Raw genomic sequence first — 42,849 nt, forward strand, 5'->3', positions numbered from 1 at the left:
GCCCGGTCAGGCCCTGGTCGAGACCGAGCTCGCCGCGCAGTTCGGGGTCTCCAAGACCCCGGTGCGCGAGGCGCTCAAGACCCTGGCCGGCACCGGCCTGGTCGTCATGAGCCAGTACAAGGGCGTCACGGTGCGCATGGTGGACGCGGACATGGCGCGCGAGGTCTACGACGTACGCCTGCTCCTCGAACCCGAGGCGCTCCGGCGGGCCGTGCGCCGGGGCGCGTCCCTGGACGCCGCACGCGAGGCGCTGACCATGGCCGACGAGGCCGCCGACACCGCCGAACGGTCCCTGGCCAACCGGGAGTTCCACCGCGCCCTGTACCTGCCGTGCGGCAACCCGCTGCTCGGCCGAATGCTCGACGAGGTCCGCGACCAGGCCGCCCTGGTCTCCGCCGTCGCCTGGGCGGCCTCGCCCTCCTGGGAACGGGAGGCCGGCGAGCACCGCGAGATCCTGCGCCTCGCCCTGGCCGGCGACGCGGACGGTGCGGCCCGCGCCCTGCACGCCCACATCGCGTCCTTCGTGCACCGGGCGTTCCCCGAGACGGCCGAGGCGGACGCCCTCGAAGAGGCTCCGGCCGAGGAAGGTCAGGAATGAGCAGCGTGGCGTTCGAGACCCAGCGTGCGGCTCTGGCCGACGTGGTGGCCATCCCGGTGACCCCGTTCGCCGAGGACGGCGCCGTCGACCGCAGCGCTCACCGGGCCCTGGTGCGCCGGCTGCTCGACGGCGGGATCACCACCCTCACCCCGAACGGCAACACCGGCGAGTTCTACGCCCTCACCCCCGAGGAGCGCCGCCTGGTCACCGAGCTGACCGTCGACGAGGCGGGCGGGCGGGCCGTGATCCTCGCCGGCGTCGGGCACGACGTGCCGACCGCCGTCGCCTCCGCACGCCACGCCCGGGATGTGGGCGCGCAGATGGTGATGGTCCACCAGCCCGTCCACCCCTATGTCTCGCAGAGCGGCTGGGTCGACTACCACCGCGCCATCGCCGGGTCCGTGCCCGAACTGGGCGTCGTCCCGTACATCCGCAACGCGCAGCTGCACGGCGAGCGCCTGGCCGAGCTCGCCGACGCCTGCCCGAACGTCATCGGGGTCAAGTACGCCGTCCCGGACGCCGCCCGCTTCGCGGCGTTCGCGCGGGACGCCGGCCTGGAGCGCTTCGTCTGGGTCGCCGGACTCGCCGAGCCCTACGCGCCCTCCTACTTCTCCGCGGGCGCCACCGGCTTCACCTCGGGCCTCGTGAACGTCGCCCCGGCCGTCTCGCTGAACATGATCGAAGCGCTTCGATCAGGGGACTACCCGGCCGCGATGAAAGTGTGGGAACAGATCAGACGGTTCGAGGAGCTGCGGGCCGCCAACGGTTCCGCCGACAACGTCACCGTCGTCAAGGAGGCCCTCTCCGCACTGGGACTGTGCCGCCGTGAGGTGCGCCCGCCGAGCCGGTCGCTGCCCGAGGACGAGCGGTCCGAGGTCGCGGCGATCGTGGCGGGATGGTCCATATGAAGCGCTTCGACGAGCAGGGCGAAAAACGCCCCGAGGAGCTCAGGAGCCACCAGTGGTACGGCGCGGAGGGCCTGCGTTCCTTCAGCCACCGCGCCCGCACCCGCCAGCTCGGCTACCTTCCCGAGGAGCATCTCGGCAAGCCGGTCATCGCGATCCTCAACACCTGGTCCGACATCAACCCCTGCCACGTCCACCTGCGCGACCGCGCGCAGGCCGTGAAGCGGGGCGTGTGGCAGGCGGGCGGCTTCCCCCTGGAATTCCCGGTCTCCACGCTCAGCGAGACCTTCCAGAAGCCCACCCCGATGCTCTACCGCAACCTCCTGTCGATGGAGACCGAGGAACTGCTGCGCTCCTACCCGGTCGACGGGGCCGTGTTGATGGGCGGCTGCGACAAGACCACGCCGGCCCTGCTGATGGGCGCGGCGAGCGTCGACCTGCCGACCGTCTTCGTGCCCGCCGGGCCTATGCTGCCGGGCCACTGGCGCAGCGAGGTCCTCGGCTCGGGCACCGACATGTGGAAGTACTGGGACGACCGGCGGGCCGGCCTCATCGGCGACTGCGAGCTGGCCGAGCTGGAGAGCGGCCTCGCCCGCTCGCCGGGCCACTGCATGACGATGGGCACCGCGTCCACGCTGACGGCCGCGGCGGAGGCGCTGGGCGTGACCGTCCCGGGGGCGTCGAGCATCCCGGCCGTGGACTCCGGGCACGACCGGATGGCGGCCGCAGCCGGTCTGCGCATCGTCGAACTGGTCCGTCGTGACCGCAGGTTGAGCGACATCCTCACCGCGGAGGCCTTCGAGGACGCGGTGACGACCGTCCTGGGCCTCGGCGGCTCGACCAACGCGGTGATCCATCTGATCGCCATGGCGGGACGCGCGGGCGTCGAGCTCGCCCTGGACGACTTCGACCGCATCGCCCGCACGGTCCCCGTCCTCGCCAACGTCCGGCCCGGCGGCCAGAAGTACCTCATGGAGGACTTCCACTTCGCCGGCGGCCTGCCCGGCTTCCTCTCCCGGATCACGGACCTGCTCCATCTGGACCGGCCGACCGTCTCGCACGACACCCTGCGCGAGCAGCTCGCCGGCGCGCGGGTGCACGACGACGACGTCATCCGCCCCCGCGACAACCCGGTGGCGAGCGAGGGCGGGGTCGCCGTGCTGCGCGGCAACCTCTGCCCGGACGGCGCGGTCATCAAGCACATCGCCGCCGAGCCCCACCTGCTCAAGCACACCGGTCCCGCGGTCGTCTTCGACGACTACCGGACCATGCAGCGCACCATCGACGACCCCGGGCTGGGAATCACCGCCGACACCGTCCTGGTCCTGCGTGGCTCCGGCCCCAAGGGAGGCCCGGGCATGCCCGAGTACGGCATGCTGCCCATCCCCGACCACCTCCTCAAGCAGGGGGTGAGGGACATGGTGCGCATCTCCGACGCCCGGATGAGCGGGACGAGTTACGGCACCTGCGTGCTGCACGTGGCGCCCGAGTCGTACGTCGGCGGGCCCCTCGCCCTGGTCCGCACGGGCGACTCGATCACCCTCGACGTCGAGGCCCGCTCCCTGCGACTCCATGTGGACGACGAGGAGCTGGAGCGGCGCAGGGCGCGGTGGACGCCGCCGCCCACCCGGTACGAGCGCGGCTACGGCGCGCTCTACAACGAACAGATCACCCAGGCGGACACCGGCTGCGACTTCGAGTTCCTGGCCCGCGCGGGCAAGGTCGCGGACCCCTACGCGGGCTGACGGCCGCCGCTCGGGAGGGCACACGTCTGCCCGTGCAGAAAGCGCTTCACCCGTACCGAGAGACGCACCGAGAGACGCACCGAGAGACGCACCGAGAGACGCACCGAGAACGGAGAACGGTCATGGCCCAAGCCGCAGCGGTGGCGAAACCGCCGGCGCCACCCCGGCGGCGTCGTGCCTCCGCCACGCCCCGCAGGCTGCCGTACCTGCTGATCGCGCCGGCGGCCCTGCTGATGCTGGGCTTCATCGCCTACCCGGTCGTCAGCGTCTTCTACTACAGCCTGCAGAACTTCAACCCCACCAAACCGTGGCGCAACGGCTACGCGGGCTTCGGCAACTTCGTCCATGTCTTCACCGACGACCCGCAGTTCTGGGACACGCTGACCTTCAGCGCGAAGTGGGTGTTCGTCGAGGTCGGACTGCAGCTGCTGTTCGGCCTGGCGCTGGCGCTGATCGTCAACCAGACCTTTGCCGGCCGTGCGCTCGGCCGGGCGCTGGTGTTCTCGCCCTGGGCGGTCTCGGGCGTGCTGACCTCCGCGATCTGGGTGCTGCTCTACAACTCACAGACCGGCGTCACCCGTTACCTCGCGGACATGGGGATCGGCGAGTACGGCGCCAGCTGGCTGTCGGACACCTCCACCGTCTTCCCGGCGGTGATCGTCGCCGACCTGTGGCGCGGCGTCCCGTTCTTCGCGATCCTCATCCTCGCCGACCTCCAGTCCGTCTCCAAGGACCTGTACGAGGCCGCCGAGGTCGACGGAGCGAGCCGGATCAAGCAGTTCTGGCACATCACCCTGCCCCACCTGAAGGACGCCATCGTCCTGTCCACGCTGCTGCGCGCGGTGTGGGAGTTCAACAACGTCGACCTGCTCTACACGCTCACCGGCGGCGGGCCCGCGGGGGAGACCACCACGCTCCCGCTCTACATCGCCAACACCAGCGTCGACGCCCACAACTTCGGCTACGCGTCCGCCCTCACCACGGTCGCGTTCGTGATCCTGCTCTTCTGCTCGATGGTCTATCTGCGGCTGAGCAAGTTCGGAGGAGGCGACAAGTGATCACCAAGGAGGCCACCGAGGTCGCGCCCGTCCCCGTGCGCGTGCCCGCCGCGGCGGACCGGCAGCCGCCCGGCCGCAAGCGCGCCTGGGACGAGGCCCCGCGCTGGCAGATCTACCTTCCCCTGGGCATCTACCTGGTGTTCACCCTTGTCCCCTTCTACTGGATCCTGCTGTTCGCGCTCCGCCCGGCCGGCTCGACCTCGCTCGTGCCGTGGCCGATGACCTTCGACCACTTCGAGAAGGTCTGGAACGAGCGTGACTTCGGGATCTACTTCCAGAACAGCGTGATCACCGGCGTGGCCACGCTGCTGCTCACCACCGGGGTCGCCCTGGCCGGCGGCTACGCCCTAGCCCGCTTCGACTTCAGGATCAAGCGCGGGTTCATGCTCGCCCTGCTGTGCACCCAGTTCGTGCCGGGCGCGCTGCTCCTCGTGCCGCTCTTCCAGATCTTCGCCGAGCTCAAGATGATCAACTCGCTGGCCAGCGTCATCATCGCCGAGACGGTCTTCCAGCTGCCCCTGTCGATGATCCTGATCAGCGGTTTCATCCGGAACGTCCCGTACTCCCTGGAGGAGGCCGCCTGGGTCGACGGCTGCGGCCGGCTCACCGCCTTCCGCATCGTCGTCCTGCCGCTGCTGCGGCCCGGACTGATCGCCGTCGGCTCCTTCGCCTTCGTGCACGCCTGGAACCACTTCCTCTTCGCCCTGATGTTCCTGTCCGACCAGACCAAGCAGACGATCCCGGTCGGCCTGAACACCCTGATGAGCGCCGACAGCGTCGACCTGGGCGCGCTGGCCGCGGGCGGCATCATCGCCGCCGTCCCCGTGGTGCTCGTCTTCGCCTTCATCCAGAAGTGGCTGATCACCGGCTTCAGCGCGGGGGCGGTGAAGGGATGAACGCCCCCCGGACCGCGGTCGCCGCCGTCGTCGCCGCACCGGCGGGGCCGCGCGCAGCCCTCGACGGGGGCGGCGGGCGCGAGCTCACGGTGGACGCCGGCCGGACGCCTACCCTGCATCAAAAGATCGACGGCGCCGCGGTGACCGACCACGAGGTGGCACGCGGCGCGGGCGCAGGGAGGATCCCATGAACACCTCGGACACCGCCGTCCCCATCGTCCTCGCGGGCGCGCGCGGCCACGGCCGCTGGCACCTGGACAACATCCGCAGGCTCCAGGACAAGGGCATCGTCCGGCTGGCGGGCGTCTGCGAGCTGACCCCGCTGACCCCGGCCGAGCTCCCCGAGGGTCTCGGCGCGCCCGAGCAGTCCGCCGACTTCGGGTCGCTGCTGGAGACGACCGGCGCCCGCGTCGCCGTCGTCTGCACCCCGATCCCCACCCACACCGACCTCGCGCTGATCGCGGCCGCCAAGGGCGTGCACCTGCTCCTGGAGAAGCCGCCCGCCCCGTCCTACGCCGAGTTCCGCAGGATGGCCGACGGGGTCGCGCGGGCCGGCGTGGCCTGCCAGATCGGCTTCCAGTCGCTGGGTTCGCACGCCGTGCCCGCGATCCGCACGCTGATCGCGGACGGCGCGATCGGCGAGGTGACAGGAGTCGGCGGCGCCGGGGCCTGGGCGCGCGCCCAGGCGTACTACCGGCGGGCGCCCTGGGCGGGCCGACGGCGGCTGAACGGCGTCGACGTGATCGACGGAGCGCTCACCAACCCGCTGGCGCACGCCGTCGCCACCGCCCTCGCACTGGCCGGCGCCACCCGCGCCGAGGACGTCGCCCGCATCGAGACCGAGCTGGCGCACGCCAACGCCATCGAGTCCGACGACACCTCCTGCGTCCGGGTGAGCACCACCGACGGCCGGCACGTCGTCGTCGCGGCCACGCTGTGCGCCGAGGACCCCGACGACCCCTACGTCGTCGTCCACGGCAGCCGCGGCCGGATCACCTACTGGTACAAGCAGGACCGCGTGCTGCTCCAGCGGGCCGGCCACGGCCCCGAGGAGTTCGAGTACGGCAGCACCGACCTGCTGGAGAACCTCGTCGAGCACCTCACCGACGGGACGCCGCTGCTCGTCCCGCCCGCCGCGACCGAGTCGTTCATGCGGGTCGTCGAGGCGATCCGGACGGCCCCCGACCCGGTTCAGCTGCCCGAGCAGGCCTGGCGCCTGCTGCCCGACGAGGACCGGCGCGTCGTCCCCGGCGTCGACGGCCTGGTCGCGGCCGCCGCCGACACCCTCTGCCTCTACTCCGAACTGGGCGCCCCGTGGGCGTTCCCGACCGTGCATCCGAAAGAGGTGAGCCCCTGATGACCGCACCGGCACCCGACTCACCGGTCGTCCTGCGTGTCGCCGGCCGCCCGGTCGCCCGCTACGTCACCCGGCCCGAGCTGCCCGCCCGGCTCTCTCCGCGCCCCTGTCTGCACCCCGTCACCACCCTGGCCGGCACGGTGGTCACCGAGTTCAGCCCCGCCGACCACACCCACCACCTCGGCGTCGGTGTAGCCGTACCCGACGTCGAGGGGCACAACTTCTGGGGCGGCCGCACCTATGTCCGCGACCGGGGCCCGACCGAGCTGGACGATCACGGCGTCCAGCGGCACTGCTCGTTCCAGCTCCGCGACCCCGACGGCTTCATCGAGGAGCTGCGCTGGGTCGCCTCGGGGACCGAGCTGCTGCGCGAGCGCCGTACCGTGGCGGCCACCGAACTCACCTCCACGGCCTGGGCGTTGGACTTCACTTTCTCCCTGACCAATGTCACGTCCGGCCCGCTGTCCATCGGCAGCCCGGCGACGAACGGACGCCCCGGAGCGGCCTACGGCGGCTTCTTCTGGCGGGCCAGGAAGGAGGCCACGCCCCCCGACGCCTTCACCGCGGCCACGGAGGGCGAGGCGGCCGTCCACGGCGCCCGCGCCGACTGGCTCGCCCTGACCGGACCGGGCTCCCCGCGCACGGCCGGAGCCGGGAACGGCGCAGGGTGGACCCTCGTCTTCGCGGGCGCCACCGACGCCACCCGCCGCGACCCCTGGCTCGTGCGCACCGCCGAGTACCCGGGCGTCGGATCCTCGCTGGCCGGCGCCGCGCGGCTGCCGATCCCGCCCGGTGAGACGGCCGTGCGCCGGATCGTCACCGTCGTCGCCGACGGCCGGTTGGACCGGGACGAGGCGGCGGCCCTGGTGCGGAAGGCGGTCAGCCAGTGAGGCGCGACCCGCACGAGCAGCGCGCGACGGACGGGCAGCACCAGGCGGACGAGACGGGCGGGGCGTATGCGCCGGACGAGACGAATGCGCTCTACGAGACGAATGCGCCGTACGGGACGTATACGAACCCGATCCTGGACGCCGACTGGTCCGACCCCGACGTCGTGCGCGTCGGCGACGACTTCCACCTCACCGCCTCCAGCTTCGGCCGCGCCCCCGGCCTGCCACTGCTGCACTCGCGCGACCTGGTCAACTGGACGCTGGTCGGTCACGCCCTCGAACGCCTCGAACCGGACGACGAGTTCAGTACCCCGCGCCACGACTGCGGGGTCTGGGCGCCCTCCCTGCGCCACCACGACGACCGCTTCTGGATCTTCTGGGGCGACCCGGACCGGGGCGTCTTCCAGGTCAACGCCCCTGAGATCAGGGGTCCTTGGACCCGTCCCCATCTGGTGAAGGCGGGCAAGGGGCTCATCGACCCCTGCCCGCTGTGGGACGACGAGAGCGGCGAGGCCTATCTGGTGCACGCCTGGGCGAAGTCCCGGGCGGGCGTGAAGAACCGGCTCACCGGCCACCGTATGCACCCCGAGGGGACGGCCGTCCTGGACGAGGGCAAGGTGATCGTCGACGGGGACCGGATCCCCGGCTGGTTCACCCTCGAAGGGCCGAAGCTCTACCGGCACGACGGCTGGTTCTTCATCCTCGCCCCCGCCGGCGGAGTGGAGACCGGGTGGCAGGGAGCGTTACGCGCCCGCGACTTCTTCGGCCCCTACGAGGAGCGCATCGTCCTGGAGCAGGGGGACACCGACGTCAACGGCCCCCACCAGGGAGGCTGGGTGCGCACCCGGTCCGGCGAGGACTGGTTCGTGCACTTCCAGCAGCGCGGCGCCTACGGCAGGGTCGTCCATCTGCAGCCGATGCGGTGGGGCCCGGACGGGTGGCCGGTCATCGGCGACGAGGGCGCCCCCGTCCGGGAGCACCGGCGGCCCGCGCTGCCCGCCCAGCCGCCGGCCGCGCCCGCCGTCGACGACGACTTCCCCGGCGGACGCTTCGGCCGCCAGTGGTCGTGGACGGCCAACCCCCGGGACGGCTGGGCGATCCGGCACTCCGCCGACGGGCTGCGGCTGACCTGCGTGCGGACGGCCGGCGCGCACGATCTGCGCACCCTGCCGAACGTCCTCACCCAGCGACTGCCCGGTCGCCCCTCGGCCGTCGAGGTCGGCCTGCGGCTGCACACCGAGGAGCCGGGGGCCCGCGCCGGACTCGCGGTCCTCGGGGACGCGTTCGGCTGGATCGGCCTTCGGCGCGCCGCCGACGGCGCCGTCCACCTGGTGCACCGGTTCGCCGAGCCGGTCGCCGACCGCGAACGGGACGCCGCCCACCCCCTGACCGTCCCCGAGGGCCGGGTGCGGCTGCGGATCGAGATCGGCGCCGGAGCGCGCTGCCGTTTCGCGTACGACGTCGGCGACGGCCCGGTGCACTCGGGCCCGGTCTTCGCCGCCGCCCCCTGGCGCTGGGTCGGCGCCCTGCTCGGCCTCTTCGCCCTCGCGCCCCTCGGAACGGGACACGCGGGGGCGGCCACGTTCGACGAGTTCCGGATCAGACCCCTCTGACCCCTCAGTTCTGCACGCCCTTGGGAGCCGCACATGACGCACTCCGTGGCAAGCGCTTGCCGAGTCCGGTCCCGGCCCGGTGACGCCGACGCGTACCCCGACGTGAACCACCTCGAGGGCGCGGACGGCCGGGCGCCGTACGGCCGCGCCACCCACTGACCCCCCACAACTTCATATGTCCGTTGGGATCCAGAAGAAGAGAGCCGACCACATGAAGAGCAGCATCCGCAGAAGCAGACGAACCGCCCTGGCCGTCGCCCTGGGCTCCATGCTCGCGCTGACCGCCACCGCCTGCGGCGACGACGGCAGCGGCGCGGCCGGAGACAAGGGAGGCGACGGCTCCGGCAAGGGGGAGATCACCTTCTGGGACAACAACGGCGGCGTCCGCACCGACGTCTGGAAGGAGATCATCGCCGACTTCGAGAAGGCGAACCCGGACATCAAGGTCAAGTACGTCGGGGTGCCGTCCGACAGCGTCCAGTCCAAGTACGACACCGCCATCCAGGGCGGCGGTCTGCCCGACGTCGGCGGCGTGGGCACCGCGATGCTCGCCGAGATCGCCGCGCAGGGCGCCCTCGAACCGCTGGACGACCGCCTGGAGAAGAGCGAGCTGAGCGGCCAGCTGAACGCGAAGTTCCTGGACGGCGTCAAGGCCGCCGGGGTCGACGGCAAGACGTACAGCGTGCCGACCTCCGCCAACAACGGCACGCTCTGGTACCGCACGGACCTCTTCCGGAAGGCCGGTCTGGACGCCCCGACCACCTGGACGAAGTTCTACGAGGCGGCCGACAAGCTGACCGACAAGGACAAGAACGCCTTCGGCTACACCATCCGCGGCGGCTCCGGGTCGATCGCCCAGGCGCTCGACGCGACCTACGGGCAGAGCGGCATCACCGAGTTCTGGAACGGCGACAAGACCACGGTCGACGACCCGAAGAACGTGGCCGCGCTGGAGAAGTACGTCGGCCTGTACAAGAAGGACACCCCGTCCGCCGACGTCAACAACGACTTCACCAAGATGGTCGCCCAGTGGGACTCCGGCACCATCGGCATGCTGAGCCACAACCTGGGCTCCTTCGGCGACCACCAGAAGGCGCTGGCCGGCAAGTTCAAGGGCATCCCCGCGCCGACCCAGGACAACGGCACCCGGGTGCAGGTGTCCAACCCGGTCGACGGGCTGGGCCTGTTCAAGTCGAGCAAGAACAAGACCGCCGCCTGGAAGTTCATCGAGTTCGCCGCCTCGCACGAGTCCAACAGCAAGTGGAACAAGACGGCGGGACAGGTGCCGGCCAACCTGGAGGCCGCGCAGGACGGCTGGGTGCAGGCCTCCGAGCCGACCAGGCTGGCCGCCGAGGCGCTGACCGGCTCCACCACGAAGATCGTGCAGCTGCCCTACTACCTGCCCGACTGGAACACGATCTCCAAGGCCGACAACGAGCCGAACTTCCAGAAGGTGCTGCTGGGCAAGCAGAGCGCGAAGGACTTCCTGGACACGCTGGCCGACCAGCTGAACGCCGCGCAGGCCGACTGGAAGAAGAACCACAAGTAACCCGGGCGGACGCGGTCGCGGGGTGACCGCGCGCCGGTCGTCACCGGTCGCGCGGCCCCCGCGCCCCCCGGCACACCAACCGACCCCTCGAAAGGTGCATGTCGTGTCCCTGACCCGCAGACAGGTCACCTCGGCGGCGCTCGCCGCCCTCCCGCTCGGCGCGGCGGCCGCCGCCCCCGCCCGCGCCGGCGCCCGCCGGCCGAGAACCGTCTATCTCGCAGGCGACTCCACCGCCGCCCAGAAGTACTCCGACGCCGCGCCCGAGACCGGGTGGGGCATGGCGCTGCCCTTCTTCCTGCAGTCCGGCCTGCCCGTCGCCAACCACGCCGTGAACGGGCGCAGTTCCAAGAGCTTCATCGACGAGGGCCGGCTCGACGCCGTGCTCGCCGCGATCCGGCCGGGGGACTTTCTCCTGGTCCAGTTCGCCCACAACGACGAGAAGACCACCGACCCCGCCCGCTACACCGAGCCCTGGACGACGTACCAGGACTGTCTGCGCAGGTATCTCGACGGGGCCCGGGCCAAGGGCGCGCGGCCCGTGCTGGCCACGCCCGTCGAGCGGCGCAGGTTCGACGCGGCGGGCAGAGCGCTGCCCACGCACGGGGAGTACCCCGCCGCCATGCGCGCACTGGCCGCACAGGAGGGGGTGGCGCTGCTCGACATCCAGGCGCTGTCGCTGGCGCTCTGGCAGCGGCTGGGCGTGGAGGCGACGAAGACGTACTTCAACTGGACCGCGACCGAGCAGGACAACACCCACTTCAACCCGCCGGGCGCGATCGCCGTGGCGCGGCTCGTCGCCGGGGAGCTCCTGCGCACGCGCGTGTTCGCCCCGCGTGACGTGATCCGGCTGCACGACGCGGTCCCCACGTCCTGGATCACCTGGCCCGCCCCCCTTTCGTAACCGCTCTCGCGACAACTGCACCGCCTTTCCGCAGAGGAGACCCGCACAGTGCGCACACAGTCATGTCATGCACGCGTCACAGCAGCCCTGGTGGGGTGCACCGCGCTGGTGCTGTCCGTCACCGCGACGGCCTCCGCCCAGACGCCGCCGCACCCCTCGTCGTCCCGCGACCTCGGCCGGCAGGTCCTGGGCGCGAACGACGGCTGGGCCGCCTACGGGACCGGCACCACGGGCGGGTCGGCCGCCGACGCCGCCCACGTGTACACGGTCACCACCTGGGCCGAGTTCAAGGCGGCCCTCGCCGCCGGGGGCTCCGCACCGAAGATCGTCAGGGTGAAGGGCGTCATCGACGCCGTCGCCGAGGGATGCGACGCCTTCGCCGCGCCCGGCTACGACTTCGACGCCTACCTCGCCAAGTACGCGCCCGGGACCTGGGGACTGGACACCGATCTGAGCGCCGAGCCCGACGACAGCCCGGAGGGGCTGCGACGCGCCTCCGCCGCCGCCCAGGACCAGGCCATCAAGGCGAACGTCCCCGCCAACACCACCATCGTCGGCGTCGGGAGGAACGCCGGCTTCAAGGGCGCCAGCCTGCAGATCAAGGGCGTCGACAACGTGATCGTCCGCAACCTGGCCTTCGAGTCGCCCATCGACTGCTTCCCCCAGTGGGACCCGACCGACGGCGACAAGGGCAACTGGAACTCCGAGTACGACACCGCCGTCGTCTACGGCTCCACGCACGTGTGGCTGGACCACAACACGTTCACCGACGGCTCCCATCCGGACAGCGCCGCGCCGAGCTACTTCGGCATGCTCTACCAGCAGCACGACGGCGAACTGGACATCGTGCGCGGCGCCGACCTCGTCACCGCCTCCTGGAACGTCTTCAGCGAGCACGACAAGACGATCCTCATCGGCAACAGCGACAGCGAGTCGACCGCGGCCGGCGACCGCGGCCACCTGAGGACGACCTTCCACCACAACCTGTTCTCCGGCCTCGTCGAGCGCGCTCCCCGCGTCCGCTTCGGGCAGGTCGACTCCTACAACAACCACTTCGTCGCCGCCGGCGACTACTCCTACAGCTTCGGCATCGGCAAGGAGTCCCGGCTCGTCGCCGAGCACAACGCGTTCACGCTCCCGCAGGGGGTCAGCGCGGCCAAGGTGCTCAAGCGGTGGAACGTCTCGCCGCTGACCGCCGACGACAACTACGTCAACGGCGTGAAGACCGACCTGATCGCCGTGCACAACGCCGAGATCCCGGCCGAGACCCTGCAGTCCGGCGCCGGGTGGACGCCCACCCTCCGTACCGCGGTCGACCCGGCGAAGGCGGTTCCCCGGATCGTCGACTGCGGCGCCGGCGCCGGCCGTCTCGGCTGACCCGTACGACGGCCGGGGCGGCGCCCACCGCCCCGGCCCGCACCCCGCCGCCCCCCGGCCCGCACCCTTCCCGCGCCCGTGCACCGCCGTACCGCGAAGGAGCACCCGCATGCCCTCGCCCCACCCCCGACGTCCCCTGTCCAGAAGGGGATTCCTCGCCGCGAGCGCCGGCACGGCCGCCGCGCTCGGCCTGACCGCGTCGCCCGCACGGGCCGTCGGCGGCCGTCGGCCGTTCGGCTGCTTCGGCTCCCCGGCCGCCCGGCGCACGGCCCGCACCCTGTACGTCGACCCGCTCGGCCGGGGCGACCACACCACCGTCCGGGACGCCGTCGCAGCCGCCGCAGGCAGCGGCTGGACGCTGGTCCTCGCCCCCGGCGCCTACCGGGAGACGGTCGTCCTCGACGCCACCCGCACGGACGCCACCTGGATCGGCGCCTCCGAGGACCCGCGCGACGTCGTGATCGTCCACGACACCGCGGCGGGCACCCCCAAGCCCGGGGGCGGCACGTACGGCACCACCGGGTCCGCCACCACGACCCTGCAGGCCGACGGGTTCACCGCCCGCTGGATCACCTTCGCCAACGACTGGCTGCGCGCCGACCACCCCGACATCACCGGCACCCAGGCCGTCGCCGTCAAGGTCCAGGGCGACCGCTCCGCCTTCCATCACTGCCGCTTCCTCGGCCACCAGGACACCCTGTACGCCGACTCCCTCGCCCTCACCGCCTTCGCCCGCCAGTACTACGCGGACTGCTACGCCGAGGGGGACGTCGACTTCGTCTTCGGCCGGGCCACCGCCGTATACGAGCGCTGCCACTTCCGCACCCTGAACCGGACCGACCTGGCCGCGGCCCCCTACGGGTTCGTCTTCGCGCCCTCGACGGCGGGCGCCAACCCGTTCGGGTACCTGGTCGTCCGCAGCCGGATCAGCAGCGAGGCGCCGGACGCCTCCTACAAGCTGGCCCGCCCCTGGGTCCCCAGCTCCGACCCCACCGCCCGCCCGGCCCTCGTCGTCCGCGACACGCGTCTGAACGCCGGCATCGACGCGGTCGCCCCCTACACGAACATGTCGGCCTCCTTCCCGTGGCAGAGCCAGCGCTTCGCCGAGTACCGCAACAGCGGGCCCGGGGCGCGGATCACCGTCCCCGAGAACCGTCCCCAACTCACCGCGGAGCAGGCACGGTCGGCATCCCGTGCGGCCTGCCTCGGGGACTGGGAGCCCTGGCGGGGGGAGTGCTGAGATGCTGCGCCGACGCACCCTCCTCGCGGGCCTGGCGAGCGGCCTGACCGTCGCCGCCGCAGGCGCCCCCGCCCTGGCGGGCACGGGCCGCCAGATGCTGCACGTCCGCCCCGGCGACTCCCTCCAGGCCGCCGTGGACGCCGTCGACGGACCCGGACGGACGATCGTCGTGCACCCCGGCACCTACCGCGAAGTGGTCAACGTGCCCGCCGACAAGGGCGAGTTGACGATACGCGGCGCCTCCCGCGACGCGCGCGCCGCGGTCCTCGTCTTCGGCAACGCGGCCGGGACGCCGAAACCCGACGGGTCCGGCCCCTACGGCACGGCCGGCTCCGCCACCTTCACGTCCTCCGCGCCCGGCCTCACCGTCCGCGACCTCACCCTCGCCAACGACTGGCTGCGCGCCGACCACCCGGAGACCACCGGCACCCAGGCGGTGGCCGCCTACGTCACCGGCGACCGCACGCACTTCGACCACGTCCGCCTCCTCGCCCACCAGGACACCCTCTTCGCGGACACCGCCGCGCTGGACGCCTTCGACCGGCAGTACTTCCACCGCTGCCACATCGAGGGCGACGTCGACTTCGTCTTCGGGCGCGGCCGGGCCGTCTTCGACGCCTGCCACTTCCACACCCTGCGGCGGGACGTGCCCTTCACCCCCAAGGGCATGGTCTTCGCCCCGGCCACCGCCCGGGCGAACCCCTACGGCTTCCTCGCCGTGCGCGGCCGGATCACCTCCGGCGCCGAGGACGCCGCCTACAAGATCGCCAGGCCCTGGGTGCCGTCGTACGAGACGACCGCCTGGCCCTCGCTCGTCGTGCGGGACACCTGGATCGGTCCGGGGATCGACGCGATGACCCCGTACGCCAACATGCGCGACGCCTATCCGTGGCAAGCCATGCGCTTTCGCGAGCACGCCAACACCGGCCCGGGCGCGGTCGTCTCCGCCCCGGAGAACCGGCCGCAGCTGACCGCCGCGGAGGCGGCCGTGCACACCCGGCGCACGTATCTGGGGGACTGGCGGCCGTATGGGCGTTCGTGACCCGGCCCGCGGCCGACGGGCGTCCCCGGGGCCTTCCCGGGCGCCGGTCCAAGGCGTCTGCGACCGGGGCTTCTCCCCGGCGTGGCGAGCGCCGCCGCGCCCAGGCCGGTGCCGTTCCTCGACGGCGGCCTCGATCCCGGATCGGCCACGCCCGGTGACCCCGCCCCCCSACCCTCGCGCCCACCCCGCCCCGAACGACGAAAGGACCCCCACTCCATGTCCCGTCGTACCGCTCTCGCCGCCCTCGCGGCGCTGTCCCTGAGCACCGGACTCGCCGTCGTCCTGCCCACCCCGGCGCAGGCCGCCACGGTGGTGGTCAGCAACTCCACGGCCCTGTCCAACGCCGTGAAGAACGCCACCGCCGGCACCGTCATCCAGGTCCGCGGCGGCACCTACTACCCGACGGCCACCCTCCAGTCCACGGCCGACGGCACCGCGTCCGCGCCCGTCACCCTCACCGCGTACGGCTCGGAGACCGTGAAGATCGACGGCTCGTCGCTGCCCGCCGGCTCCTGGATCTTCAAGCTGACCGCGGACTACTGGAACGTCTCCGGCATCACCTTCCAGAACTCGCCGGACAGCGCGGTGGTCTGCCAGTCCTGCACGGGCACCAACTGGAACAACATCAAGACCATCGACGGCGGCGACTCCGGCTTCACCCTCACCGGCGACGGCACGGTGAACAACACCGTCAGGAACATCGACTCCTACGGCAACTACGACGCCGCGAACCACGGCGAGAACGCCGACGGGATCGCCGTGAAGTTCGGCTCCGGCACAGGCAACCTCATCACCGGCGCCCGCCTCTACAACAACGCGGACGACGGGATCGACTTCTGGTCCTTCTCCTCGCCCGTCACCGTCGAGCACACCTGGTCCTTCGGCAACGGCGTCAACCGCTGGTCCGACCCGGCCTTCGCGGGGGACGGCAACGGCTACAAACTGGGCGGCGACGGCGAGGTCGTCGCGCACGTCGTCAACAACTCGGCCGCCTGGGGCAACGCCGGAAACGGCTTCACGGAGAACTCCAACACCGGCGCCCTGGTCATCAACCGCACCACCGCCTACGCCAACAGCAAGTGGGGCTACTACTTCGCCACCAGTTCCGCGAGGCTCGGCAGGAACCTCGCCGTGAGCAACGGCGGTGGCGCGGTCGGCAAGGGCTCGAAGGTCACCTCGTCCGGCAACAACTGGGACTCCGGCGTCTCGACGCCCGCCTTCAGGTCGACGGACGCGAGCGGCGCCTACAGCGCCCGCGGCGCCGGCGGGACCCTGCCGGCGACCACGTTCCTGACCACCGGGTCGACGACCATCGGCGCCACCATGAACTGACTCCGCCGGGGCGCTTGACCCGTTTTTTGCCCGACGGGTCTCGCGCCGACGGGGGTGACGCGCGTAGAAACCTCTGTCATGCATAAGCCATTGCGCATCGCGGCCGTAGCCGCAGCCTGTGCCGTCGTCGGCGCCGCCCTGTACGGCGCCGGCGCGGCCACGGCCGGCCAGTCCACGGCCGACTCCACCCACGAGCCCTACAACATCGGGCTGTTGGTGAAGGACATCGACACCTACTACGGCACCGCGCCGGACGCGAACGGCGTGTACCAGGCGTCGCCGTCCAGCCCGTACGCCCAGGACCTCGCGCGCATCGACAAGGCCGCGAGGAAGTACATCGACGAGGCCGCCCGCAAGACGGTCAGAAAACACCGGCGGCCGGCGGTCGTCTTCGACATCGACGACACGCTGCTGCTCAGCCTCGACTACGAGAAGCGGTACAACTACACCTATAACTCCGCCAGTTGGGCGGCTTACGTGAACAAGGCCGACCGCCCGGCCGTGTTCGGCAGCCCCGAACTCGTGCAGTACGCCGAGAAGAAGGGCGTCGAGGTCTTCTACAACTCGGGCCTCGGCGAGGCGCAGCGCTCCGCGGCCGTCGAGAACCTGAAGAAGGTCGGCGCCGACGTCAACCTCGACGCCGACCACGTGTTCCTCAAGAACGCGGCCGCTCCGCCGTCCTATCTGAGCGCCTGCGCCACCCCGGGCGCCTGGACCTGCACGACCGTCCAGTACAAGTCCGGCACCCGCAAGCACATCGAGGACGACCTCGGGTACGAGATCATCGCCAACTTCGGCGACCAGTACTCCGACCTCGACGGCGGCCACGCCGACCGCAGGTACAAGCTGCCGAACCCGACGTACTTCGTCAGCTGAACCGGCGTGCGGGGGACCGGTCGGTCCCCCGCACGGCTCGCTCAGTGCCCGTCGTCCCGGGAGGCGAAGCCGCCGCCCACGGAGCTCTGCCGGCCGTCCGACCGGCCCGAGATCGCGTAGGCGTCGTTCCTGGCGTCCCGGCCGCCGCGGTCGTGGTTGTACTGCCCGGAGAACACCCACTCGCCCTTGGGGACCGTCCGGCCCTCCTTGAGCACCCAGGTGTAGACGAGGAACCCGTCCTGTTCGGCCACCGTGAAGGTGAAGTCGTCCTCGGGCAGCGAACGCCAGGCCCCCGTCGAGGAGACCCCCCCGGTCTGCGCCACCTTCAACTGCACCGTGAGGCGCGTGAGCTGCTCGGACGTCGTGAGTGTGACGTCGCTCTGCGCCCAGAAGTCGTTGCTGTGCGGGTCGATCGAGCCGTCCGACCGCAGCGGGCCGTCCTGGGTGCCGCCGATCGCCGGCAACGGGGTGGCCGCGGGCGCGGAGGGCGACGCCCCGGCGCTCTTCGACGGCGGGGAGCTGGGCTTCGCCCGGTGGTGCGCGCCGCCCCCGGAGCCCTGCGTGGCCCCGGGCGAGACGGGCGGACGGCTCGTGGCGTCCGGGGAGTCGACCGGCGCAGGGGAGACGGAGACCGTCTGCCGCGCCGGAGCGTCGCTCTTCACGGCGGACGCCACCGCGTAACCGCCGACCGCGAGCATGCCCGCGACCGCGGCCGTGGCCCCCACGATCCGGGTCCAGCCCCACAGGGGCGGCCGGGTCGCCCGGTGGACGGACCGCCGCTGCCCCGGTCCCTCTCCCGCCATGCCGCGCTCGACCCGGGCCAGGATGCGCGCCCGGTCGGGCTCGTGCGCCTCGGCCGCTCCGTGCAGCCGGGCGCGCAAGTCGTCGTGCCCGTCCCGCTGCATCGTCATCGGTCCCTTCCCGAGGCCGAGGCCTCACCGGTGCGCACCATGGTGGGCACCTTGAGCTGAGCTCCCTTGGCGCCGAGCAGCTTCTGCAGCTCGGCCATCCCCTTCGAGGTCTGGCTCTTCACCGTACCGACCGAGACCCCGAGGGCGAGAGCCGTGTCCTTCTCCGAGAGGTCGAAGGCGTGCCGCAGGACCACGCAGGCCCGCTTGCGGAACGGGAGTCTACGCAGCGCCGACCGGACGTCCACCACGCCGGCGACGTCCGGGTTCTCCGTCTTCTCCTCGCGCTGCGACCAGAACAGGGCGATCCTGCGGCGCTCACGCACGGCGCTGCGGATGCGGGTGCGGGCGAGGTTGGCGACGACGCCGCGGGCGTAGGCCACCGGGTGGTCGGCCGCCCGCACCCGGTCCCAGCGGTTCCACAGCGCGAGCAGGGCGTCCGCCGCCAGGTCGTCGGCGGCGTCGGCCTCGCCGGTCAGGAGATGGGCCAGGCGCGACAGTTCGGCGTAGTGGCGGTCGAAGAAGGCATGGAACTCCACCGAGGCTGCGTCGTCGACGACTGTGCCCACGGTGACCTCTTCTCGGTGTGCCTGTGCGCGTCATGTGGATGACATGGGGATGCCCCGAGGAGGTGGTCGAGGCGAGATCGGGAAGCGTAGCAGTGGTCTACGACCTGCTTTGGTACGGGGGTTCGAACATGATGTGACAGCTCGAACGTCCTTGGAGCCCGATTCCGTAACACGGCGAAAACCTGAGGCCGGTTCAACGAGGGAACAATCCAGCCAGCATCCGCGCACCGATCATTCAGGCCCCGAGGAGTACCAGTCATGTCCGAGACGAAGAAGACGGCCGACCGACCGGGAGTCGCGCCACCCGCGGCGAACAGCGTCGACAGGTACTTCAAGATCTCCGAACGGGGATCCACCGTCGGCCGGGAGATACGCGGCGGATTCGCCACGTTCTTCACCATGGCTTACATCCTCGTCCTGAACCCGCTCATCCTGGGCAGCGCCAAGGACAAGTTCGGGCACCAGCTCGACACCGTCCAACTCACCACCGCCACCGCCCTGGTGGCCGCCGTGATGACGATCGTCATGGGCGTCGGCGGCAATCTGCCCCTCGCGCTCGCCGCCGGTCTCGGCCTCAACGCGGTGGTCGCCTTCCAGATCGCCCCGCTGATGAGCTGGGACGACGCGATGGGCCTCATCGTGCTGGAAGGCCTGCTGATCTGCGTCCTGGTGGTGACCGGGCTGCGCGAGGCCGTCATGCACGCCATACCGCAGTCGCTGAAGCAGGCGATCAGCGTCGGCATCGGTCTGTTCATCGCCTTCATCGGCTTCGTCGACGCCGGTTTCGTCAGCCGGATCCCCGACGCCGCGCACACGACCGTCCCCGTGCAGCTCGGCGCGACCGGCACGCTCGGCGGCTGGCCGGTCCTGGTCTTCTGCCTCGGCGTGCTGCTGACCGTCGGGCTGCTCGCCCGTAAGGTCAAGGGCGCGATCCTGATCAGCATCGTCACGATGACGCTCCTCGCGGTCGTCATCGACTCGGTCGCCGACGTCAAGTCCTGGGGTCTGACCACGCCGTCGTGGCCCGACAAGATCGTCGACGCCCCCGACTTCGGGCTGATCGGTCACTTCAGCGTGTTCGGCGCCTTCGGCGAGACCGGTGTCGTCACGGTCGTCCTGCTGGTCTTCACCCTGATCCTCTCGGACTTCTTCGACACCATGGGCACCGTGGTCGGGATCAGCGCCGAGGCCGGGCTGCTGGACGACAAGGGCGACGTGCCCCGCCTCGGCCGGGTCCTGCTCATCGACGGCGCGGCGGCGGTCGCGGGCGGTGCGGCCTCGGCGTCCTCCGCCACCTCCTACATCGAGTCGGCGGCCGGGGTCGGCGAGGGCTCGCGCACCGGGTTCTCCAACCTGGTCACCGGCGCTCTGTTCGCCCTCGCCCTGTTCCTCACGCCGGTGCTGACCATCGTCCCGCTCCAGGCGGCCGCCCCGGCCCTCGTCGCCGTCGGCTTCCTGATGATGACCCAGGTCAAGGGCATCGACTGGGAGCGGTACGAGATCGCCGTCCCGGCCTTCCTCACCATCGCCGTCATGCCCTTCACGTACTCGATCACCAACGGCATCGGCGCGGGCTTCGTCGCGTACGTCGTCATCAAGACGGTCCTCGGCAGGGCGAAGGACGTCCACTGGCTGCTGTGGGGGGCCTCGGCGCTGTTCCTGGTGTACTTCGCGATCGACCCGATCGAGCAGGTCCTCGGAGTGAAGTGACCCGCCCGACGGGCTACTTCCTCAGTGCCGCCTCCATCATCGCTTTCGCGACGGGGGCGGCCAGCCCGTTGCCGCTGACCTCGGAACGCGCCGCGTCGGACTGCTCGACCACGACCGCCACGGCGACCTCCTCGCCCGAGGAGTCGGACTTGCCGTACGACGTGAACCAGGCATAGGGGGCCTTGCTGTTGTTCTCGCCGTTCTGCGCCGTGCCCGTCTTGCCGCCGACGGTGACGCCGTCGATGAGCGCGTTGGTGCCCGTGCCCTTCTCGACGACCGTCTGCATCGCCGACTGCAGTTGCTCCGCGGTGGAGGAGCTCAGGATCTGCGTGCTCGACGCGTCCTTGTCGTCGTCCTTCAGCGCGTTCCCGCCGCCGTCGGTGATCTGCGAGACCATGTGCGGCGAGACCAGCTTGCCGCCGTCGGCGATCGCGGCCGACACCATGGCCATCTGCAGCGGGGTCGCCGTCACGTCGAACTGGCCGATGCCCGTCAGCCCCGTGGACGACTCGTCCATGCCGGACGGGTACACGCTCGTGTACGCCCGTACCGGCACGTCCAGACTGTCGTCGTCGAAACCGAACCGGTCGGCCATCGCCTTGAGCTTGTCCTGCCCGAGCTGGACCGCCATATGACCGAACACGTTGTTGCAGGAGTACTGCAGCGCCACCCGGATCGTGGCGTTCTCGCAGGGCGCGGAGGCGTTCTCGTTCTTCAACGGCGTCCGGGTGCCCGGCAGCGTGTACGGGTTCTCGCTGTCGGTCGGCACGTCGACCGACTTGTACAGCCCGTCCTCCAGGGCCGCCGCCGCCACCACCAGCTTGAACGTCGAGCCCGGAGCCAGCGGCTGCCGCAGCGCCCGGTTGACGAGCGGCTTGTCGGAGTCCGTCGTCAGCTTCTTCCAGGCCGCGCCCGCGGTGTTGGCGTCGGTCAGCGACGAGGGGTCGTACGACGGCGTCGACACGACCGCGAGGATCTGCCCGTTCTTCGGGTCGATCGCGACGGCCGCGCCCTTCTTGTCGCCGAGGGCGTCGTACGCCGCCTTCTGCACCCGGGGGTCGATGGTCGTGATCACGTCGCCCGGGTCGGCCCGCTGGTTCGTGACCGTGTCCAGCACGGTCTTCAGACGGGGGTCCGTGCCGTTGAGGACGTCGGCGTAGACCCCCTCCAGCTGGGTCGGCGCATAGGCCTGCGAGGCGTACCCGGTGACCGCCGCGTACAGCGCGCCGTCCGTGTACGTGCGCTTGTATCTGAGGTCGCCGCCCGAGGTGGCGGCCGACCCGGTGATCGCCTTTCCGGCCACGATGATGTTCCCGAGCGGCTCCGCGTACGTCTCGATCGCGTTGCGCCGGTTGCCCTTGTCGTCCGCCAGCGCCCGGCCCTCGTAGAACTGCACCCAGGTCGCCCGGAGCAACAGGGCGAACACCAGCAGCAGCGCGAAGACCGAGGCGCGCCTGATCGTCTTGTTCATCGCGATCAGAAGACGAACGGGACCGGACCGATCGTTCCCGTCGGTCCGGTTTTCTCATCGTCCGTTCATCCGGGAACCGGTTCAGGTCTCCAGCCGCAGCACGATCTCCTCGGTCTCACCGCCGCGCGCGTTGGCGAAACCGACGGCCCGGGCGGTGGGCCGGAAACCGCACTTCGCAAGGACGCGCAGCGAGCCGGCGTTGTCCGCCGCCGCCCGGGCGAACAGCGGACGCTCCGGGACCTCGGACAGCAGGGCCGACAACGCCTCCGTGGCGATGCCCCGGCCCCAGTACGCCCGGTCCACCCAGTACGTCACCTCGCGCTCGCCCGGCCGCCCGTAGACCGCCGCGCTGCCGACCACGTCCCCGTCGGCCAGGATCGTGCGCAGCACGTCGGACGAGGCGCGCATCGTCTGCCAGTGGGCGTCGAAGGCGTCCCGGTCGGTCGGGTCCTTCGGGGTGAACGCGGCCATCTCGAGGGACTCGGGGTCGTTCATCTGCCGGAAGAACACCGGCAGATCGCTGTCGTGGACCCGGCGCAGGACGATCGGCATGCCCCGCAGCCTACGTCCCCTCCCGCGGCCCCCGCCTCACAGCCGGCGGGTCGCCAGCGTGAGCCGGTCACGCGCGTCGAACAGCGCGTCCTTCACCATCTGCTCGTGCGCCGGCGTGAGCCTGGCCACCGGCACCGAGCAGCTGATCGCGTCCCTGGCCGGCGTGCGGTAGGGGATCGCGACGCCGAAGCAGCGCAGGCCCAGCGTGTTCTCCTCGCGGTCCACCGAGAAGCCCTGCTCGCGGATCTGGTGCAGCTCCTCGATGAGCTTCTCGCGGTCCGTGATGGTGTGCTCCGTCAGCGCGGGCAGCGACTCCGGCAGCATCTTGCGGACCTGCTCGTCGGAGTAGGTGCTCAGCAGCGCCTTGCCGAGGGAGGTGGAGTGCGCGGGCAGCCGGCGGCCGACCCGCGTGAAGGGGCGCAGGTAGTGCTGCGACTGGCGGGTGGCGAGGTAGACGACGTTGGTGCCGTCGAGCCGCGCCAGGTGGATGGTCTCGGTGGTGTCGTCCGAGAGCCGGTCCAGGGTCGGGCGGGCGGCCGCGACCACCTCGTCCCCGTCGATGTACGAGGTGCCGACGAGCAGCGCCCGCACCCCGATGCCGTAGCGCGTGCCTGTCGCGTCCGTCTCCACCCAGCCCAGCTCCACCAGGGTGCGCAGCAACATGTAGAGACTGGACTTGGGGTACCCGACGGCCTCCTGGACCGACGCGAGAGAGTGCATTCCTGGGCGGCCGGCGAAGTATTCCAGCAGCTCAACCGTCCGCACCGCGGACTTGACCTGCGCTCCGCCCCCCGTCTCGCCAGCCGACATCGCCCTTGACCCCTTCGTTCGACGGGAAATACGCTCCGACAGCATATTCATCATCAGAGACAGCGTTCAGTATATCGAACGACCCTGGTGGATGAGCCAGTACCAAACGTGGAGGGACCCGCGGTGGCAGCAGCACCAGTCTGGAGTGTCGACCCCCGAACCGGGAAGCAGCGTGAACAGGTTGCGGTGGAGGCCACGGCCCAGGAGGTCGACGCCGTCGTCCGCGCCGCTCATGAAGCGCGCGGCTCCCTCGCGGACCGTACCGTCCGCGCCGCCTTCCTGCGATCCGCCGCCGACCGGCTGCAGGCGGCCAGGGAGACGCTCGTCGAGGTGGCCGACGCGGAGACCGCGCTCGGCCCGGTCCGCCTGAACGGCGAGCTGGCCCGCACCTGCTACCAGCTGCGCGCGTTCGCCGACATCGTCGACGAGGGCGCGTTCCTCGACATCGTCGTCAACCACCCCGACGACACCGCCACCCCGCCCATCCCCGACCTGCGCCGCTACAAGGTGCCGCTCGGCGTGGTGGCCGTGTACTCGGCGTCGAACTTCCCCTTCGCGTTCTCGGTCGCGGGCGGCGACACCGCCAGCGCGCTGGCGGCCGGCAACCCGGTCGTCGTCAAGTCCCACCCCGACCACCCGGGCCTGTCCGAGCTGGTCGCCAAGGTCGTGCGCAACGCCGCCGCCGAGCACGGCATCCCGGCGGACGTGCTGGGCCTGGTCCACGGCTTCGAGGCCGGCGTCGAGCTGATCAAGCACCCGCTGGTCGCCGCGGCCGGCTTCACCGGCTCGATCCGCGGCGGTCGGGCCCTGTTCGACGCGGCGGCGGCCCGGCCGACGCCGATCCCCTTCCACGGCGAGCTGGGCTCGCTGAACCCCGTCGTGGTGACCGAGGCGGCCGCCGCCGAGCGCGCCGAGGCCATCGGGACCGGCCTCGCCGGTTCGATGACGCTGGGCGTCGGCCAGTTCTGCGTCAAGCCCGGCCTGGTGCTGGTCCCCTCCGGCGCGGCCGGCGACGGACTGGTCAAGTCGCTGACCGACGCGGTGAGCGACACCGACGCGGGCGTGCTGCTCGACCACCGGATGCGCGACAACTTCATCGCCGGGGTCGCCGAGCGCGCCGAGCTGGCCGACGTGGAGTCGCCGGTGACGCCCGGCGCGGGCGGGGAGCACACCGTCAGCGCGGGCTTCCTGACCGTGCCCGCGGCCCGGCTCGCCGCCGAGGGCGAGCACGACCTGCTCCTGGAGGAGTGCTTCGGCCCGGTCACCGTGGTGGCCCGTTACGAGGACGAGGGCGAGGTCAGGGCCGTGCTGTCGCGGCTGCCGGGCAACCTCACGGCGACCGTCCAGCTGTCCGAGGGCGAGGCCGCCGGAGAGGGACGCGGCGGGGAGATCCTCGCCGAGCTGACGCCGCTCGCCGGGCGCGTGCTGGTGAACGGCTGGCCCACCGGCGTCGCCGTCGCCCCGGCTCAGCACCACGGAGGGCCCTACCCGGCCACGACGTCGACCTCCACCTCGGTGGGCGGCACGGCGATCGAGCGCTGGCTGCGGCCCGTCGCCTACCAGAACACGCCCGCCGCGCTGCTGCCGGTGGAGCTCCGGGACGAGAACGAGCTGGGCCTTCCCCGGAGGTTCAACGGGCGACTGGAGCGGTGACGCGCAGCGCTCCCCGTGCCGGCGGCCGCACCCCGATAATCAGGTCATGGACGTTTCGCTTCCCGAACTGCCCTTCCCCCTGCGCACCTACGGTCCCGACGGGCACTGGTCCCACGAGGACGGGGTGCTCACCGGGTGGGCCGGGGCCCGGCAGGACCGGTTCGTGCCGCCCACCGGTGACGGGGTGGAACCCGCCGCCGACGCCCCCCGGCTGCTGGGGGCGCCGGAGGGCGACTTCCAGCTGATCGCACGGGTCACCGTGGGGTTCAACTGGGCTTTCGACGCGGGAGCGTTGTACGTCCAGGTCGGCGAACGGGCCTGGGCCAAGCTGTGTCTGGAGTACTCCCCGGACGTGGCCACCGTCTGCACGGTGGTCACCCGGGGGCACTCCGACGACGCCAACTCCTTCACCGTGGAGGGCAGTTCCGTCTGGCTCCGGGTGAGCCGGACCGGCCGCGCCTTCGCCTTCCACGCCTCCCGGGACGGCAGGCGCTGGACCTTCGTCCGGCTGTTCACGCTGGGCGAGGAGAAGGAGACCGGCGCGGCCCTGGTCGGCTTCATGACCCAGTCGCCGATGGGGGAGGGGTGCGTCGTGACCTACGACCACCTGGAGTTCCGGCCCGACTGGCCGGACGACCTGAGGGACGGCAGCTAGGTTCCGTCCGGCGCCGGGCTCACACGCGGTCGGCCGCGATCAGCACGTACTGGAACGAGCCGTCCCGGTAGGACTCGATGAACGCCTCCTCGATCCCGGTGACCAGCGAGGACGTGGCCCGCAGCTCCCAGTAGGGCAGTGTGTCCGGGGTGAGGTCGACGATGGTGTGCGGCACGAGCCGGTTGTCGGCCATCGCCCGCAGATACTCGCGGCGGGAGTGGATGTTGCACTCGAAGTGGGCGTTGATCTGGGAGACCCACTTCGACGGCTGGCCGTAGCGGGGGTTCCAGCAGCCGGTGATCGTCACGTACCGGCCGCCCACCTTCAGGAAGCGGGAGTGCTCGGCGAACAGGTCGTGCAGGTCGACGTACATGCTCGACTCGTTGTTCCACGAGGCCGCGACGGAGCCCTTGTCGAAGGGCGTGTCGAGCATGTTGCACACGCGGGAGCGGACGCGGTCCCCGATCCGCAGCTCTTGTGCGCGCCTGTTGCCGAAGTCGGCCTGGGTGGCGGACAGGGTGACGCCCTCGACCCTGCAGCCGAAGCGGCGGTGCGCCATGACCATGGACCCGCCGCGCCCGCAGCCGGCGTCGACGAGGGTGTCGTCGGGACCGACCGACCCGAGGTGGTCCATGAGGAACTCCGCCTGCGCCGACTCCAGTCGGTGCAGCTCCGTGACGAGCTTCTTCTCGTACTCGCTGTGGGCCGGGTCGCCGAGCGCGGCGTGGTCCACGGCGCCGATGCCGTAGTGGTGGTGGTAGAGGCCGTCCACGTCACCGAGGCGGAGGTTGACCGGCCGCGCCTCGTTGTTCCAGTAGCGGGCGATGTCCTCCTGGTAGGCCGTCGCAGGGGCCGGGATCTTCGCGGTGGCGGTGGGGGTGGTCTCAGTGGTCACAGATATGTCCGTTCTCTACCAGAAGTCGGGCAGGCTGTAGCGGTAGGTGTTGGTGCGGTGCCAGTCGTGGTTGCCGTCGACCCAGGCGGCCACGCCCCTGAGGAAACGCAGCACCGGGGGCAGGGGGCAGGCCGTCGCGAGGTCGGCCGCGGCGGCCTCGAAGGCGTGCTGGAGCTCGTTGTGGACCTCGACGGCCTTCAGATAGGCGTCGCGCTCGGAGAGCCGCTCGCGTTCCGCGATCACCACCGGGAGGTTCAGGTGGTGGCCGGGGCTGTCCAGCTCCTTGGTGTACGAGTAGAGGTCGTTGACGATGGTGGTCGCGTTGCCGGCGAGGGCGATGACCCGTTGCATCTCCGGCCGGGCGTGCAGGTCGGCGGGCAGTTCGTAACCGCCGACGGTGTCGGTGATCGTGGGGCAGGGGCGGAAGTTGTTGAACTGGCGCATCGCCAGGTACTCCCACACCTCCGGGACGTGACCGGTCTGCGCCCAGGCGGCCTCGGCGAGATAACCCATGTGCAGCCGGGCCATGTCGTGCCGGTAGCGGTCGGCCTGGGAGGGCGAGGCCGCGCGGGCGAAGTGGTCCATCGCGCTGCGGTAGGCCCGGCGCGGGGCGTCCGACGTGAGGGATTCCCGCCACCCCGACGCGTACTCCGCGGTGGTGTGGAGGTGGTCGAGCGCGGTGTGCGCCAAAAGGAGACGCCCGCCGAGGCCGACGGGTGACCCGCCGTGGTCCTCGCAGTAGCAGTCGTCCACCGCGTTCTCCGCGACCATGAGCCGCGTGGCGAGCATCAGGTGGTCGACCGTCGGGGCGTCGGGGTGGCAGCCGACCATGTAGCGGCCGACGGAGAAGCCGTCGAACTGCCCCTCCCACTCCTGGGGATAGAGCTGGACCTCGTCCTCGGCCCAGCGCTTGATCCGGCGGCTCACCTCCTCGACGCGCGCGGGATCGGGCTCCTGTACCGGATGGTGGTAGAGACCGGGGACGGCTCGCCCCGCGGCCGGAGCGGGCGCCCGGGACGCCGGAGCCGGGAGCCGGGGTCCGGGCCTGCCGGCCAGGGCGAGCGAGGCCGTGCCCAGTCCGGTGGGTCCGGGCAGGACCCCCTGGAAGGGGGAGCCGGCCGCCGTCGTGGCAGGCGCGTCCGGTACGGCGCAGGCGGGCGCGGGCCCGAGCCCGGGCGCGGGGGCCGACGGGGGTGACGGGGATGGCGGTGGCGGGCCCGGGATCGTGACCGGCGGATGCAGTGCTGCCAGGAAGCCGGACGCGGCCGGCGGGACCGGACGGACCGGGGGCGCCGGCGCGGGGGCGTCCGGCACGGCTGCGGGCGGCGTCGGCCGCATCTCAGGGAGAGATGATCCGAGGGGCCTGGGGTCGGGCATCGGCGGCTCCTTTCTGCGGTGGGACGGGCGCTCCGTCGTGCGGCGGTACGTCGTCGGGCGGTACGGGCGTGGACCGGCGGCGGGCCGGGACCAGCGTGATCCGGAACCTCAGCGTGGTCCGGGACCTCAGCGCGCCCTGGGGGCGATCTGCACGTTCTCCATCACGCCGAGCGCGTCGGGCAGCAGCACCGCGGCGGAGTAGTAGGTGCTGACCAGGTAGGAGGTGACCGCCTGTTCGTTGATGCCCATGAACCGCACGGAGAGCCCCGGTTCGTACTCGTCCGGCAGCCCCGTCTGCCGCAGGCCGATGACGCCCTGGTTCTTCTCGCCGGTGCGCATCGCGATGATGGAGCTGGTCTGCTCCCTGCTGATCGGGATCTTGTCGCAGGGCAGGATGGGAACCCCGCGCCAGGCGGGGACGGTCTGCCCGTCGAGGTCGACGTGATCGGGGTGGAGACCGCAGGCGTTGAAGCCCCGTCCGATGGCGGCGATGGTCCTGGGGTGGGCGAGGAACATCTTCGTGCCGCGCCGACGGCAGAGCAGTTCGTCCATGTCGTCCGGGGTCGGCGGACCGGAGCGGGTCTGGATGCGTTGCTTGAAGTCGGCGTTGTGCAGCAGCCCGAACTCGCGGTTGTTGATCAGCTCGTGTTCCTGACGCTCACGCAAGGCCTCGACCGTGAGCCGGAGTTGCTCCCCGCTCTGGTCCATCGGACCGTTGTAGAGGTCGGCGACCCGGGTGTGGATCCGCAGTACGGTCTGCGCCACGGAGAGCTCGTACTCGCGAGGCTCGGGTTCGTAGTCGACGAAGGTGCCCGGCAGGTCGACCTCGCCGACATGACCGGCCGACAGGGCGATCTCGGCCTCACCGTGTTTGTTCTGCCGCCGCCGCGCGCGGGAGCCGAACGCGTCCACGTGGGCCCGAAGGCGGGGCACGCGGGCCTGGACGGCGGCGAAGTCGGCGCGGGAGAGGGTGAGGAGGGTGCCGCAGGTCTCGGCGGTGACCGTGCAGTCGTGGCGGGCGTCGGGGTCCGACAGGGCGTGCTCGCCGAAGTGGTCGCCGCCCGCGAGCACCGCGACGCCGATCTCTCCGCCGTACTTGCCCTTCGAGGTCCGGCTGACCCGGCCGTGGGCGATCAGGTGGATCCCGTCCGCCGGGCTGCCGCGCTCGACGAGGACCTCGCCCGCCGCGAAGTCGCGCTGCGCGCAACGGGCGGCGAGGGCGGTGAGGGCCTCGCAGTCCTCGAATCCGCGCAGCAGGGCCAGTTCGCCGAGCTCCTGGGGGATCACCCGGACCGTGGCGCCCTCCTGCACGAACTCGATGCGCCCGTCGCCGAGGGTGTGGCGCAACCGCCGGTTGACCCGGTAGGCGCCGCCCCCGGCCTCGACCCACGGCAGTTTCCGCAGCAGCCAGCGGGAGGTGATCTCCTGCATCTGCGGGGCGGACTTGGTGGTGGCGGCGAGATTGCGGGCGGCGGCGGTGCTCAGGGACTGCTGCGGCGCGGCGGGCGGGATCCGGGCTTCCGGGATGCTGTCGGCGGACATCGGCGGGCTTTCTCCTTGGACGACGGGTCGTCCGGCGCACACGGGTGCGCCGACCGGGAGACGGGGAGGAGGGGGCGACGGGCGGGAAGGATCACGCGAATCCGTCCGCCTGCAGAAAGCTAGCCGCCGGACCGGCCGCTTTGACCGGGGAGACGGGATGCTTACCCCGAAGCAGTGACAATCGGTTGAATACGGTTTATCGGTCCGCAGGGGGTCATCGCCCCGCCCTCGCACGCGTCGACGGACCGGAACCGGCCGGAACCGGCCGGAACCGGCCGGACGGCCGTCACGTCCTGTCCTGCATGATCGGAGAACGCGTCACGGGACGCCGGGTGATCCGTACAGCCGTCCCCGCCGAGGCCGACAGCGTGGCGGCGCTGCACGCGCGCGCCCGGGCGACGTACTACCCCGACGGGATCCCGCAGGACGGCGCCGACTGGCCGGCCGCCTGGCGTGCGGCCATCGAGCGGCCCGACGGCCAGGTGCTGTGCGTCGTCGAGCGGGGGCGCATCGTGGGCCTCGCCTCCTTCCGCACGCCGGAGGGCGCGCCCGCGCACACGGTCAAGCTGTTCCAGTTCCACGTCGACCCCGACCACTGGCGGACGGGGATCGGCGCGGCACTGCACGCGGCCTGCGTCGAGCAGTGGCGGGCCGACGGCCGGCGCACGGCCGTGCTCGACGTGCACGTCGACAACCGGCGGGCCCAGGCTTTCTACGCACGTCAGGGCTGGTCCGCGGATCCGGGGGACCCGCCCGCCGAGGGCGACCACCACCTGTGGCTGAGGTACTCGGTGCCCGGGGAATGAAACGAGCTGTTTGAAGGTTCATCCACCGGGCGGAGGAATTCTCCGCGTCACCGGTACGACCTGGAGAGAGCCGAGACATGCGCGTCGAGATCTGGAGCGACATCGCCTGCCCCTGGTGCTATGTGGGCAAGGCCCGCTTCGAGAAGGCGCTCGAGGCCTTCCCGCACCGCGACCAGGTCGAGGTGGTGCACCGGTCCTTCGAGCTGGACCCGGGCCGCGCCAAGGACGACGTCCAGCCCGTGCTGGCGATGCTGGCGAAGAAGTACGGGATGAGCGAGGCCCAGGCGCAGGCCGGCGAGGAGAACCTGGGCGCGCAGGCCGCCGCCGAGGGCCTCGACTACCGCACCCGCGACCGTGACCACGGCAGCACCTTCGACATGCACCGCCTGCTGCACTTCGCCAAGGAGCAGGGCCGCCAGGACGAGCTGATCCAGATCCTGTACCGGGCGAACTTCGCCGAGGAGCGGTCGCTGTTCACCGAGGGCGAGGAGCGCCTCGTGGAGCTGGCGGCCGAGGCCGGACTGGACGCCGGCGCCGCCCGTACGGTCCTCGCCGACCCCACCGCGTACGCCGACGAGGTCCGCGCCGACGAGCGCGAGGCCGCCGAGCTCGGCGCGAACGGGGTGCCCTTCTTCGTCCTCGACCGTGCCTACGGCGTCTCCGGCGCCCAGCCGGCCGAGGTCTTCACCCAGGCCCTGACCCGTGCCTGGGGCGACCGCTCGCCGCTGAAGCTGATCGACGACGGCGGCGCGCAGGCCTGCGGTCCGGACGGGTGCGCGGTCCCTCAGCAGTGACCCGGGCGGTGAACCCCCAGGTCAGGGCCGATCTATAAGCGCTGCTTAGGAAAACCGCGCAAAAATCGGCAATGGACGGGGGGTTCCGCGAGGCCCACAGTGGAAGGCATGGAATCCTTCGAGAGCCTCGTCCGGGCCGAGTTCACCCCGAAGACCACCTATCTGAACACCGCGAGCAACGGCCTGCTGCCCGCCCGCACCGTCGCCGCCCTGCACGAGGCCGCGCTGCTGCGGGCCGAGGGCAGGCCGCTGGCTCCGCTGCACGAGGACGTGGAGGCCTGCCGGGCCGCGTTCGCCCGGCTGGCCGGCGTCCCGGTCACCCGGGTCGCGCTCGGCGCCTCGGTCGCCGCGCACACCGGCCTGATCGCCGCCTCGCTCCCCGCGGGCGCGGAGGTGCTCACCGCCGAGGACGACTTCACCTCCGTGCTCAACCCGTTCCACGTCCGTGGCGACCTCAAGGTCCGCGCCGTCCCGCTGGAGCGGATCGCCGAGTCCGTCCGCCCCGGCACCGCCCTGGTCGCCGTCAGCGCCGCCCAGTCCGCCGACGGACGGATCGCCGACCTGCCCGCCCTGCGTGAGGCCGCCCTGGCGCACGGCGCCCGCACCTATGTCGACTTCTCCCAGGCGGCGGGCTGGCTGCCGACGGACGCCGGCGCCCATGACTTCTCCGCCGCCGTCTCCTTCAAGTGGCTGCTCGGCCCGCACGGCGCGGCCTTCCTCGTCGTCCCGGAGGACTTCGGCGGGCTGTCGCCGATCCTCGCGGGATGGGTCGCCGGCGAGAAGCCCTGGGACAGCTGCTACGGACCGGTGGCCGAACTCGCCCGCTCCGCACGGCGGTTCGACCTGACGCCCGCCCTGTTCAGCTATGCCGGGCTGCGCCGCTCCCTCGAACTGGTCGGGGAACTCGGCGTGGCGGCGATCGGCGCCCACGACCTCGCCCTCGCCGACCGCTTCCGCGCCGGGCTCGCAGCCCTCGGTCGAGAGCCCCTCCCCGCGCCCGGCTCCGCCATCGTCTCCGTGCCCGGACTGGGCTCCCGTCAGGGCGAGTTGGCGGCCGCGGGCATCCAGGTCTCCGACCGCTCCGGCAACCTGCGCGCCGCCTTCCATGTGTACAACACGCCCGCCGACGTCGACCGGCTGCTGGACGTCCTGTCGGGCTGACGTCCACGGGGCGGGCCCGAAGAGGCCTGCGGCGGGACGCGCGCGGGCGTTCACATCACCGGCGTGAAGTCCCGGGCGCCGATGAACTCGGGGCGGCGGATCGGCGCGGCGAACGGCTCCACGGCCGTGTTCTCCACGCTGTTGAACACGATGAACACGTTGCTGCGCGGGAAGGGCGTGATGTTGTCGCCGGACCCGTGCATGGCGTTGCAGTCGAACCAGGTCGCCGAACCGGCCTTGCCGGTGAACAGCTTGATGCCGTAGTCACCGGCCATCGCGGTGAGCGCCTCGTCCGAGGGCGTGCCCGCGTCCTGCATCTGCAGCGACTTCTTGTAGTTGTCCTTCGGCGTGGCGCCGGCGCAGCCGAGGAACGTCCGGTGCGAGCCCGGCATGATCATCAGGCCGCCGTTGGTGTCGAGGTTCTCGGTCAGCGCGATGGAGACGGACACCGTCCGCATGTTCGGCAGACCGTCCTCGGCGTGCCAGGTCTCGAAGTCGGAGTGCCAGTAGAAGCCGCCGGCCCCGAAGCCGGGCTTGACGTTGATCCGCGACTGGTGGACGTAGACGTCCGAGCCGAGGATCTGCCGGGCCCGTCCGACGACCCGCTCGTCGCGCACCAGGGCGGCGAACACCGGGCTCAGCTTGTGCACCTCGAAGACGGACCGGATCTCCTTGGACTGCGGTTCGACGATCGACCGCTCGTCCGCCCGGATCGCAGGGTCCGCGACGATCCTCTCCAGCTCCCGCCGGCAGACGGTGACCTCGTCGTCGCCGATCAACTGGTCGATGGCCAGGAAACCGTCGCGCTCGTACCGCTGGAGGTCGGTGGCCCGGATCGGGCCGGGGGTGTCGGGGGAGCCCCAGACGACGGGGTCCTGACGGGGGACGGACACCTCGGTGGTGCCACGGGTCGGGTAGAGATCGGTCAGGGTGGTCACGATGCTCACACCTCCTCGGGCTCGGTCAGCAGGGGGTAGACGCCGTTCTCGTCGTGGTCCTCCCGCCCGGTCACGGGCGGGTTGAACACGCAGAGGCAGCGGAAGTCCTCCTTGACGCGCAGCGTGTGACGCTCGTGCCCGTCGAGGAGGTACATGGTTCCGGGCGTGATGGTGTGCGCCAGCCCGGTCTCGTGGTCGGTCAGCTCGGCCTCGCCCGCCACGCAGACGACGGCCTCGACATGGTTCGCGTAGTGCATCGAGGTCTCGGTGCCCGCGTACAGAATCGTTTCGTGCAGCGAGAATCCGACCCGCTCCCGGGCCAGGACGATGCGCTTGCTCTCCCAGGTGCCGGACGCCGCCCGCACATGGCGGTCGGTGCCTTCGATCTCCTTGAACGAACGGACGATCACGGTGGTGCGATGCCTCCTAGATAGGTGACGTGGGGGTGGGGGACGGGTGACGAGGGTGTCAGAGGGTCTCGCGCACGGCGCGGGCGAGGATGCTCAGGCCCTCGTCCAGCTCCTCGGGGGAGACGGTCAGCGCCGGCAGCAGTTTGACGACCTCGCTCTCGGGGCCCGACGTCTCGATCAGCAGGCCGAGTTCGAAGGCCCGCTTCGCGACCCGGCCGGCCCGCGCCTTCTCGTGGAACTCCAGGCCCCACACCAGGCCGCGGCCCCGGTACTCCTTGACGTCGGCGAGGTTCTCCTCGGTGATCGAGATCAGCCCCTGCTCGACCTGTTCGCCGCGCGTGCGGGTCTGCTTCTCCATCGCGGACCCGTCGGCCCAGTAGGTCTCCAGGGCCGCGGTGGCGGTGACGAACGCCGGGTTGTTGCCGCGGAAGGTGCCGTTGTGCTCGCCCGGCTCCCACACGTCCAGCTCCGGCTTGAACAGGCACAGCGACATGGGCAGTCCGTAGCCGCTGATGGACTTGGACACGGTGACGATGTCCGGGACGATGCCGGCCTCCTCGAAGGAGAAGAAGGCCCCGGTGCGTCCGCACCCCATCTGGATGTCGTCCACGATCAGCAGCATGTCCTGCCGCTCGCACAGCTCCTTGAGCGCCCGCAGCCACTCAGGACGGGCGGCGTTGATGCCGCCCTCGCCCTGCACGGTCTCGACGATGACGGCCGCCGGCTTGTTGAGACCGGACCCGTGGTCCTCCAGGAGCCGCTCGAACCACAGGAAGTCCGGGACCTGGCCGTCGAAGTAGTTGTCGAACGGCATGGGCGTGCCGTGCACCAGCGGGACCCCGGCGCCGGCCCGTTTGAAGGCGTTGCCGGTGACCGCGAGCGAGCCGAGGGACATGCCGTGGAACGCGTTGGTGAACGACACGATGGCCTCGCGGCCCTTCACCTTGCGGGCCAGCTTCAGCGCGGACTCCACGGCGTTGGTGCCGGTCGGGCCCGGGAACATGACCTTGTAGGGCAGGTCGCGCGGGCGCAGCACCAGGTTCTGGAAGGTCTGCAGGAACGTCCGCTTGGCGACGGTCGACATGTCGAGCCCGTGCGTGACGCCGTCGCGCATCAGGTAGTCGATCAGCGCCCGTTTCAGCACCGGGTTGTTGTGCCCGTAGTTGAGAGAGCCGGCGCCGGCGAAGAAGTCGAGGTAGCGGTGACCGTCCTCGTCGTACATGAGACTGCCCTGGGCACGGTCGAAGACGGCGGGCCAGCTGCGGCAGTAACTGCGCACCTCGGACTCGAGGGTCTCGAACACGCTGAGGTCGGGCTGGGTGATGGTCACGACGAAAAGCTCCTGGGTGTGGGGGTCGGGGGGGAGGGCGGGCCGGGGCCGCGGGAGGTTCAGAAGGCGAGCGGGCCGATGCGGTACAGCACCTCGGGGTCGTGCGGGCCGTCGGGGAACAGCCCGGTGTCGAACAGCACCTCGCGGGTGACGGCGGCCCCGTGCCGCTCGGCGTACGAGGTGAACAGCCGCTCGGAGGCGGTGTTGCCCGGTGTGATCGTGGTCTCGACGGCGGTGAGCGGGCGCTCGGCGGCGAGCCGCGCGGTCAGCCCGTCCAGCAACGCGGCGGCGAGGCCTCGACCGCGGTACGCGGAGTCGACCGCGACCTGCCACACCAGCAGGGTGCGCGGGTCCTCCGGCCGGACGTACCCGGTGACGAACCCGACCGGCTCGCCGTCCTCCGCCCGCGCCACCGCCGAGGTGGCGGCGAAGTCACGGCACCACAGGAGATAGCTGTAGGAGGAGTTCAGGTCGAGGGTCCGGGATTCCTTGGCGATACGCCATAGCGAGGCTCCGTCCGCCACCGACGGACGGTCGATACGCAGGTCTGCTTGTGTGGCGGTCATGCCGGTCGAACTTACCCAGCGAAATTCAAAAACGCATGGAGAGGCCGTGGTGATTCCGTGATGCCGCTGGGGCTCCTGGCCGTTTCATCCGCTTTTGTACCGCGCAAAGAGGGCATAACGCCCCGCTTGTGCAATGCATCACGTGACTGTGACCCGCCGGGAAATCCCCGCGTTTAGGTCCGGGAAATCCGGGCAGAAGAGCTCGGGGACGCCATCCGCTCAAAAGGGTCGGGGAAGCCTGGTAAAGAAGGATTGTTAAAGCGAAGAGAAACCGGAAGGTGATCCGAAGGGAATTCGGAAATCACCCGTAATTCATACTCCGGTCATTCCGTCGATGCGCTCCCGGAGAATGTCGGCGTGCCCGTTGTGCCGGGCGTACTCCTCGATCAGATGGACGAGCACCCAGCGCAGGCTGACCTCCAGTCCCGCCATCGGGCCGTCCGGGATGCGGCCGGTGTCCTCGGGCGCGCACCCGGCGATCAGCTCGCGCCCGCGCGCCACCTCCCGCCGCCACACGGCCAGCGCCTCGTCGAGGCCCCGCCCGGGGTCCAGGGCGTAACCGGTCTCCTCCTCGAAGAGCGGCGGCACGTCGAGCCCGGCGAAGGCCCGCTGGAACCAGTTCCGCTCGACCTCGGCCAGATGCTGGACGAGGCCGAGCAGGGTCAGCCCGGACGGCTCCGCCGACGGCCGGCGCACCTGCCGGTCGTCCAGACCCGCGCACTTCAGTTCCAGGGTCGCGCGGTGGAAGGCGAGCCAGCTCTCCAGGACGGGGAGCTCGGCGCCGGTCATCAGGGGGACGGGCCGGCCGTCGGGAAGCGTCAGTGGAGTGTCATCGGTCATCCCGGCAGCATCGCATCGGGCACCGACACCCGGGCCCGCTTCCCCGCAGGGACTGCCGGGCGGGTGGGGCCGGAGGGGCGGCTGGAGCCGGAGGGACTGCCGGGCGGGTGGGGCCGGAGGGGCGGCTGGAGCCGAGGGGAGCGACGCGCCCCGACCGCGCCCCGCCGCACGGGCGAGGCCGCCCCGCCCCACGTCGTCCAGCAGGGCTTCAGGGCCCCTGAGGCCTCGGGGCCCAGCGGCCTCAGGGACCCCGCGGCCTCAGGGACCCCGCGGCCTCAGGGGCCTCACGGCCCCGCGGTCTCACGGCCCCGCAGTCCCGGTGTCAGCGCTTCTGGCGCCAGGCGTCCTCCACGCTCCGCCGGGCGCTTTCGAGGTCCACGCTCAGCCCGTGCTCCGTCAGCGCGGCCCCCAGCGCGGCCAGGCAGCCCTGCACCGCCCCCACGGTCGCGTCGGCCCCGTAGTGGTTGACCCTGATCATCTCCTTGGCCAGCGCGCCGCCGCCCGCCGCCAGCGGCAGAGTCGCGTCGCTCGCCAGGGCCCGCGCCACCAGCTCCGACGCCACGACCCCCGGGGGCGTCCGCAGCGTCGTGGCGACCGGCGCCGCGTCCGCCGCGTCGCGCACATACGGCTCCAGCCCGCCGCCCAGCGCCACCGCGCCCGCACGCGTCGCGGCCGCGGCGCACGCGTGCCGGGCCATCACGGTCGCCGGCCCCTCCGCCTCGATCCGCTCGACGCACGCCTCCAGCGCCAGCATCTCCAGCTGCGCCGGCGCGTGCAGCAGCGTCCTGCGACCGCCGTCGACCCATCGCTCCTTCCAGTCCAGCAGCGACAGATACGAGCGCCGGGGCGCCCGCGGGTTGGCCGCCATCCGCGCCCACGCCCGCTCGCTCACCGACACCGCCGACACGCCCGCGGGCCCGCCCATCGCCTTCTGCGCGCCGATCACGCACAGGTCCACGCCCCAGGCGTCCGGCAGCACCGGCTCGGCGCCGACCGAGGCGACCGCGTCCAGGTAGAACAGCGCGCCGTGCGCCCGCACCGCCTCACCGATCTCCGCGACCGGGTTGGTGTTGCCGGTGGCGGCCTCCGCGTGCACCAGCGACACGAAGTCGATCTCCGGGTGCTCGGCGAGGGCCGCGCGGATCTGCTCCGCCGTGACCGCCGTGTGGAAGGGCACCGCCAGGTCGATCACGGTCGCGCCGCAGTCCCGCAGCCAGTCGCCGAAGGTCTGCCCGTAGGGGCCGGTGATCACGTTGAGCGCGGTCGTGCCCGGACCTGCCGCGGCGCGGATCGCGCCCTCCAGCGGCAGCAGTGCCTCGCCCTGCATGATCACGACGTCCTGCCGGGTGTCCAGCAGCCGCGCCACCCGGTCCTCGATCGAGGCGAAGTGCGCGGCGCTCAGCGGGGCGAGGTCCAGGAACGGGTGGGTCACGAGGGTGCTCTCTTCACTCACGGGGTAGAGGTGACGAGGGTAACCGGCGCCTGCCGAGCCTCCCCCACTGCTGACTTCTTAGGTCGAACGACTCTGTTGCCATCGGTTTGGTTTGAGACACCCAAACTTCTCCTTATAATCGGAACCCATAGCTCCCTTACAGGAAGGCCCGCCGTGAACACCCTCCCCGGGCGCCGGATCCGCATCCTGGCCGCCACCACCGCGACGGCCGGGCTGATGCTCGTGGCCGCCTGCACCTCCACCGACGACGGAGGCAGCGGCTCCAGGACCGCCGCCGGCGGGGTCGAGCTCGTCAAGGCGGGCCAGCTCACCACCTGCACGCACCTGCCGTACCCGCCGTTCCAGTCGGAGATCGACGGCAAGGTGCAGGGCTTCGACGTGTCCCTGATCGACCTCGTCGCCAAGAACCTGGGCGTGAAGCAGGTGATCACCGACACGCCGTTCGAGAACTTCAAGACCGGCGCCTTCCTCAACTCCGGCCAGTGCGACCTGGCCGCGGCCGGCATGACCATCACCGACGAGCGCAAGAAGAACGTCGACTTCTCCGACCCGTACTTCGACGCCACCCAGGCCGTCCTGGTCGACAAGGGCGCCGGCGTCACCTCGCTCGCCGACGTGAAGTCCAAGGGCGTCAAGCTCGGCGCCCAGGCGCAGACCACCGGCGAGGACTACGCCAAGAAGCAGGGCTTCGACCCGGTCTCCTTCGAGTCCTCCGACGCCGTCCTCAACGGCCTGCGCACCGGCCAGGTCAAGGCCGTCATCATCGATTACCCGGTCGTCCAGGGCTGGCTCAAGGACAAGGCGAACGCCGGCGCCTTCAAGGTCGTCGACAACCTCAACACCGGCGAGCAGTACGGCTTCACGGTGAAGAAGGGCAACGCCAAGCTGGTCGCCGCGATCAACAAGGCGCTCGCGGACGCCAAGGCCGACGGCACGTACAAGAAGCTGTACGAGAAGTGGATCGGCCCGTACGACGCGTCGGCCGCCTCCCCGTCGCCCTCCGTCTCGGCGTCCTGACCCCATGGCGGACACCGACGCACCCGTCCAGCCGAAGAAGAAGGGCCTGACCCGGCGGCAGAAGCGCAGCCTCTCGCGGGGTGCGCAGTACGTCGTCTTCGTCGCCGCCGTGATCGTCTTCGCGGTCTCGGCCGACTGGGGACGGCTGAAGAACCAGTTCGCCCAGTGGGACATCGCCCGGCAGATGTTCCCGGACGTCATCACGCTGGCCCTGAAGAACACCGTGCTGTACACGGTGTCCGGGTTCGTGCTGGGCCTGCTGCTCGGTCTGGTCATCGCACTCATGCGGCTGTCCTCGGTGGGTCCGTACCGCTGGCTGGCCGGCGTCTACATCGAGATCTTCCGCGGTCTGCCCGCCCTGCTGATCTTCGTCTTCATCGGCGTGGCGGTGCCGCTCGCCTTCCCCGGCACGGAGATCGTCGGCGGCACCTACGGCAAGGCGGCCCTCGGGCTCGGTCTGATCGGCGCCGCGTACATGGCGGAGACGTTCCGGGCGGGCATCCAGGCCGTGCCCAAGGGGCAGACGGAGGCCGCCCGCTCGCTCGGCTTCTCGCCCGCGCGCGCGATGGTCTCGGTCGTCATCCCGCAGGCCTTCCGGATCATCCTTCCGCCGCTCACCAACGAGCTGATCATGCTCTTCAAGGACTCCTCCCTGGTCCTGCTGCTCGGCGTGACACTGGAGGAGCGCGAACTGTCCAAGTACGGCCGGGACCTGGCCAGCACGACCGCCAACTCCACGCCGATCCTGGTCGCCGGCCTGTGCTACCTGCTGGTGACCGTCCCGCTCGGCTTCGTCGTGCGCCGCATGGAGGCCAAGGCCCAGGAGGCCGTGAAATGAGCCGACCCGAGATCGAAGTGCGTGCGCTGCACAAGTCGTTCGGCGACAACGAGGTGCTGCGGGGGATCGACCTGGAGGTCGGCCGCGGCGAGGTCGTCTGTGTGATCGGGCCGTCCGGCTCCGGCAAGTCGACGCTGCTGCGGTGCGTGAACCTGCTGGAGGAGCCGTCCGGGGGCCAGGTCTTCGTGGGCGGCACGGAACTGACCGACCCCGACGTCGACATCGACGCCGTACGACGTCGTATCGGCATGGTCTTCCAGCAGTTCAACCTCTTCCCGCACCTGTCCGTGACCGACAACCTCACGCTGCCGCAGCGCCGGGTGCTGCGCCGCGGCAAGGCGGAGGCGGCGAAGGTGGCCGCCGAGAACCTGGAGCGCGTCGGCCTGTCGGACAAGGCGACCGCCTACCCCGCCTCGCTCTCCGGCGGCCAGCAGCAGCGCGTCGCCATCGCCCGCGCCCTCGCCATGGGCCCCGAGGTGATGCTCTTCGACGAGCCCACGTCGGCGCTCGACCCGGAGCTGGTGGGGGACGTCCTGGCCGTCATGCGCATGCTGGCGCACGAGGGCATGACGATGATGGTCGTCACCCACGAGATGACCTTCGCGCGTGAGGTCGCCGACCGGGTCGTCTTCATGGACGGCGGCGTGATCGTCGAGGACGGCGCACCCGCCCAGGTCATCGGCTCCCCCGCTCATGAGCGCACCCGTCACTTCCTCTCCCGCCTTCTCGACCCCGCGATGGCCGAGGTGGAGGAGGAGAGGTCCGACCAGGTGGGCGGCTCCGACCGGTAGCTCACTAAGGTGCCGGGCATGAGCGATCACCCGGTGCTGCATGTGAAGGGCCGGGTCCTGACCGGACCCGACGACGTCCGCGACGAGCTGTGGGTCGTCGACGGCCGGATCTCCTACGACCGGCCCGTCGGCGTCCGCGACGTACGGGGCGTCGAGGGCTGGGCGCTGCCCGGTCTCGTCGACGCCCACTGCCATGTGGGCCTGGGCCCGCACGGCCCGGTCGAGGCGGACGTCGCGGAGAAGCAGGCGCTGACCGACCGCGACGCCGGGGCCCTGCTGCTGAGGGACGCCGGCTCGCCCTCGGACACCCGGTGGGTCGACGGCCGCGAGGACCTCCCGAAGATCGTCAGGGCGGGCCGGCACATCGCCCGCACCCGCCGCTACCTCCGCGGCTACGCGCACGAGATCGAGCCCGAGGACCTGGTCGCGTACGTCGCCCGGGAGGCCCGGCGCGGCGACGGCTGGGTCAAGCTGGTGGGCGACTGGATCGACCGCGAGCTGGGTGACCTGGCCCCCAGCTGGCCGCGGGAGGCGGCCGGGGCGGCCATCGCCGAGGCCCACCGGCTGGGCGCGCGGGTCACCGCCCACTGCTTCGCCGAGAACTCGCTGCGCGACCTGGTCGAGTCGGGCATCGACTGCATCGAGCACGCGACGGGGCTCACCGAGGACCTGATCCCGCTGTTCGCCGAACGTGGTGTGGCGATCGTCCCGACCCTGGTGAACATCGCGACGTTCCCGGGCCTCGCGGCCGGCGGCGAGGCGAGGTTCCCGCGCTGGGCCGCCCATATGCGCCGGCTCCACGAACGCCGTTACGACACCGTGCGCAACGCCCACGACGCCGGCATCGCCGTCTTCGTCGGCACGGACGCCGGCGGCGCGCTGCCGCACGGTCTGGTGGCCGCGGAGGTCGCGGAGCTGGTGACGGCGGGCATCCCGGCGCTGACGGCGCTCTCGGCGGCGAGCTGGGGCGCACGCGCGTGGCTCGGGCGCCCGGGTCTGACCGAGGGAGCCCCGGCGGACCTGGTGGTCTACGAGACGGACCCGCGCGTGGACGTCAGGGTGCTGGCGGCGCCGCGCAGGGTGGTGCTGAACGGAAGGGTGGTGGGCTGAGAGCGGGGCGCGCGGGAGGCGCGCGGCGGCGGCGTGCGCCGGGGTGCGGCGGTGGGCGCGGGCGGCCGGGGGGAACGTACGTGCCGTTCGATTCGAAGACGTGCGCGGAAAGTCCACGTTGGAGTGAACTCGCTTCGGCCCGCTGACCGTTCACCCTTCGTACGTAATTCTTGCGGGGTCCCGAAGCGTCTCTTCTGGGGGTCCCACCCTTGAACGGCAACACCTTCCGCATGCCCGCACGCGTCCGTCGCGTCGCCGCCGTCGCGACGGCCACGGCCCTGGCCGCAGGTCCCGCGGCCCTGGCCGGCGCCGACACCGCCCACGCGCGGGGCGGTCAGGGCCGCGCGAGCGCGTCCGTCCTGCGCACCGGCCTCGACGTGGCCCTGCTCGACAGGACGGTCCACGTCCCGCTCGCCGTCTCCCTCGACGAGGTGCACGCCCCGAGGAGCGCCGAGAGGACGGCGCTCACGGCCGAGCTGGACGGCGTGGCCGGCGGAAGGTCCTTCAGCGTCCTGCGCGCCGACGTCGCCGAGGCGAAGGCGACGGCGGACGACGAGAAGGCCGAGGCGTCAACCCGCCTCGTGCACGCCCGGCTGCACGTCCCCGGCCTTCCGCTGCTCTCCCTCGTCGAGCTCGGCACGGTCACCTCGAAGGCCACCTGCGAGGCGGGCCGGGCTCCGGTCGCCGCGTCCCAGCTGCTCGGCTCGGTGACGGTCCTGGGCAAGAAGGTGTCGATCAGCACGGGCGGCGCCACCCATGTGAAGGTGCCGGGGGTGGGCGAAGTCCGCCTGGACCTGTCCCAGCGCGAGACGACCTCCCGCAAGGCCGCCGCCACCGCCCTCGAGCTCACCGTTTCCGTCAACCCCTTGCACCTGAACGTCGCCGAGGTCACCGGCACCCTGACCCTGGCCGAGTCGACCTGCGAGACGCCCCCGGCCCACGAACCGGAGCAGGGGCAGGAACAGGCACAGGGGCAGGAACAGGCACAGGGGCAGGAACAGGAACAGGGGCAGGAAAAGGGGCAAGGGCAGGAACAGGGGCGAGGGGAGAGCCAGGGGGCGGGTCGGACGAAGGGGCCGACCACCGCGGCCCCGGCCACCCCGGCCTCCGACGTCAAGGCCCAGGGCGCCCCCGCCGAGGCGGACCTGGCGCAGACCGGCGGCGGCTCCCACACCCCGTACGTGGCGGGCGGCGCGCTGGCGCTGCTGCTCGCGGGCGGGGGAGCGGTGGCACTCGCCCGCCGCCGCGGCTGACGGACCGGGCGTTCGCGCTCA

Annotated in this window: 41 protein-coding genes (1 of these 41 cut by a window edge); 27 read left to right on the plus strand and 14 right to left on the minus strand. The window is 71.6% G+C overall.

The features are described from left to right. From BG482_RS23825 to BG482_RS23900, 16 genes are all read left to right on the plus strand, one after another. A protein-coding gene (locus tag BG482_RS23825; protein WP_069771151.1) for a GntR family transcriptional regulator crosses the window boundary here: on the plus strand, positions 1–598 show its 3' portion. It extends 86 nt beyond the left edge of the window; 598 of the gene's 684 nt are visible here — the last part of the coding sequence; the start codon falls outside the window, past its left edge; the stop codon is at positions 596–598. Next, positions 595–1,506 (plus strand): dihydrodipicolinate synthase family protein, encoded by a 912-nt coding sequence (locus BG482_RS23830; protein WP_069771152.1) that lies wholly within the window; start codon positions 595–597, stop codon positions 1,504–1,506. The genes BG482_RS23825 and BG482_RS23830 overlap by 4 nt, the downstream gene beginning before the upstream one ends. Continuing rightward, complete coding sequence (gene araD / locus BG482_RS23835) at positions 1,494–3,248, plus strand: L-arabinonate dehydratase (protein ID WP_370745863.1); 1,755 nt, start codon at positions 1,494–1,496, stop codon at positions 3,246–3,248. The genes BG482_RS23830 and araD overlap by 13 nt, the downstream gene beginning before the upstream one ends. 122 nt (positions 3,249–3,370) lie before the next feature. Further along, positions 3,371–4,306 (plus strand): carbohydrate ABC transporter permease, encoded by a 936-nt coding sequence (locus BG482_RS23840; protein ID WP_069771154.1) that lies wholly within the window; start codon positions 3,371–3,373, stop codon positions 4,304–4,306. Then, complete coding sequence (locus BG482_RS23845) at positions 4,303–5,202, plus strand: carbohydrate ABC transporter permease (protein ID WP_069771155.1); 900 nt, start codon at positions 4,303–4,305, stop codon at positions 5,200–5,202. Before BG482_RS23840 ends, BG482_RS23845 begins: the two co-directional genes overlap by 4 nt. Next, positions 5,199–5,393 carry a hypothetical protein gene (locus BG482_RS23850; protein ID WP_069771156.1) on the plus strand — a complete coding sequence of 65 codons (195 nt, stop codon included), beginning with the start codon at positions 5,199–5,201 and terminating at the stop codon, positions 5,391–5,393. Before BG482_RS23845 ends, BG482_RS23850 begins: the two co-directional genes overlap by 4 nt. Further along, entirely contained in the window at positions 5,390–6,559 is a 1,170-nt protein-coding gene (locus BG482_RS23855) for a Gfo/Idh/MocA family protein (RefSeq protein WP_069771157.1), read from the plus strand. Before BG482_RS23850 ends, BG482_RS23855 begins: the two co-directional genes overlap by 4 nt. Continuing rightward, complete coding sequence (locus BG482_RS23860) at positions 6,559–7,449, plus strand: PmoA family protein (RefSeq protein ID WP_069771158.1); 891 nt, start codon at positions 6,559–6,561, stop codon at positions 7,447–7,449. Before BG482_RS23855 ends, BG482_RS23860 begins: the two co-directional genes overlap by 1 nt. Positions 7,450–7,580: 131 nt before the next feature. Then, complete coding sequence (locus BG482_RS23865) at positions 7,581–9,062, plus strand: glycoside hydrolase 43 family protein (protein WP_069771190.1); 1,482 nt, start codon at positions 7,581–7,583, stop codon at positions 9,060–9,062. 211 nt (positions 9,063–9,273) lie between these two features. Next, positions 9,274–10,611 (plus strand): sugar ABC transporter substrate-binding protein, encoded by a 1,338-nt coding sequence (locus tag BG482_RS23870; RefSeq protein WP_069771159.1) that lies wholly within the window; start codon positions 9,274–9,276, stop codon positions 10,609–10,611. A 103-nt stretch (positions 10,612–10,714) separates the two neighbouring features. Further along, on the plus strand, positions 10,715–11,512 hold the full coding sequence (locus BG482_RS23875) for a rhamnogalacturonan acetylesterase (protein ID WP_069771160.1): 798 nt from the start codon (positions 10,715–10,717) through the stop codon (positions 11,510–11,512). Between the two features lie 48 nt (positions 11,513–11,560). Then, entirely contained in the window at positions 11,561–12,889 is a 1,329-nt protein-coding gene (locus BG482_RS23880; RefSeq protein WP_069771161.1) for a polysaccharide lyase family 1 protein, read from the plus strand. 109 nt (positions 12,890–12,998) lie between these two features. Next, the gene (locus tag BG482_RS23885; RefSeq protein WP_069771162.1) at positions 12,999–14,129 is read left to right on the plus strand and encodes a pectinesterase family protein; all 1,131 of its coding nucleotides are present in this window, start codon (positions 12,999–13,001) and stop codon (positions 14,127–14,129) included. Between the two features lie 4 nt (positions 14,130–14,133). After that, entirely contained in the window at positions 14,134–15,171 is a 1,038-nt protein-coding gene (locus tag BG482_RS23890) for a pectinesterase family protein (protein WP_069771191.1), read from the plus strand. A gap of 216 nt (positions 15,172–15,387) precedes the next feature. Next, positions 15,388–16,503 (plus strand): chondroitinase-B domain-containing protein, encoded by a 1,116-nt coding sequence (locus BG482_RS23895; protein WP_069771163.1) that lies wholly within the window; start codon positions 15,388–15,390, stop codon positions 16,501–16,503. A 78-nt stretch (positions 16,504–16,581) separates the two neighbouring features. Continuing rightward, a complete protein-coding gene (locus BG482_RS23900; RefSeq protein ID WP_069771164.1) occupies positions 16,582–17,379 on the plus strand; it encodes an HAD family acid phosphatase in 798 nt (265 codons plus the stop codon). Between the two features lie 41 nt (positions 17,380–17,420). Here the strand turns inward: BG482_RS23900 and BG482_RS23905 are convergent, their stop codons facing one another. Continuing rightward, on the minus strand, positions 17,421–18,290 hold the full coding sequence (locus BG482_RS23905; protein ID WP_069771165.1) for an anti-sigma factor: 870 nt from the start codon (positions 18,288–18,290) through the stop codon (positions 17,421–17,423). Beyond that, the gene (locus tag BG482_RS23910) at positions 18,287–18,856 is read right to left on the minus strand and encodes a SigE family RNA polymerase sigma factor (protein ID WP_069771166.1); all 570 of its coding nucleotides are present in this window, start codon (positions 18,854–18,856) and stop codon (positions 18,287–18,289) included. The genes BG482_RS23905 and BG482_RS23910 overlap by 4 nt, the downstream gene beginning before the upstream one ends. A gap of 258 nt (positions 18,857–19,114) precedes the next feature. On the opposite strand from BG482_RS23910, the gene BG482_RS23915 reads away from it, so the two are divergent. Next, positions 19,115–20,566 carry an NCS2 family permease gene (locus BG482_RS23915; RefSeq protein ID WP_069771167.1) on the plus strand — a complete coding sequence of 484 codons (1,452 nt, stop codon included), beginning with the start codon at positions 19,115–19,117 and terminating at the stop codon, positions 20,564–20,566. Between the two features lie 13 nt (positions 20,567–20,579). Here BG482_RS23915 and BG482_RS23920 read toward each other — a convergent pair whose 3' ends face one another. The 3 genes from BG482_RS23920 to BG482_RS23930 all read right to left on the minus strand — a co-directional run bounded on the left by BG482_RS23920 (position 20,580) and on the right by BG482_RS23930 (position 23,399). Beyond that, complete coding sequence (locus tag BG482_RS23920; protein WP_069771168.1) at positions 20,580–22,037, minus strand: penicillin-binding protein 2; 1,458 nt, start codon at positions 22,035–22,037, stop codon at positions 20,580–20,582. A gap of 81 nt (positions 22,038–22,118) precedes the next feature. Beyond that, positions 22,119–22,589: a GNAT family N-acetyltransferase gene (locus BG482_RS23925; protein WP_069771169.1), complete on the minus strand. Its 471-nt coding sequence runs from the start codon at positions 22,587–22,589 to the stop codon at positions 22,119–22,121. Between the two features lie 36 nt (positions 22,590–22,625). Continuing rightward, a complete protein-coding gene (locus BG482_RS23930) occupies positions 22,626–23,399 on the minus strand; it encodes an IclR family transcriptional regulator (protein ID WP_069771170.1) in 774 nt (257 codons plus the stop codon). Positions 23,400–23,522: 123 nt separating this feature from the next. On the opposite strand from BG482_RS23930, the gene BG482_RS23935 reads away from it, so the two are divergent. Continuing rightward, positions 23,523–25,052, plus strand: a complete 1,530-nt coding sequence (locus BG482_RS23935) for an aldehyde dehydrogenase (NADP(+)) (protein WP_079142067.1) — start codon at positions 23,523–23,525, stop codon at positions 25,050–25,052. A gap of 46 nt (positions 25,053–25,098) precedes the next feature. Beyond that, positions 25,099–25,707 (plus strand): DUF1349 domain-containing protein, encoded by a 609-nt coding sequence (locus tag BG482_RS23940; RefSeq protein ID WP_069771172.1) that lies wholly within the window; start codon positions 25,099–25,101, stop codon positions 25,705–25,707. 19 nt (positions 25,708–25,726) lie between these two features. Here BG482_RS23940 and BG482_RS23945 read toward each other — a convergent pair whose 3' ends face one another. The 3 genes from BG482_RS23945 to BG482_RS23955 all read right to left on the minus strand — a co-directional run bounded on the left by BG482_RS23945 (position 25,727) and on the right by BG482_RS23955 (position 29,521). Next, on the minus strand, positions 25,727–26,602 hold the full coding sequence (locus BG482_RS23945) for a geranyl diphosphate 2-C-methyltransferase (protein ID WP_069771173.1): 876 nt from the start codon (positions 26,600–26,602) through the stop codon (positions 25,727–25,729). Positions 26,603–26,617: 15 nt separating this feature from the next. Next, positions 26,618–27,979 carry a family 2 encapsulin nanocompartment cargo protein terpene cyclase gene (locus BG482_RS23950; RefSeq protein ID WP_069771174.1) on the minus strand — a complete coding sequence of 454 codons (1,362 nt, stop codon included), beginning with the start codon at positions 27,977–27,979 and terminating at the stop codon, positions 26,618–26,620. A gap of 126 nt (positions 27,980–28,105) precedes the next feature. Next, positions 28,106–29,521, minus strand: coding sequence for a family 2B encapsulin nanocompartment shell protein (locus BG482_RS23955; RefSeq protein ID WP_069771175.1), 1,416 nt, complete (start codon positions 29,519–29,521; stop codon positions 28,106–28,108). Between the two features lie 302 nt (positions 29,522–29,823). Here BG482_RS23955 and BG482_RS23960 point away from each other — a divergent pair, with 302 nt between their 5' ends. The 3 genes from BG482_RS23960 to BG482_RS23970 all read left to right on the plus strand — a co-directional run bounded on the left by BG482_RS23960 (position 29,824) and on the right by BG482_RS23970 (position 32,282). Continuing rightward, on the plus strand, positions 29,824–30,327 hold the full coding sequence (locus BG482_RS23960; protein WP_176741448.1) for a GNAT family N-acetyltransferase: 504 nt from the start codon (positions 29,824–29,826) through the stop codon (positions 30,325–30,327). A gap of 77 nt (positions 30,328–30,404) precedes the next feature. After that, positions 30,405–31,121, plus strand: coding sequence for a DsbA family oxidoreductase (locus BG482_RS23965; RefSeq protein ID WP_069771176.1), 717 nt, complete (start codon positions 30,405–30,407; stop codon positions 31,119–31,121). 108 nt (positions 31,122–31,229) lie between these two features. Then, positions 31,230–32,282 (plus strand): aminotransferase class V-fold PLP-dependent enzyme, encoded by a 1,053-nt coding sequence (locus tag BG482_RS23970; RefSeq protein WP_176741449.1) that lies wholly within the window; start codon positions 31,230–31,232, stop codon positions 32,280–32,282. A gap of 50 nt (positions 32,283–32,332) precedes the next feature. Here the strand turns inward: BG482_RS23970 and thpD are convergent, their stop codons facing one another. The 6 genes from thpD to BG482_RS24000 form a co-directional block, all read right to left on the minus strand. Next, entirely contained in the window at positions 32,333–33,220 is an 888-nt protein-coding gene (thpD, locus tag BG482_RS23975) for an ectoine hydroxylase (RefSeq protein WP_370745865.1), read from the minus strand. A 5-nt stretch (positions 33,221–33,225) separates the two neighbouring features. Continuing rightward, on the minus strand, positions 33,226–33,630 hold the full coding sequence (locus BG482_RS23980; protein ID WP_069771179.1) for an ectoine synthase: 405 nt from the start codon (positions 33,628–33,630) through the stop codon (positions 33,226–33,228). Positions 33,631–33,688: 58 nt separating this feature from the next. Then, on the minus strand, positions 33,689–34,960 hold the full coding sequence (ectB, locus tag BG482_RS23985) for a diaminobutyrate--2-oxoglutarate transaminase (protein ID WP_069771180.1): 1,272 nt from the start codon (positions 34,958–34,960) through the stop codon (positions 33,689–33,691). 59 nt (positions 34,961–35,019) lie between these two features. Continuing rightward, entirely contained in the window at positions 35,020–35,526 is a 507-nt protein-coding gene (ectA, locus tag BG482_RS23990) for a diaminobutyrate acetyltransferase (RefSeq protein ID WP_069771181.1), read from the minus strand. A 312-nt stretch (positions 35,527–35,838) separates the two neighbouring features. After that, entirely contained in the window at positions 35,839–36,366 is a 528-nt protein-coding gene (locus BG482_RS23995) for a DinB family protein (RefSeq protein WP_069771182.1), read from the minus strand. 322 nt (positions 36,367–36,688) lie between these two features. Next, entirely contained in the window at positions 36,689–37,798 is a 1,110-nt protein-coding gene (locus BG482_RS24000; RefSeq protein WP_069771183.1) for an alanine--glyoxylate aminotransferase family protein, read from the minus strand. Between the two features lie 174 nt (positions 37,799–37,972). Here BG482_RS24000 and BG482_RS24005 point away from each other — a divergent pair, with 174 nt between their 5' ends. The 5 genes from BG482_RS24005 to BG482_RS24025 all read left to right on the plus strand — a co-directional run bounded on the left by BG482_RS24005 (position 37,973) and on the right by BG482_RS24025 (position 42,828). Next, entirely contained in the window at positions 37,973–38,836 is an 864-nt protein-coding gene (locus BG482_RS24005; RefSeq protein WP_069771184.1) for a transporter substrate-binding domain-containing protein, read from the plus strand. A gap of 4 nt (positions 38,837–38,840) precedes the next feature. Then, positions 38,841–39,674 carry an amino acid ABC transporter permease gene (locus BG482_RS24010; protein WP_069771185.1) on the plus strand — a complete coding sequence of 278 codons (834 nt, stop codon included), beginning with the start codon at positions 38,841–38,843 and terminating at the stop codon, positions 39,672–39,674. Next, positions 39,671–40,465 carry an amino acid ABC transporter ATP-binding protein gene (locus tag BG482_RS24015; protein ID WP_069771186.1) on the plus strand — a complete coding sequence of 265 codons (795 nt, stop codon included), beginning with the start codon at positions 39,671–39,673 and terminating at the stop codon, positions 40,463–40,465. The genes BG482_RS24010 and BG482_RS24015 overlap by 4 nt, the downstream gene beginning before the upstream one ends. A gap of 18 nt (positions 40,466–40,483) precedes the next feature. Next, positions 40,484–41,575, plus strand: a complete 1,092-nt coding sequence (locus BG482_RS24020) for an amidohydrolase family protein (protein WP_069771187.1) — start codon at positions 40,484–40,486, stop codon at positions 41,573–41,575. A gap of 209 nt (positions 41,576–41,784) precedes the next feature. Further along, entirely contained in the window at positions 41,785–42,828 is a 1,044-nt protein-coding gene (locus BG482_RS24025) for an SCO1860 family LAETG-anchored protein (RefSeq protein WP_069771188.1), read from the plus strand. Positions 42,829–42,849 lie beyond the last annotated feature (21 nt).

This window comes from Streptomyces sp. LUP30 (genome assembly GCF_001746365.1).
Classification (GTDB): Bacteria; Actinomycetota; Actinomycetes; order Streptomycetales; family Streptomycetaceae; genus Streptomyces.

Coding starts and splice junctions, on each gene's coding strand:
- BG482_RS23830 (WP_069771152.1), top strand. CDS start 595: ATGAGCAGCGTGGCGTTCGAGACCCAGCGTGCGGCTCTGGCCGACGTG.
- araD (WP_370745863.1), top strand. CDS start 1,494: ATGGTCCATATGAAGCGCTTCGACGAGCAGGGCGAAAAACGCCCCGAG.
- BG482_RS23840 (WP_069771154.1), top strand. CDS start 3,371: ATGGCCCAAGCCGCAGCGGTGGCGAAACCGCCGGCGCCACCCCGGCGG.
- BG482_RS23850 (WP_069771156.1), top strand. CDS start 5,199: ATGAACGCCCCCCGGACCGCGGTCGCCGCCGTCGTCGCCGCACCGGCG.
- BG482_RS23855 (WP_069771157.1), top strand. CDS start 5,390: ATGAACACCTCGGACACCGCCGTCCCCATCGTCCTCGCGGGCGCGCGC.
- BG482_RS23860 (WP_069771158.1), top strand. CDS start 6,559: ATGACCGCACCGGCACCCGACTCACCGGTCGTCCTGCGTGTCGCCGGC.
- BG482_RS23870 (WP_069771159.1), top strand. CDS start 9,274: ATGAAGAGCAGCATCCGCAGAAGCAGACGAACCGCCCTGGCCGTCGCC.
- BG482_RS23885 (WP_069771162.1), top strand. CDS start 12,999: ATGCCCTCGCCCCACCCCCGACGTCCCCTGTCCAGAAGGGGATTCCTC.
- BG482_RS23895 (WP_069771163.1), top strand. CDS start 15,388: ATGTCCCGTCGTACCGCTCTCGCCGCCCTCGCGGCGCTGTCCCTGAGC.
- BG482_RS23900 (WP_069771164.1), top strand. CDS start 16,582: ATGCATAAGCCATTGCGCATCGCGGCCGTAGCCGCAGCCTGTGCCGTC.
- BG482_RS23905 (WP_069771165.1), bottom strand. CDS start 18,290: ATGACGATGCAGCGGGACGGGCACGACGACTTGCGCGCCCGGCTGCAC.
- BG482_RS23915 (WP_069771167.1), top strand. CDS start 19,115: ATGTCCGAGACGAAGAAGACGGCCGACCGACCGGGAGTCGCGCCACCC.
- BG482_RS23920 (WP_069771168.1), bottom strand. CDS start 22,037: ATGAACAAGACGATCAGGCGCGCCTCGGTCTTCGCGCTGCTGCTGGTG.
- BG482_RS23925 (WP_069771169.1), bottom strand. CDS start 22,589: ATGCCGATCGTCCTGCGCCGGGTCCACGACAGCGATCTGCCGGTGTTC.
- BG482_RS23930 (WP_069771170.1), bottom strand. CDS start 23,399: ATGTCGGCTGGCGAGACGGGGGGCGGAGCGCAGGTCAAGTCCGCGGTG.
- BG482_RS23940 (WP_069771172.1), top strand. CDS start 25,099: ATGGACGTTTCGCTTCCCGAACTGCCCTTCCCCCTGCGCACCTACGGT.
- BG482_RS23950 (WP_069771174.1), bottom strand. CDS start 27,979: ATGCCCGACCCCAGGCCCCTCGGATCATCTCTCCCTGAGATGCGGCCG.
- BG482_RS23955 (WP_069771175.1), bottom strand. CDS start 29,521: ATGTCCGCCGACAGCATCCCGGAAGCCCGGATCCCGCCCGCCGCGCCG.
- BG482_RS23960 (WP_176741448.1), top strand. CDS start 29,824: ATGATCGGAGAACGCGTCACGGGACGCCGGGTGATCCGTACAGCCGTC.
- BG482_RS23965 (WP_069771176.1), top strand. CDS start 30,405: ATGCGCGTCGAGATCTGGAGCGACATCGCCTGCCCCTGGTGCTATGTG.
- BG482_RS23970 (WP_176741449.1), top strand. CDS start 31,230: ATGGAATCCTTCGAGAGCCTCGTCCGGGCCGAGTTCACCCCGAAGACC.
- ectA (WP_069771181.1), bottom strand. CDS start 35,526: ATGACCGCCACACAAGCAGACCTGCGTATCGACCGTCCGTCGGTGGCG.
- BG482_RS23995 (WP_069771182.1), bottom strand. CDS start 36,366: ATGACCGATGACACTCCACTGACGCTTCCCGACGGCCGGCCCGTCCCC.
- BG482_RS24010 (WP_069771185.1), top strand. CDS start 38,841: ATGGCGGACACCGACGCACCCGTCCAGCCGAAGAAGAAGGGCCTGACC.
- BG482_RS24015 (WP_069771186.1), top strand. CDS start 39,671: ATGAGCCGACCCGAGATCGAAGTGCGTGCGCTGCACAAGTCGTTCGGC.
- BG482_RS24020 (WP_069771187.1), top strand. CDS start 40,484: ATGAGCGATCACCCGGTGCTGCATGTGAAGGGCCGGGTCCTGACCGGA.